General features: G+C 64.8%; 46 protein-coding genes, 1 tRNA gene and 2 pseudogenes. 29 read left to right on the top strand and 20 right to left on the bottom strand.

Annotated features, from left to right (window positions below):
* Positions 1–128: 128 nt before the first annotated feature.
* The 5 genes from apbC to PQR02_RS16425 all read left to right on the top strand — a co-directional run bounded on the left by apbC (position 129) and on the right by PQR02_RS16425 (position 5,865).
* Positions 129–1,217 (top strand): iron-sulfur cluster carrier protein ApbC, encoded by a 1,089-nt coding sequence (gene apbC, locus PQR02_RS16445; protein ID WP_408232676.1) that lies wholly within the window; start codon positions 129–131, stop codon positions 1,215–1,217.
* 120 nt (positions 1,218–1,337) lie between these two features.
* Complete coding sequence (locus PQR02_RS16440) at positions 1,338–1,871, top strand: superoxide dismutase family protein (protein WP_408232673.1); 534 nt, start codon at positions 1,338–1,340, stop codon at positions 1,869–1,871.
* 316 nt (positions 1,872–2,187) lie between these two features.
* Positions 2,188–2,757 (top strand): dCTP deaminase, encoded by a 570-nt coding sequence (gene dcd, locus PQR02_RS16435; protein ID WP_149671537.1) that lies wholly within the window; start codon positions 2,188–2,190, stop codon positions 2,755–2,757.
* 85 nt (positions 2,758–2,842) lie between these two features.
* Positions 2,843–5,128: an Orn/Lys/Arg family decarboxylase gene (locus tag PQR02_RS16430; protein WP_408232669.1), complete on the top strand. Its 2,286-nt coding sequence runs from the start codon at positions 2,843–2,845 to the stop codon at positions 5,126–5,128.
* A 2-nt stretch (positions 5,129–5,130) separates the two neighbouring features.
* Positions 5,131–5,865, top strand: coding sequence for a lysozyme inhibitor LprI family protein (locus PQR02_RS16425; protein WP_408232666.1), 735 nt, complete (start codon positions 5,131–5,133; stop codon positions 5,863–5,865).
* Positions 5,866–5,907: 42 nt separating this feature from the next.
* Here PQR02_RS16425 and PQR02_RS16420 read toward each other — a convergent pair whose 3' ends face one another.
* The 4 genes from PQR02_RS16420 to zwf all read right to left on the bottom strand — a co-directional run bounded on the left by PQR02_RS16420 (position 5,908) and on the right by zwf (position 11,257).
* Positions 5,908–6,834, bottom strand: a complete 927-nt coding sequence (locus PQR02_RS16420) for a bestrophin family protein (protein WP_408232663.1) — start codon at positions 6,832–6,834, stop codon at positions 5,908–5,910.
* Between the two features lie 174 nt (positions 6,835–7,008).
* Positions 7,009–8,925, bottom strand: coding sequence for a bifunctional transcriptional regulator/glucokinase (locus PQR02_RS16415; RefSeq protein WP_408232660.1), 1,917 nt, complete (start codon positions 8,923–8,925; stop codon positions 7,009–7,011).
* Complete coding sequence (pgl, locus tag PQR02_RS16410) at positions 8,903–9,610, bottom strand: 6-phosphogluconolactonase (RefSeq protein ID WP_408232657.1); 708 nt, start codon at positions 9,608–9,610, stop codon at positions 8,903–8,905. The genes PQR02_RS16415 and pgl overlap by 23 nt, the downstream gene beginning before the upstream one ends.
* A gap of 183 nt (positions 9,611–9,793) precedes the next feature.
* Positions 9,794–11,257, bottom strand: a complete 1,464-nt coding sequence (gene zwf / locus PQR02_RS16405) for a glucose-6-phosphate dehydrogenase (protein ID WP_408232654.1) — start codon at positions 11,255–11,257, stop codon at positions 9,794–9,796.
* A 514-nt stretch (positions 11,258–11,771) separates the two neighbouring features.
* Here zwf and PQR02_RS16400 point away from each other — a divergent pair.
* The 4 genes from PQR02_RS16400 (at position 11,772) to PQR02_RS16385 (ending at position 16,240) form a co-directional block, all read left to right on the top strand.
* Positions 11,772–13,019 carry an ABC transporter substrate-binding protein gene (locus PQR02_RS16400; protein WP_408232651.1) on the top strand — a complete coding sequence of 416 codons (1,248 nt, stop codon included), beginning with the start codon at positions 11,772–11,774 and terminating at the stop codon, positions 13,017–13,019.
* Positions 13,020–13,234: 215 nt separating this feature from the next.
* Positions 13,235–14,173 (top strand): carbohydrate ABC transporter permease, encoded by a 939-nt coding sequence (locus PQR02_RS16395; protein WP_408232647.1) that lies wholly within the window; start codon positions 13,235–13,237, stop codon positions 14,171–14,173.
* Positions 14,163–15,020 (top strand): carbohydrate ABC transporter permease, encoded by an 858-nt coding sequence (locus PQR02_RS16390; RefSeq protein ID WP_408232644.1) that lies wholly within the window; start codon positions 14,163–14,165, stop codon positions 15,018–15,020. Before PQR02_RS16395 ends, PQR02_RS16390 begins: the two co-directional genes overlap by 11 nt.
* Before the next feature lie 104 nt (positions 15,021–15,124).
* Complete coding sequence (locus PQR02_RS16385) at positions 15,125–16,240, top strand: ABC transporter ATP-binding protein (RefSeq protein WP_408232641.1); 1,116 nt, start codon at positions 15,125–15,127, stop codon at positions 16,238–16,240.
* A 102-nt stretch (positions 16,241–16,342) separates the two neighbouring features.
* Here the strand turns inward: PQR02_RS16385 and PQR02_RS16380 are convergent, their stop codons facing one another.
* The 5 genes from PQR02_RS16380 to trxB form a co-directional block, all read right to left on the bottom strand.
* Positions 16,343–17,260 (bottom strand): LysR family transcriptional regulator, encoded by a 918-nt coding sequence (locus PQR02_RS16380; protein ID WP_408232638.1) that lies wholly within the window; start codon positions 17,258–17,260, stop codon positions 16,343–16,345.
* Between the two features lie 188 nt (positions 17,261–17,448).
* Complete coding sequence (locus tag PQR02_RS16375; protein WP_408232635.1) at positions 17,449–18,108, bottom strand: glutathione S-transferase family protein; 660 nt, start codon at positions 18,106–18,108, stop codon at positions 17,449–17,451.
* A gap of 145 nt (positions 18,109–18,253) precedes the next feature.
* A complete protein-coding gene (locus PQR02_RS16370; protein WP_408232834.1) occupies positions 18,254–18,874 on the bottom strand; it encodes a trimeric intracellular cation channel family protein in 621 nt (206 codons plus the stop codon).
* A gap of 13 nt (positions 18,875–18,887) precedes the next feature.
* A complete protein-coding gene (locus PQR02_RS16365) occupies positions 18,888–19,646 on the bottom strand; it encodes a Smr/MutS family protein (RefSeq protein WP_408232632.1) in 759 nt (252 codons plus the stop codon).
* A 310-nt stretch (positions 19,647–19,956) separates the two neighbouring features.
* Entirely contained in the window at positions 19,957–20,958 is a 1,002-nt protein-coding gene (gene trxB, locus PQR02_RS16360) for a thioredoxin-disulfide reductase (RefSeq protein ID WP_408232629.1), read from the bottom strand.
* A gap of 335 nt (positions 20,959–21,293) precedes the next feature.
* On the opposite strand from trxB, the gene PQR02_RS16355 reads away from it, so the two are divergent.
* Both PQR02_RS16355 and lolA read left to right on the top strand, forming a co-directional pair.
* Positions 21,294–23,603, top strand: coding sequence for a DNA translocase FtsK (locus PQR02_RS16355; protein ID WP_408232626.1), 2,310 nt, complete (start codon positions 21,294–21,296; stop codon positions 23,601–23,603).
* Positions 23,604–23,837: 234 nt separating this feature from the next.
* Positions 23,838–24,572, top strand: a complete 735-nt coding sequence (gene lolA / locus PQR02_RS16350) for an outer membrane lipoprotein chaperone LolA (protein WP_408232623.1) — start codon at positions 23,838–23,840, stop codon at positions 24,570–24,572.
* 111 nt (positions 24,573–24,683) lie between these two features.
* Here lolA and PQR02_RS16345 read toward each other — a convergent pair whose 3' ends face one another.
* Positions 24,684–25,604 (bottom strand): LysR family transcriptional regulator, encoded by a 921-nt coding sequence (locus PQR02_RS16345; RefSeq protein WP_408232620.1) that lies wholly within the window; start codon positions 25,602–25,604, stop codon positions 24,684–24,686.
* A gap of 169 nt (positions 25,605–25,773) precedes the next feature.
* Here PQR02_RS16345 and speB point away from each other — a divergent pair, with 169 nt between their 5' ends.
* Positions 25,774–26,763, top strand: a complete 990-nt coding sequence (gene speB / locus PQR02_RS16340; RefSeq protein WP_408232617.1) for an agmatinase — start codon at positions 25,774–25,776, stop codon at positions 26,761–26,763.
* Positions 26,764–26,877: 114 nt separating this feature from the next.
* Here speB and cytX read toward each other — a convergent pair whose 3' ends face one another.
* The gene (gene cytX, locus PQR02_RS16335; protein ID WP_408232614.1) at positions 26,878–28,194 is read right to left on the bottom strand and encodes a putative hydroxymethylpyrimidine transporter CytX; all 1,317 of its coding nucleotides are present in this window, start codon (positions 28,192–28,194) and stop codon (positions 26,878–26,880) included.
* Between the two features lie 347 nt (positions 28,195–28,541).
* Between cytX and PQR02_RS16330 the strand changes: the two genes are divergently transcribed.
* The 11 genes and pseudogenes from PQR02_RS16330 to PQR02_RS16280 all read left to right on the top strand — a co-directional run bounded on the left by PQR02_RS16330 (position 28,542) and on the right by PQR02_RS16280 (position 38,434).
* Complete coding sequence (locus tag PQR02_RS16330; RefSeq protein ID WP_408232611.1) at positions 28,542–29,855, top strand: replication-associated recombination protein A; 1,314 nt, start codon at positions 28,542–28,544, stop codon at positions 29,853–29,855.
* A gap of 157 nt (positions 29,856–30,012) precedes the next feature.
* The gene (gene serS / locus PQR02_RS16325; RefSeq protein ID WP_408232608.1) at positions 30,013–31,308 is read left to right on the top strand and encodes a serine--tRNA ligase; all 1,296 of its coding nucleotides are present in this window, start codon (positions 30,013–30,015) and stop codon (positions 31,306–31,308) included.
* Between the two features lie 145 nt (positions 31,309–31,453).
* Positions 31,454–31,543: transfer RNA gene (locus PQR02_RS16320), tRNA-Ser, on the top strand.
* A gap of 114 nt (positions 31,544–31,657) precedes the next feature.
* A pseudogene (locus PQR02_RS16315) lies at positions 31,658–32,892 on the top strand (NAD(P)/FAD-dependent oxidoreductase).
* 115 nt (positions 32,893–33,007) lie between these two features.
* Positions 33,008–33,433, top strand: a pseudogene (locus PQR02_RS16310) (DUF1365 domain-containing protein); the annotation flags it as partial.
* Positions 33,434–34,021: 588 nt separating this feature from the next.
* Positions 34,022–34,807 (top strand): type I methionyl aminopeptidase, encoded by a 786-nt coding sequence (map, locus tag PQR02_RS16305; RefSeq protein WP_408232605.1) that lies wholly within the window; start codon positions 34,022–34,024, stop codon positions 34,805–34,807.
* Between the two features lie 173 nt (positions 34,808–34,980).
* Positions 34,981–35,514, top strand: a complete 534-nt coding sequence (locus PQR02_RS16300) for a GNAT family N-acetyltransferase (protein ID WP_408232602.1) — start codon at positions 34,981–34,983, stop codon at positions 35,512–35,514.
* 211 nt (positions 35,515–35,725) lie between these two features.
* Positions 35,726–36,553: a septum site-determining protein MinC gene (gene minC, locus PQR02_RS16295; protein WP_408232599.1), complete on the top strand. Its 828-nt coding sequence runs from the start codon at positions 35,726–35,728 to the stop codon at positions 36,551–36,553.
* 104 nt (positions 36,554–36,657) lie between these two features.
* Positions 36,658–37,473: a septum site-determining protein MinD gene (gene minD / locus PQR02_RS16290; RefSeq protein ID WP_027799748.1), complete on the top strand. Its 816-nt coding sequence runs from the start codon at positions 36,658–36,660 to the stop codon at positions 37,471–37,473.
* A 14-nt stretch (positions 37,474–37,487) separates the two neighbouring features.
* Positions 37,488–37,742: a cell division topological specificity factor MinE gene (gene minE / locus PQR02_RS16285; RefSeq protein ID WP_008922443.1), complete on the top strand. Its 255-nt coding sequence runs from the start codon at positions 37,488–37,490 to the stop codon at positions 37,740–37,742.
* A 380-nt stretch (positions 37,743–38,122) separates the two neighbouring features.
* Positions 38,123–38,434, top strand: coding sequence for a hypothetical protein (locus PQR02_RS16280; protein ID WP_408232596.1), 312 nt, complete (start codon positions 38,123–38,125; stop codon positions 38,432–38,434).
* A gap of 255 nt (positions 38,435–38,689) precedes the next feature.
* Here PQR02_RS16280 and PQR02_RS16275 read toward each other — a convergent pair whose 3' ends face one another.
* A complete protein-coding gene (locus tag PQR02_RS16275) occupies positions 38,690–40,096 on the bottom strand; it encodes a chloride channel protein (RefSeq protein WP_408232593.1) in 1,407 nt (468 codons plus the stop codon).
* A 252-nt stretch (positions 40,097–40,348) separates the two neighbouring features.
* Here PQR02_RS16275 and waaC point away from each other — a divergent pair, with 252 nt between their 5' ends.
* Positions 40,349–41,353, top strand: coding sequence for a lipopolysaccharide heptosyltransferase I (gene waaC / locus PQR02_RS16270; RefSeq protein WP_408232590.1), 1,005 nt, complete (start codon positions 40,349–40,351; stop codon positions 41,351–41,353).
* A 657-nt stretch (positions 41,354–42,010) separates the two neighbouring features.
* Positions 42,011–42,142 (top strand): hypothetical protein, encoded by a 132-nt coding sequence (locus tag PQR02_RS16265; RefSeq protein WP_277873534.1) that lies wholly within the window; start codon positions 42,011–42,013, stop codon positions 42,140–42,142.
* A gap of 17 nt (positions 42,143–42,159) precedes the next feature.
* On the opposite strand, the gene PQR02_RS16260 is transcribed toward PQR02_RS16265, so the two are convergent.
* From PQR02_RS16260 to PQR02_RS16240, 5 genes are all read right to left on the bottom strand, one after another.
* The gene (locus PQR02_RS16260) at positions 42,160–42,339 is read right to left on the bottom strand and encodes a hypothetical protein (RefSeq protein WP_408232587.1); all 180 of its coding nucleotides are present in this window, start codon (positions 42,337–42,339) and stop codon (positions 42,160–42,162) included.
* A 284-nt stretch (positions 42,340–42,623) separates the two neighbouring features.
* Positions 42,624–43,931 (bottom strand): MFS transporter, encoded by a 1,308-nt coding sequence (locus PQR02_RS16255; RefSeq protein WP_408232584.1) that lies wholly within the window; start codon positions 43,929–43,931, stop codon positions 42,624–42,626.
* Positions 43,932–44,495: 564 nt separating this feature from the next.
* Complete coding sequence (locus PQR02_RS16250) at positions 44,496–45,035, bottom strand: energy transducer TonB family protein (protein ID WP_408232831.1); 540 nt, start codon at positions 45,033–45,035, stop codon at positions 44,496–44,498.
* Between the two features lie 380 nt (positions 45,036–45,415).
* Positions 45,416–46,822: an argininosuccinate lyase gene (gene argH, locus PQR02_RS16245; RefSeq protein ID WP_408232581.1), complete on the bottom strand. Its 1,407-nt coding sequence runs from the start codon at positions 46,820–46,822 to the stop codon at positions 45,416–45,418.
* Between the two features lie 153 nt (positions 46,823–46,975).
* Positions 46,976–47,788 (bottom strand): helix-turn-helix transcriptional regulator, encoded by an 813-nt coding sequence (locus PQR02_RS16240; protein ID WP_408232578.1) that lies wholly within the window; start codon positions 47,786–47,788, stop codon positions 46,976–46,978.
* A gap of 153 nt (positions 47,789–47,941) precedes the next feature.
* Between PQR02_RS16240 and PQR02_RS16235 the strand changes: the two genes are divergently transcribed.
* Positions 47,942–48,694 carry a class I SAM-dependent methyltransferase gene (locus PQR02_RS16235; RefSeq protein ID WP_408232575.1) on the top strand — a complete coding sequence of 251 codons (753 nt, stop codon included), beginning with the start codon at positions 47,942–47,944 and terminating at the stop codon, positions 48,692–48,694.
* A 120-nt stretch (positions 48,695–48,814) separates the two neighbouring features.
* Here PQR02_RS16235 and ppc read toward each other — a convergent pair whose 3' ends face one another.
* Positions 48,815–52,021 (bottom strand): phosphoenolpyruvate carboxylase, encoded by a 3,207-nt coding sequence (gene ppc, locus PQR02_RS16230; RefSeq protein ID WP_408232572.1) that lies wholly within the window; start codon positions 52,019–52,021, stop codon positions 48,815–48,817.
* A gap of 449 nt (positions 52,022–52,470) precedes the next feature.
* Here ppc and hemC point away from each other — a divergent pair, with 449 nt between their 5' ends.
* The 3 genes from hemC to PQR02_RS16215 are packed head-to-tail and all read left to right on the top strand — an operon-like array spanning position 52,471 to position 56,689.
* On the top strand, positions 52,471–53,478 hold the full coding sequence (hemC, locus tag PQR02_RS16225; protein WP_408232569.1) for a hydroxymethylbilane synthase: 1,008 nt from the start codon (positions 52,471–52,473) through the stop codon (positions 53,476–53,478).
* The gene (gene hemDX, locus PQR02_RS16220; protein WP_408232566.1) at positions 53,478–55,496 is read left to right on the top strand and encodes a fused uroporphyrinogen-III synthase HemD/membrane protein HemX; all 2,019 of its coding nucleotides are present in this window, start codon (positions 53,478–53,480) and stop codon (positions 55,494–55,496) included. Before hemC ends, hemDX begins: the two co-directional genes overlap by 1 nt.
* A gap of 2 nt (positions 55,497–55,498) precedes the next feature.
* A complete protein-coding gene (locus tag PQR02_RS16215) occupies positions 55,499–56,689 on the top strand; it encodes a heme biosynthesis protein HemY (RefSeq protein ID WP_408232563.1) in 1,191 nt (396 codons plus the stop codon).
* A 148-nt stretch (positions 56,690–56,837) separates the two neighbouring features.
* Here the strand turns inward: PQR02_RS16215 and PQR02_RS16210 are convergent, their stop codons facing one another.
* Both PQR02_RS16210 and PQR02_RS16205 read right to left on the bottom strand, forming a co-directional pair.
* On the bottom strand, positions 56,838–57,302 hold the full coding sequence (locus PQR02_RS16210) for a hypothetical protein (protein WP_408232828.1): 465 nt from the start codon (positions 57,300–57,302) through the stop codon (positions 56,838–56,840).
* A gap of 95 nt (positions 57,303–57,397) precedes the next feature.
* Positions 57,398–57,671, bottom strand: a 274-nt coding sequence (locus PQR02_RS16205) for a hypothetical protein (RefSeq protein WP_408232560.1), incomplete at its 5' end; no start/stop codon positions are given.

Here is a 57,671-nt window from a genome sequence, read left to right as displayed (position 1 = left end):
CCCGCCTGCCCGAAGGGTGCCCGGCACGCCTGGTTTTCGCAATCCCGTCTAACAATTTCTTTCAAATTCCGGCGCGGGCTGATTTTGCGATTTGCACCGCGCCAGGACGTGTCCCCCACGGAGTGTCAATGAGTATCGATCGGGCTTTGGTCGACGCTGCCCTCGCAGCCGTCACTGACCCCAACACCGGCTTGCCCTACGCGGCCGCCAAAAATATCAGGAACGTGGCCGTGGAAGGCGACGCCGTCAGCCTTCAGGTGGTGCTCGGCTATCCGGCGAAAAGCCAGTTCGAGGCGATCCGCACGCAGTTCGCCGAGGCGCTGCGCGCCGTGCCGGGCGTGGCGAACGCGCGCGTCGAAGTGTCCCAGCAAATCGCCGCGCATACCGTGCAGCGCGGCGTGAAGCTGCTGCCGGGCGTGAAGAACATCGTCGCGGTGGCGTCCGGCAAGGGCGGCGTCGGCAAGAGCACGACCGCCGTGAATCTGGCGCTGGCGCTGGCGAGCGAAGGTGCTTCGGTGGGCGTGCTCGACGCCGACATCTACGGCCCGTCGCTGCCGATGATGCTCGGCATCACCGGTCGCCCGGAGTCGCCCGACGACAAGTCGATGAACCCGATGACCGGCCACGGCCTGCAGGCCAACTCGATCGGCTTCCTGATCGAGCAGGACAACCCGATGGTGTGGCGCGGCCCGATGGCCACGTCCGCGCTCGAACAGCTGTTGCGTCAGACGAACTGGCAGGACCTCGACTACCTGATCGTCGACATGCCGCCGGGCACCGGCGACATCCAGCTGACCCTGTCGCAGCGCGTGCCGGTAACGGGCGCGGTGATCGTCACGACGCCGCAGGACATCGCGCTGCTCGACGCGAAGAAGGGGCTCAAGATGTTCGAGAAGGTCGGTATTCCGATCCTCGGCATCGTCGAGAACATGGGCATGCATATCTGCTCGAACTGCGGCCACGAAGAACATATCTTCGGCGCCGGCGGCGGCGAGCGGATGGGCAAGGAATACGGTGTCGACGTGCTCGGCAGCCTGCCGCTCGACATCAGCATCCGCGAGCAGGCCGACTCGGGCAAACCGACCGTCGCTGCGGACCCGAACGGGCGGATCGCGCAGATCTACCGCGCGATCGCGCGCAAGGTGGCGATCCATATCGCCGAGCGGGCTCGCGACATGAGCTCGAAGTTTCCCAGCATCGTTGTGCAGAACACCTGAGCAGCCGTTCGGACAAGGGGTCGAGGCGCATTTTTGCGCCTGGTCTCGCGGTATCATGTCGACTTCACAGGTTCGGCTCGGCGCCCGCAGGGGCGGGCGCCAGGCCGGCAAGAGGATCGCATGGGAAAACGAATCGACGGGCAGGCGGTGCATGCGTTCATCGTCCTGACTGCCAGCTGCGTGCTGTTATGCGGTTGCAGCGTGTTCCTGAGACCACAGGAAAAGCGCGCCGACGCGCAATTGCTGCCCACCGTGGGCAATCAGGCGCGCGGCCTCGTGACGTTTATCGAGCGCTCGGACGGCGTGCAGGTCACCTACAATCTCGCGGGCATGCCGCCCAATAGCGACCACGCGCTGCAAGTCCACGAGCGCGGCGACTGCAATGCCGCCGACGGCTCCAGCACGGGCCAGGTATTCTCGCCGGCCGCCGAGCGTCTGAAAGCGGGCGCCCGGGTGGAAGGCGATCTCGCCAACATTCATGCGGACGCGAACGGCGTGGCCACCGGCTTCATCGTCGCGCCGGACGTGTCGCTCGACGGCATCCGCTCGGTGCTGCAGCGCGCGGTGGTGCTGCATCACGACGCGACCGACCCGTACGCCTATCCGCAACATGGCGCGGGCGCCGCGATCGCGTGCGGCGTGATTCGTCAGTGAGCCGGTGGGCAGCGGCTCCCCAGTCCATCTTGCCGGTTCCTCGCGAGCCCTTCATAGCGCGCCTGCAGCAGCATCGCCGTGATCGCGTAAAATAAGCGCCTTCCGTTGAGGCGCCCGGCGGCAAGATGCCGTTCAACGCGAGGCCCAAGGCCGCGGCACGGTCCGTTTGAGCGCTGCGTTCGAGCGTTATGCGGCGCGGGCCGCGAACCCCGCAACGCGTGATGAAGCCGGCGCTCACAATTATTCGCAAGTCGCCCGGCACCGCCGGGTTGCTATCCGTCACACATCTGTCATTCACGTCGAGCAGCGTTCACCTATGACCATCAAATCCGACAAGTGGATCCGGCGCATGGCCGAGTCGCACAAGATGATCCAGCCGTTTGCGCCCGATCAGGTTCGCGTCTCCGAAGACGGCCGGAAGATTGTCAGCTACGGCACGTCGAGCTACGGCTACGACATCCGCTGCGCCGACGAATTCAAAATCTTCACGAACATCAACTCGACCATCGTCGATCCGAAGAACTTCGACGAGAAGTCGTTTGTCGACTTCAAGGGCGATGTCTGCATCATCCCGCCGAATTCGTTCGCGCTCGCGCGCACGGTCGAGTACTTCCGCATTCCGCGCAGCGTGCTGACCGTGTGCCTCGGCAAGTCCACGTACGCGCGCTGCGGGATCATCGTCAACGTGACGCCGTTCGAGCCGGAATGGGAAGGGCACGTCACGCTCGAATTCTCGAATACGACACCCCTGCCTGCGAAAATCTACGCGAACGAAGGCGTCGCCCAGGTGCTGTTTTTCGAAAGCGATGAAATATGTGAAACGTCGTACGCGGATCGCGGCGGCAAATATCAAGGTCAGCACGGCGTCACGTTGCCCAAGACGTGACGCCGGCAGCGCACTGACCCACCAGCTATTCGGGTGACCGCTGCACTGACGCGAGGCAGCGGTCGTTCTTTTTGGAGAATCGCCCATGAAGTTTCGTTTTCCCGTCGTCATCATCGACGAAGATTTCCGCTCCGAGAACATCTCGGGTTCCGGCATCCGGGCTTTGGCCGAAGCTATCGAGAAAGAAGGCGCGGAAGTGCTCGGGTTGACGAGCTACGGCGATCTGACCTCGTTCGCGCAGCAGTCGAGCCGCGCCTCATGCTTCATCCTGTCGATCGACGACGACGAGCTGCTGCCGTACGTCGACAACGTGGTCGTGGAAGGCGAGACGCCGGAGCTGGCCGCCGCGATCGTCGCGCTGCGCGCGTTCGTGACCGAAGTGCGCCGCCGCAACGCCGACATTCCGATCTTCCTGTACGGCGAAACGCGCACCTCGCGCCACCTGCCGAACGACATCCTGCGCGAACTGCACGGCTTCATCCACATGTTCGAGGACACGCCGGAGTTCGTCGCGCGCCACATCATCCGGGAGACCAAGGTTTACCTGGATTCGCTCGCGCCGCCGTTCTTCAAGGAACTGGTGCAGTACGCGGAAGAAGGTTCGTACTCGTGGCACTGCCCGGGCCACTCGGGCGGCGTCGCGTTTCTGAAGAGCCCGCTCGGCCAGATGTTCCACCAGTTCTTCGGCGAGAACATGCTGCGCGCCGACGTCTGCAACGCGGTCGACGAACTCGGCCAGCTGCTCGACCACACGGGTCCGGTGGCGGCCTCGGAGCGCAACGCCGCGCGCATCTTCAGCGCCGACCACGTGTTCTTCGTGACCAACGGCACGTCGACTTCGAACAAGATCGTCTGGCACGGCACGGTCGCGCCGGGCGACATCGTGCTGGTGGACCGCAACTGCCACAAGTCGATCCTGCACGCGATCACGATGACCGGCGCGATCCCCGTGTTCCTCACGCCCACGCGCAACAACTTCGGCATCATCGGTCCGATTCCGCGCAGCGAGTTCGAGCCGGAAAACATCCGCAAGAAGATCGCGGCGAATCCGTTCGCGCGCGAAGCGCTCGCGAAGAACCCGAACCTCAAGCCGCGCATTCTGACGATCACGCAAAGCACGTACGACGGTGTGATCTACAACGTCGAGATGATCAAGGAAATGTTGGGCGAATGGCTCGACACGCTGCACTTCGACGAAGCCTGGCTGCCGCACGCCGAGTTCCACGAGTTCTACCAGGACATGCACGCGATCGGCGCGGGCCGTCCGCGCATCGGCGCGCTGGTGTTCGCCACGCACTCCACGCACAAGCTGCTGGCCGGCATTTCGCAGGCCTCGCAGATCGTCGTGCAGGATTCGAAGAACAGCCGCTTCGACAAGCATCGCTTCAATGAAGCCTATCTGATGCACACGTCCACGAGCCCGCAGTACGCGATCATCGCGTCGTGCGACGTGGCCGCGGCGATGATGGAAGCGCCGGGCGGCACCGCACTCGTCGAAGAGTCGATCGCCGAAGCGCTCGACTTCCGCCGCGCGATGACCAAGGTCGACGCCGAATACGGCGACGACTGGTTCTTCAAGGTGTGGGGCCCGGACCAGTTCGCCGAGGAAGGCATCGGCTCGCGCGAAGACTGGATGCTGCGCCCGAACGATCCGTGGCACGGCTTCGGCTCGCTCGCCGAAGGCTTCAACATGCTCGACCCGATCAAGGCGACCATCGTCACGCCGGGTCTGGACATGGACGGCGGTTTCGGCGAGACCGGCATTCCGGCCGCGATCGTCACGAAGTATCTGGCCGAGCACGGCATCATCGTCGAGAAGACGGGGCTGTATTCGTTCTTCATCATGTTCACGATCGGCATCACGAAGGGCCGCTGGAATTCGATGGTCACCGAACTCCAGCAGTTCAAGGACGACTACGACAACAACCAGCCGCTGTGGCGCGTGCTGCCCGAGTTCGTTTCGCATCATCCGATGTACGAGCGGGTCGGCCTGCGCGATCTATGCCAGCAGATTCACAGCGTCTACCGCGCGAACGACATCGCGCGCCTGACGACCGAGATGTACCTGTCGAGCATGGAGCCGGCGATGAAGCCGTCCGACGCGTTCGCCAAGCTCGCGCACCGCGAGATCGATCGGGTACCGATCGACGAACTCGAAGGCCGCGTCACGTCGATCCTGTTGACGCCGTATCCGCCGGGCATTCCGCTGCTGATTCCGGGCGAGCGCTTCAACAAAACCATCGTCAACTATCTGCGTTTCGCGCGCGAATTCAACGAGCGGTTCCCGGGTTTCCACACGGACATCCACGGGCTTGTCGGCGAAATGATCAACGGGCGCATCGAATACTTCGTCGATTGCGTTCGCGTTTGACGATGGGTTGGCTGAAGCCATCGACCGGCGCCGGCCGCTGGCGGCGCACGTTGCGCGCCTTGGGCGTGCTGGCCGTGGCGTCGGCGGCGCTGTGCGGTGCGCTGTCGCCGGCGGCGCACGCCGAAGTCGCCGCCGCCGATCCGATCGACGCGGCGATGCGCGCGTGTCTCGCGCGCAGCGACATGTCGACCACGACGGGCCAGGTGCAGTGCATGGACAACGCGCGGATCGGCTGGAAGGCCGCCTTGGACAGCGCGTGGCAGCAGCTTCAGCCGAAGCTGCCGGCCGCGCGGCGCAAGCTGTGGGACAGGAGCCAGACGGCGTGGCTCGCCTCGCGCGAGGCTGAGAAGCAGTTGCTGGCCGCGGTGTTCGCGACGACGCGCGGCTCGATGTATGTGCTGGCCGAAGCCGACATGCAGTTGCAACCGGTGCGCGACCGCGCGCTCGTGTTGCGCAGTGCGGTCGCCAATGCGGGTAGTCCGCCGCCGCGCCGCCCGCGCGCGTGCAGCGCCGACGCGCAGTGCGAACACGCGATGTTCGATCTGAATCGCTACTACCGCCGCCTGCAGTCGAAGATGCCGGCCAACTCGCGTGCGACGCTGGTGCGCGCGCAACGCGCCTGGAGCGCGTATCTCGCCGCTACCACGCCGGCGGTCGATGAGCGTGGCCGCATCGACATCATCGGTGCGCGCGTGGCGACGCTCAAGCGTTTGTCGGAAACGGCCGGCAACGACTGAACGCACGTCAGAAGCGGCGCGCCATGGGGGCCGCCCGCGGGTTCAATCGAACAGATAGTTTTCCGCTTGCCGGTCAGGCAGCGTGAGGGCCGGTTCGCCGCGCAGATCGCGCAGTGCGTCTTCGATCATCGCGGACATCGTGTTGAGCGCGAGGTCGTTGTCGTCGGTGCCGAAGGGCTCTTCGAGCTGCGCGGCGATGGCTTCGTGCGCCATGAACGTGTACGCGACGAATACCGCGAACACCGGCGTGAAGATGCCGATGCTGTCCACCAGCCCGAACGGCAGCGACGCGCAGAAGAAATACACCGTGCGGTGAATCATCACCGAGTAGGCGAACGGCAGCGGCGTCGAGACGATGCGCTCGCATCCGCCGATTACATCCGATAGTCCATTCAGATTCCGGTCGAAGGCGAGCACCGCCATCGGATCGATCGCGCCTGCCTGCGCCTCGCGCTGCACCCATTCGCCGAGATAGAGCAGCAAAGTTGCCGGCTTGTAGCGCGATGCGATGACGCGCTCGAAAAGCGCCGTAGGCAGCCGCGCGGCGAGGTCTTCACGCGGGTCGCTTTTGCGCAGCTGATGACGCAGCGCATGAGGAAGCGCGCCGAGTGCGGCGAGCAATTCGCCGACCTCTTCTTTCGGCAACGATCGGGTCGGCAGCGTAATGGCCTGGCGCGTGAGCGAGCGTGACTCGTTCAGCAATTGGCCCCACAGCTTGCGGGCTTCCCACCAGCGATCGTAGCTGGCGTTGTTGCGGAAACCGAGGAACACCGCGAGCGCGATACCGATCAGCGAGAAGGGCGCGGTGGTGTTGAGGTTCAACGAGATCGGCAGCAGGTGGTCGTGGGCGGCCACGGCGACGATCGAGATGCAGAAGATCAGGAAGAGCCGCGGCAGCAGCTGCGGAAGAACCGAGCCCCGCCACGCGAGCAGCATGCGGAACCAGTGGAGATGCGGGCGGATGATCATCGGGCTGTGCGTGCTGCCTCGGGCGATGGAGCATCTATTATCGCTGTTTGTCCGGGCGACAACGACGGCGGGCAATGACCCGAGATCATCGCGCACGCGGCATAACAGCGCAGCAGAACACCCGCGCCGCGCGCATCGCGATGGATGTCGAGCGGCGCAGGCTGATTGAGTGCTTCAATCGCGGGCCGACGAAGCCGCGCCGTGACTCAACCAGTCCAGCACGGCGGTGGCGTCGTCGTCGGCGCCTTCGCGCGCCTTGGCGACCGTCTCGGCCACGTCCGCGCTCGGCACCGCGCGACGGATCGCCACCCCGACCGCGAGAATGTCGATCATCACCAGATGCAGGATGCGCGAGATCATCGACAGCTGCGACTCGCGAATCTCGATGTGATCGGTTTCGAGCGCGACGGTGGCGCGCTTGGCGAGCGGCGTATTGCTCGACGTAATCGCGATCACCTTCGCGCCGGCCTGCATCGCGACGTCCAGCACGCGCAGCAGTTCCGGCGCGCGGCCCGACTTGGAGACGGCCACGATCACATCGCCCTTGCCGAGCAAGGCAGCCGACGCCGCCTGCATGTACAGATCCCCATAGGCGATGGTCGGAATGCCGAAGCGGAAGAACTTATAGTGCGCGTCCTGCGCGACGATGTTCGAATTGCCGAGCCCGTAGAACTCGATGCGCCGCGCGCCGTTCAACAGATCGATCGCGCGCTCGACCTGATCGAAGTTCAGATGCTCGCGCAACTGCAGAATCGCCGACACGGTGTTGTCCAGCACCTTCGCGCCGAAGTCCGTCGCGGTATCGCCGAGGTGCACCTGGCTATGGCTCACCGGGATCGTGCCGGTCAAACCCGTCGCGAGCTTCAGCTTGAAATCCGACAGACCCTGGCAGCCGAGCGAACGGCAGAAGCGGATCACGGTGGGCTGACTCACGTCGGCCTTGCGCGCGATATCGACGATCGGGTCGTTGATGATCGAGCGCGGATGATTCAGCGCGAGATCGGCGACGCGGCGCTCGGCCGGCGTCAGCGCATCGCGCATCTGGCGAATCCGCTCGAACACCGCCGACGAACTGCCGCCGGCGCGATTCGACAGCTGCTCGGCGAGAATCGCCGAGACGCCGAGGAAGGCCGGATATTCGGCGGTGATCACATAGGTCGGCACGTTCTGCAGATAGGCCTCGAAGCGGCCCTTCGCCTCGAAGCGCCGGCGAAACGACGAGCGCGCGAAGAGCTCGCCGAGACGCGGCACCACGCCGCCGCCGATGTAGATGCCGCCCAGCGCGCCGAGCGTCACCGCGATATTGCCCGCGAAGGTGCCGAGGATGCCGCAGAACACGTCGACGGATTCCGCCGCCAGCGGCTCGCCGTCCAGCGCGCGTTTGACGATCTCGATCGTGTCGACGTTGGCCGCCACGCGCTTCTTGTCGCGGCCCGCGAGCGCGCGGTAAATCACTTCCACGCCGGGGCCGGCGGCCACGCGTTCGAACGATACGTGCGACCACTTCTTGCGCGCATATTGCAGCACGATGTCTTCACGCTCGTCGACGGGCGCGAAGGTGGCGTGGCCGCCTTCGCTGCCGAGCGCGATCCAGCGGTCGTCGGCGGGGATCAGGCCGGACACGCCCATGCCGGTGCCCGGACCGAGCAGGCCGATCACGCTGTTCGGACGGCGCGTGCCGCCGCCCACCTGCACGCGCTGCGCGTCGGTGAGGCCGGGCAACGCCATGGCCAGCGCGGTGAAGTCGTTCACCACCAGCAAGGTGTCGAAGCCGAGCGCGCGGCGCGTCGCTTCGATCGAAAAGGTCCAGTCGTGATTCGTCATGCTCACCTGGTCGCCATCGACCGGGTTCGCAATCGCGATCGCCGCATGATTCACGCGGCCAATTTTTGTGTCCTTCAGATACTTCTTGATGACCTCGGCGACGCCCGGATAGTCCGCGCACGGATAGACCAGCACCGAGCCGATTTCGCCCGGACCCGTCTCCAGCGCGAAACGCGCGTTGGTGCCGCCGATGTCGGCCAGCAGCCTCGGTCCGTCGGCGTGCTGGCCCGCGCCCGGAACAGCCTTAGTTTGCACACCAGTAGACATCGAGTCTCACTCCCTTGTCGTTTGCCAACTGTGAGATGGCATTTTTTTGTAGCGAAGCGGCGGCTGCATTGAGCACGTCCATCTTGCGCGGTCCTGCGATCAGCAAAAACAGGTGCTTCACTTCCTTCAGCGCGGAAAGCGACCAGCTCACGCGCGCATGCGGCGCGCTGCCGGGATGCACGGCGACGAAGCGTTCGGTGGTGGTGATCGCATGATCCCACTCGGGCGAGTCCGCGAAGATCGATGCGGTGTGGCCGTCTTCGCCCATGCCGAGCACCGCGACGTCCGGCACCGCGCTAAAGCGCGCGTCGGCGTTCAGCGCGGCCACATGCGCGTGCAGATCCTGGGTGGTGTCGACCAGTGGCCAGAACGTGGCGTTGCGCGCGGCGTTCTGCAACAGCGTGGCGCGAACCAGTTGCGCGTTGCTCGCGCTGTCCGTTTCCGGCACCCAGCGGTCGTCGACCAGAGTCACGGCGATGCGCGCCCAGTCGAAGGATTGCGTGGATAACGTTTGCAGGAACGGACGCGGACTGCTGCCGCCGGACACTGCAAGCATTGCGGGGCGCGTGCCAGTGGTTGACGCGGCCGCCTGTGCGGCGAGCGACGCATGTAACGCGTCGCCAACCGCTTTCGCCAACGCGTCGGATTGGGCGCGTTGATCGTCGAAAGCGTGAAGCTCGATCACTTCTCCTCCGTGCTGCTTTTTTGTTTGATCTGCGGAAACTGCCGTACTGCTCTCGCGCTGCGTTTGCAAGGCGGGATGGCTTGCAGACGCCTGGGCGATACCGGCGCCATTCCGTTCAGTTCGTCGGTGGGTCTTACTCCGGCGCCGCGCTATATTCGATCGAACATCGCGCGGCACCGTCCGTCAATTCTCTTCTTCGAGCCAGCAGGTGCCGTGCTGCGCCAGCATCGCGCTCGCCGCGGCCGGTCCCCACGTGCCCGCCGCATACGGCTTGGGCGGCTTGCGCGAGGCCGTCCATTCGTTCAGGATCGGTTCGACCCAGCGCCATGCGGCTTCCTGCTCGTCGCGCCGCACGAACAGTGCGAGGCGGCCGTTGATCACGTCGAGCAGCAGGCGTTGGTATGCCTCCATCTGTCCTTCGCGGAAGAACTGGTCGAACGCGAGGTCGAGGTGCACGCTCGCGAGGTTCATGCCTTCGCCGGGCTGCTTCGCGAGACAGTAGAGGCGAATGGTTTCGTTCGGCTGCAGGCGGATCACCAGACGGTTCGCGCCCGCGCGCAACGCGGACACGCCCAGCGCCGAATGCGGCACCGGACGGAAATTCACCACGATTTCGGCGACGCGATCCGCGAGCCGCTTGCCGGTGCGCAGGAAAAACGGCACGCCGGCCCAGCGCCAGTTCTCGATCTCGACTTTTAGTGCAACGAAGGTTTCGGTCGTGCTGTCCGGTTTCACACCGGGTTCGGTCACGTAGCCCGGCACCGGCGTGCCGCGGATCCCGCCGGCGTGATACTGGCCGCGTACCGCGACCTTGCCGATCTCGTTGGGATCGATCGGCTTCAGCGCGCGCAGCACGCGCAGCTTTTCGTCACGCACCGAGTCCGAATCCATCGAGTGCGGCGGCTCCATCGCGACGATCGACAGCAACTGCAGCAAATGGTTTTGCACCATGTCGCGCAGCGCGCCGGTGTTGTCGTAGAAGTCGCCGCGTGCTTCGACGCCGAGTTCTTCGGCAATCGTGATCTGAATGCTCTCGACCCACTCGCGGCGCCACAGCGGTTCGAACAGCGCATTGCCGAAGCGCAGCGCGAGCAGGTTCTGCACCGGCTCTTTGCCGAGGTAGTGGTCGATCCGGTAGATCTGTTCTTCCGCGAAGATTTCGCCGACCGCGTCGTTGATCGCATTCGACGATTTCAGATCGTAGCCGAGCGGCTTTTCGAGCACGATGCGCGCGTTTTCGTTGAGCCCCACCGACGCCAGTGCATGGCAGATCGGCACGAACAGCGACGGGCCAGTGGCCAGGTAGAACACGCGAATGCCGGGCAGGTCGCGCACGGCGTCGCGCAACTGCACGAAGTCTTCCGGATTGCCGAGATCGATCTTCACGAACTCGATGCGCGCGAGGAAGCTCGTCCATGCCGCTTCGTCCACGCCATTCTTCGACACATGCGGTTTGACGTGCTCGTTCACCCATTGCAGGTACTCGACGCGATCCGCAGCATGCCGGGCCACCGCGACGATCTTGCCGCTGTCGGCGAGCATGCCGCCTGCACGGTGCGCTTCAAACAGTGCGGGCAGGATCTTGCGCATCGACAGATCGCCGGTTCCGCCGAAGAGAACGAAAGTGAAGCTTGAGTCGGTTTGCATGAGTCTCCGTCGATGTCCTGGGGGCCGCCGCGCTGAGCGCGCACTGTGCGGAAAAGGCGACCGTAGTCCGATAAAATATTTTTTGACACTGAATTGTAGTTTAACTACAATCCAAATCAAGAGGTAGCGCTAATTCGATGAAAAAAGCGTGCGCTGTTCGGCAAAATGCGCGTTTTCCCGAATCGGCAGGCGTCCCCTGCATGTTAACGGACATTGCGTGCCGGCATCTGGTAACGGCCCGCTGTGCGGTTGTCCAGGTTCACATGCAAGGCACCTCGAGTCTGCCGCGCGACGCGGGCAGGCAAAAATCAAAAGAGGAGACAAACAGTTGCATCCCAAACCACTCATCTCTTGAGCTTCTAGCGGCCGGACATCGGTCCGCCGGCACATGCCTCGCGCATGCGCCCGACCGTGCTCGATCGCCCAGTGTTTTGCCTGTTTGAACCAACCACAGCACCCTGGCGACATCAGGGGCCATTTGTTTTTTTGTTCAGGTGTCTGGAGGAGATAAGCAATGAAATTTCGCGCGATCATGGGCGCTTTGTGCGCTGCGGGTCTGATGTGTGGCGTCTCGGCGGTGCAGGCTGCCGAGTCGGTCGAAGTGTTGCACTGGTGGACTTCGGGCGGCGAATCGAAAGCCGTCGGCGTCCTCAAGGACGACATGACGAAGCAGGGTTACACGTGGAAGGACTTCGCGGTTGCGGGTGGCGCCGGCGCGGCAGCCATGACGGCTCTGAAGACGCAGGTGATCTCGGGCAATGCGCCGACCGCCGCACAGATCAAGGGTCCGCTGATCCAGGATTGGGCTTCGCAAGGGGTGCTGGTGCCGATCGACTCCGTGGCGGGCGACTGGAAGAAGAACCTGCCGCCGGAGATCGACAAGATCATGCACGCGGACGGTCACTACGTCGGCGCGCCGTTCGGCGTGCACCGCGTGAACTGGCTGTACATCAACAAGGCGGCACTGGAGAAGGCAGGCGGCAAGGTGCCGGCCACGTGGCCTGAGTTCTTCGCCGTGGCCGACAAGATGAAGGCCGCGGGCATCCAGCCGATCGCGATGGGCGGTCAGCCGTGGCAAGACCTGACGCTGTGGGAAGACGTCGTGCTGTCGCAAGGCGCGGACTTCTACAAGAAGGCAATCGTCGACCTCGACGAAAAGACCCTGACTTCGGACAAGATGGTCGGCGTGTTCGACACGGTCCGCAAGATCCAGGGCTACTTCGACGCGGGCCGCACGGGCCGTGACTGGAACCTCGCCACCGCGATGGTCATCAACGGCAAGGCCGGCATGCAGTTCATGGGCGACTGGGCGAAGGGCGAATTCACCAACGCCGGCAAGAAGTCGGGTTCGGACTACATCTGCGCCGCTGTGCCGGGCACGGAAAAGGCCTACACGTTCAACGTCGACTCGTTCGTGTTCTTCCAGCAGAAGGGCCAGAAGGCTGCGACGCCGGGTCAGTTGGCACTTGCGAAGACGATCATGTCGCCCGAGTTCCAGGAGCAGTTCAGCCTGAACAAAGGCTCGATCCCGGTGCGTCTCGGCGTGCCGATGGACAAGTTCGACGACTGTGCGAAGAAGTCGTACGCGGATGAACAGGTCGCGATCAAGGCCGGTGGCTATGTGCCGTCGCTGGCGCACGGCATGGCGCAACCGGATGCAGCAGCCGGTGCGATCTCCGACGTGGTCACGAAGTTCATGAACTCGCAGCAGGATTCGAAGAGCGCAGTTGCCGCGCTCGCGAAGGCAGCGAAGACCAAGTAAGTGAAGTAAGCGAAGCAGCGCGCCCGGTGGCTTCCCGAGGAAGCGCCGGGCGTGTTCCGCAGGCCGCCGCTGGCAGTCCGCGCGTTGCGCGCGCTGCGTGCGGAGTTTGCAGGCGGCTTCACCTGGTTTCATGGAGTCACACCTATGCCGTCGTCGGAACTCGCGCCGTTCTCGCGCAACCACCCCGGCGGTACAGTTTCAGCAGGAGTCGAGTAGTGACTGCTTCTATCAGCGGAAACGGGAAAACGGCCGCCGTCACCCGCCGCACGTCGCCCATGGCGGCCCTCGCCGATCGCTGGATTCCGAAGCTGGTGCTCGCACCCAGCGTCGTGATCAGCCTCATCTTCGTGTATGGCTTCATCGCAATTACCGGCTTTCTGTCGCTGTCCACTTCGCGGCTGATGCCTCGTTATGAGTTCGCCGGCCTCGACCGTTATCGCGAACTGTTCGAAAACGACGTGTTCTGGACCTCGGCTGCGAACCTCGGGTGGTTCGGCATCCCGTTCATCGCCATCTGTATCGGCCTCGGACTGTTCCTCGCAATCCTGCTCGATCAGCAGATTCGCAATGAGGGCGCGCTGCGCGCGGTGTTCCTTTACCCGATGGCGCTCTCCTTCATCGTGACGGGTACGGCGTGGCAATGGATCATGACGCCGAGTGTCGGCCTCGAGAAGGTGTTCCACGACTGGGGCTGGACGAGCTTTTCGTTCAGTTGGCTGGGCGACCCGGACAAGGCGATTTTCTGCGTCGTGATCGCGGCGGTATGGCAATCCACCGGCTTCGTGATGGCGCTGTTCCTCGCGGGTCTGCGCGGTGTGGACGCCGAAATCTTCAAGGCCGCGCAGATGGACGGCGCGAACCTGCCCACCATCTACCGCAAGATCGTGATTCCGAGCATGCGGCCAGTGTTCTTCTCCGTGCTGCTGATTCTCTGCCACATCACCATCAAGACCTTCGACCTGGTCGTCGCGTTGACCGCGGGCGGTCCGGGCACGTCGTCGTCGCTGCCGGCTATCTTCATGTACACGTTTTCGTTCAATCGCGGGCAGCTCGGCGTCGGCGCGGCATCGTCGATGATGATGCTCGCCACCGTTGTGGCCGTGCTCGTGCCGCTGATGTATCTGGAATCGAGGAGCACCCGCAATGCAGCCTAAGATGACGATCAGCCGCGCCGTCATTTATGCGGCCTTGATTCTGTTCGCCCTGTATTTCCTGTTCCCGCTGTACGTGATGCTGTCCACGTCGTTCAAGGACATCGATCAGTTGCGCAGCGGCAACCTGCTCACGCCGCCCACGCACTGGACGCTCGACCCGTGGGTCAAGGCATGGAGCGGCGCCTGTACCGGCGTGCGTTGCGACGGTATGCAGCCGTTCTTCATGAACTCGGTGCGCATGGTGATTCCCGCCGTGCTGCTCTCGTCGATCATCGGCGCGTTCAACGGTTATGTGCTCACGCACTGGCGTTTCCGTGGCGCCGATCCGATCTTCACGATGCTGCTGGTCGGCTGCTTCATTCCGTTCCAGGCGATCCTGCTGCCGATGGCGCGCTTCGAAGGCATGCTCGGCCTGTCGAACACGACGACCGGTCTGGTGCTGGTGCATGTGATCTACGGTATCGCGTTCACCACGATGTTCTTCCGCAACTTCTACGTGAGCGTTCCGGCTGAACTCGTGAAGGCGGCGCGCATCGACGGCGCGGGTTTCTTCACGATCTTCACGAAGATCCTGCTGCCGGTCTCGCTGCCGATTTTCATGGTGTGCCTGATCTGGCAATTCACGCAGATCTGGAATGACTTCCTGTTCGGTATTGTGTTCTCCGGCGTCGATTCGATGCCGATCACGGTGGCGCTGAACAACCTCGTGAACACCTCGACCGGCGTGAAGGAATACAACGTGGACATGGCCGGCGCCATCATCGCCGCGCTGCCGACGCTGCTGGTCTACATCATCGCCGGACGCTATTTCGTGCGCGGCCTGACGGCCGGCGCCGTCAAGGGCTAACCCCGGGCTAAACCATCCGGGCGCGGCGGCGCGCCACTGAACCCGCGCCGCTGTCACCCGACAAGACGTTTTCAAGCAGTACCAGAGACAAGAGGATTCACAGCATGGCAAGCCTATCCATCCGTGACGTGTTCAAGACTTACCCGAACGGGGTGCCCGTTCTGAAGGGTGTCAATATCGACATCGAAGACGGCCAGTTCCTGATTCTGGTCGGCGGCTCGGGCTGCGGTAAGTCGACGCTGCTCAACATGATCGCCGGCCTCGAAACCGTGACCAAGGGCGAGATCCAGATCGACGGCAAGACGGTCAACAACCTGTCGCCGAAAGATCGCGACATCGCGATGGTGTTCCAGTCATACGCGCTGTATCCGTCCATGACGGTGCGCGAGAACATCTCGTTCGGCCTCAACATCCGCAAGGTGCCGAAGCAGGAGCAGACGCAGATCGTCGATCGCGTGTCGAACACGCTGCAGATCACGCACCTGCTCGACCGCAAACCGGGCCAACTGTCCGGCGGCCAGCGTCAGCGTGTGGCGATGGGCCGCGCTCTCGCGCGCGATCCGGTGATGTTCCTGTTCGACGAGCCGTTGTCGAACCTCGACGCGAAGCTGCGTATCGAGATGCGTTCGGAAATCAAGCTGCTGCATCAGCGCCTCGGCACGACGATCGTCTACGTGACGCACGATCAGATCGAAGCGATGACGCTCGGCGACCGCATCGCGGTGATGAAGGACGGCATCGTGCAGCAGTTCGGCGCGCCGCAGGAGATCTACGACTCGCCGTCGAATCTGTTCGTGGCCGGCTTCATCGGCGCGCCGCCGATGAACTTCATCCAGGGCAAGCTGGTGGAGCAGGGCGCGGGCGTCGGCATCGAGCTGGACACGGGCGTTGCGCGCAAGGCGCTGGCGTTGCCGTTCGACTCGGCGAAGGTGAAGTCGCATGTCGGCCGCGAGGTGATTCTCGGCCTGCGGCCGGAGCGCATCACCGACAAGCGCGGCGCGCACGGCGACGACTCGCAGTTGCAACCGGTCGAAGTGAAGGTCGACGTGATCGAGCCGACCGGCCCGGACACGCTGGTGTTCGCGCAGGTCAACGGCAAGCGCGTGGTGAGCCGCGTGCACCCGGCGTCGAATCCGCAACCGCTGTCCAATACGACGCTGTTGTTCGATACATCGAAGGCGGTGCTGTTCGATCCGGCCAACGAAGAGCGGATCGCCTGAGCGAAACGATTCGCCTGGCTGTTGGACGGTTGAGAAAAGCCCCATGCGTTTTACGACGCGTGGGGCTTTGTTTTGATGGCGTGAGTCGCGAGGGTGCCGGCCTCACGCGTCCGGGATGCGCAGGTCCGGGTTGTTGCGCGCCAGCGCCGTCACCCATTCGATGAACGCGCGCAGCCGCGAACTCAGATTGCGGCGGTGCGCGTAAAGGACCGAAAGCGGCGCGCCCGGGCTCGTGTAGTGCGTGAGAATTTCCTTGAGCGCGCCTTGCTTGATCAGTTCGGCGACCATGAAGCGCGATGGCTGGATGATCCCGTGGCCGAGCGCGCCCGCGCCGATGTACACCGAGCCGTCGTTCACCGCGAGCACGCTTTTCATCGCGACCTTTGCGATCTCGCCGTCCACCTGGTATTCGAACGGAAAGGTCCGGCCGGTGCGCGCGGACACGTAGTTGACGGCGCGATGCTCGGCGAGTTCTTCGAGCGTGGTCGGCGTGCCGTATTTCTGCAGATACGCGGGCGACGCGCACGTGACGATGCGCGCCTCGCCGATGCGCCGCGCGACCAGACTCGACTCTTCCGGCGTGCCCATGCGAATCACGCAATCCACGGCATCCTGGATCAGATCGATGTTGCGATCCGCGAGACCGAGCCGCACGTCGATCTGCGGGTATTGCCGGTAGAAATCGTCGAGCGCGGGCAACAGCAGCGCGCGGGCGAGCGTGCCCGACGTATCGACGCGGATCGTGCCGGCCGGATTTTCGCGCTTGTTCGACAGCGACGATTCCGCGTCGGCGACTTCGGCGAGGATGCGCACGCAGCGTTCGTAGAACGACGCGCCGTCTTCGGTGACGCTCACCTGGCGCGTTGAGCGGTTCAGCAGCCGGACGCCGACGTGTTCCTCCAGTGCCTGGATCGTGCGGCTGACTTTGGCGCGGGGCAGGTCGAGCGATTCGGATACTTTGGTGAAGCTGTTCGCCTCGACGACACGCGTAAATATCTCCATCGCTTCGAAACGGTCCATGTTGTGCCTTGTAAGTGATGGGCAGAGGTGGCCTTCGAGGAGAGTTTACAGGGTGGAAATAGTGTTGTCCTGAAGAGGCTGGACTCCCAGCCCGGAACCTGGCGCGGAGCGTGACTGGCGGGCCGGCGCCGGTTCTCGCTCCGGGCAGCTTCCGCGTGGTGGCCGTTCAAGGCTGTCTGTCGCGCCGCTCAATCCCGGTCGGGCGCGCCGAGCGGAAACAACGGACGATACGGCCGCGCTTCGTCGACCGCTCGCGCGAACGACGGCCTCGCCAGCAGCCTCTGCCGATAGGCCCGCACGTGCGCGAAGGCCGGGTCGATCGGATGCGTCCAGTCGGCATAGAACAGGAACGGGCCGGCGCCGCAGTCGGCGAGGCTGAAGGTGTCGCCAGCGGCCCATTCGCGCTCGGCCATCACGTTGTTCAGCCAGGCGTACGCAGTGTCGAGCATCGCGCGCGCGTCGGCCACCGCGCGCGGGTCGCGCTCCGCCTCGGGGCGCAGACGGTCGTAGACGATCTTTTGCTGCGGCGTCGAGATGTAATTGTCGAAGAAGCGGTCCATGCTGCGCACTTCGAGCGCGGCGCGCGGGTCGGTGGGCAGCAGCGGCCTCGGCCCCGGATGATACAGGCCGAGATATTCGATGATGATGGTCGCCTCGACCACGGTCCGGCTGCCGTCGACCAGCACCGGAAAGCGCTTGATCGGCCACAGCGCGGCGAATTCGGCCAGCACTTGCGGGTGGTCTTGCGACACAAGGCGCAGCTCGAACGGCGTGCCGTTTTCGTAAAGCGCGGTCAGGGCCTTCTGGCAGTACGAGGAGAACGGGTGGGCATAGAGTTTCAGGGTCATCGCGGTCACCTTGGGCGGTTGCGGGTGCGCCGTGGCGCAACGCCGGCCGCAAGGGCCGTGTAAGTCACGACGAACGGCGAGCGCGAAAATCGACAGCCGTGAATCGGGCTTGCCGCATTGAGTGCCGCCGGCAATCCGGCCGCGCTCAATGCGGCAAGCGGACCTCGAACCGGTACGTCACCAGCCGTGCCAGCAGGATAAACGCGGTCGCGACCAGCACGCTATACACCGTGTCGAAGTTCACATAGTCCAGCAGCACGTACAGCCAGCAGCCCACGAACGCGCACGTCGCGTAAGGCCGCGAGTCGCGCAGGATCAGCGGCACTTCGTTGCACAGCACGTCGCGGATCACGCCGCCGAACACGCCCGTCAACACGCCCATCATCACCGCCGTGAACCACGGCATCTGCGCGTCGTGCGCGATCGACGTGCCCGCGATGCTGAAGAGGCCCAGTCCCACGGCGTCCGCGACCAGCAGCACGCGCTCGGAGAGCAGGCGCGAGGTCATCTTCAGCAGCGTCGGCGCGAACAGCGACATCACGAAGATCGCGATCAGATAGCCTTGATGCTCGACCCAGTAGAACGGCCGCCGCTCCAGCAGCACGTCGCGCAACGTGCCGCCGCCGAAGGCCGTGGCGATCGCCACGAGGAAGGTGCCCACCGCGTCGAGCCGGCGGCTTCTGGCTTCGATGAACCCGGAAATCGCGTACGCGAAAATCGCCAGCGCTTCCATGATGGTCAGCGCCAGCGTCAGCCTTGGATGGATCACTGCGGCTCCGTCAGGGCTTGGGGGGTGTCGGCAACGCGCCCGGCTGCAACAGCACGACCACCGCGCCGGCGCCGCCGTCATGCGGCCGCGCCTGACAGAACGCGATCACTTCCGACTTCTGCACCAGCCACGCGCGCACTTTGCCCTTCAACACCGGCTCCTTGCCGATCGATCCCAAACCCTTGCCGTGGATCACGCGCAAGCAGCGCAAGCCGCGTTTCACCGACTCGCGGATGAACTCGGCGAGCGCCTCGCGCGCTTCTTCGCGCCGCATTCCATGCAGGTCGATTTGCGCCTGCACGATCCACGCGCCGCGCCGCAGTTTTCGCACGACTTCCTGGCTCACGCCGGGGCGGCAGTAGGACAGCGTTTCGTCGGTTTCGAGCAGTACTTCGGGATCGAACTCGTCGGAGATTGCTTCATGCAGGACGGCTTCTTCGTCGAGCCTGGTTTGCACCGGCAGCGGCGGCGGGGGATTGCGCGGCAACGGCGCGCGCGGTGGCGTCGCGAGCGGCGCGACCGCGCCGATCTCGCGGCGGAACAGGTCGGCGTCCGCCGCTGCTTCGCGCTGCGCCGCCGCCGCGGCGGTGCGTTCGCGCTCGCGCCGTTGCGTATCGACCTTCAAGGCGTCGCGCAGCGCGCCGAGGCCGGCGAGCCCCTCCGCTCGATCGAGCTTCGGTTGGGCGGCGCGCGCGGCCGGTTCAGGCGCGGGCTTCGCGGCGGCTCGCGGGCGCTTCGGGTCGCTTGGGTGGGGGTGATTCTTCGCCATATCGGTAATACACGCAGAAAATGTGGGTCGGTCGCGCGATGGTTTTTTACGGGCGTTGAAACGGATGTTGCGGTGTTGTGGCGAAGCGCTCGACAACGGGTCCGCGCAGCAGGTGCATTGCACATGGGCGGCAGGTGTGCGATGCGAGCACGGGCAGCGCTGACATAAGTGCAGCCCAAGGCAAACCCGCCACAAACCTCACCCGCCCGCACACAAAAAAAGCCGCTGGCTTTGCAGCCGCGGCCTTCTCTCAGACAGGCGGCCAGGTCACGCCCACCGCCATTTTACCGTCGCCGTTCAGCGCCGCCGATCAACGCTCGGCTTCCTGGCTCATCACATGCTCGCCGGCCATCTCGTTGATGGTTTCCAGATAGCGCTGCGCGTCCAGTGCCGCCATACAGCCCGTGCCCGCGCTGGTGATCGCCTGACGGTACACGTGGTCCTGCACGTCGCCCGCGGCGAACACGCCCGGCACGCTGGTGGCGGTCGCGAAGCCGTTCAGGCCTCCCTTGGTGATGATGTAGCCGTTCTTCATTTCCAGCTGGCCTGCGAAGATGTCCGTGTTCGGCTTGTGACCGATCGCAACGAACAGGCCCTGCAGCGCGATGTCGGTGGTTTCGCCGGTTTGCGTGTGCTTGATGCGCAGGCCGGTCATGCCTGATTGGTCGCCGGTCACTTCGTCGAGCGTGTGGTTCCACTTGATTTCGACGACGCCTTCCTTTTCCTTCGCCAGCAGGCGGTCGATCAGGATCGGCTCGGCGCGGAACTTGTCGCGGCGATGGATCACCGTCACTTTCTTCGCGATGCCGGCAAGGTACAGCGCTTCCTCGACCGCGGTATTGCCGCCGCCGATCACCGCCACGTGCTGCTGCTTGTAGAAGAAACCGTCGCAGGTCGCGCACGCCGACACGCCTTTGCCCATGAACGCTTCTTCGGACGGCAGGCCGAGATACTGCGCGGACGCGCCGGTCGAGATGATCAGCGAGTCGCAGGTATATTCGCCCGAATCTCCGATCAGGCGCATCGGCTTCTCATTGAGCTTGGCCGTATGGATGTGGTCGAAAATGATTTCGGTGTTGAACCGCTCGGCGTGCTCCAGGAAGCGCGTCATCAGTTCCGGGCCTTGCACGCCGTTGGCGTCGGCGGGCCAGTTTTCGACGTCGGTCGTGGTCATCAGCTGGCCGCCCTGGGCGAGACCCGTGACCAGCACCGGCGCGAGATTGGCGCGCGCCGCGTAGACCGCCGCCGTATAGCCGGCGGGACCGGAGCCGAGAATCAGAACCTTGGCGTGTTTCGTTGAAGTTGCGGGCATGATTGAATCCTTGTACGGCGCCGGGCTCGCCCATGCGAGGCCGTGCGACTTGAGCTGAAACTGTAGATGGGTGCCAGTGCCGCATTATAAAGGGCGGGGCGGGCGGCTGCTTTATGAAGCTTTCCGATCGCCGCGATAGCGTGGCCACAGGTCCCGCGCGCTGCGGCGCCGTGGGCAAACGGCCTCGTTACCGTCATTTACAGCCTTGCGCGGGACACTGCGTTTACAATAGGCCCGATCGAAGTTTCCGGTCGCCGGGATCGGAGCCGAAGCCAGCTGGGTGAGGCTCTGGCCGCGTTTGCGGCCGGCAATCGGCTACCCACGCAACAGGATCAATGGCAAAAGCTCCCTATTCCGCGAGCGCGCAGGCATTGCCGCACCGCATGTCGCGCCTTTTCACCGAAATCCGCTGGATCCTGCAGGTGGCGCTCGGCGTGTTCCTGCTGATGGCGCTCGTCAGCTACAGCCGGCACGATCCGAGCTGGACCCATTCCGCGCAGACCGACCATATCGCCAACTGGGCGGGGCGCGTCGGCGCGCGGACCTCCGACATCATGCTGCTGCTGTTCGGCCTGTCCGCCTACTGGTGGATCGTGCTGCTCGGGCGCCACATTTCCGCCAACTACCGGCGCATCACCCGTCACGAAGACGATCAGGAATCCGGGCCGCGCGGCGTGGGCTGGCTGGCGGACGCGTTCGCGTTCGTGCTGGTGCTGCTCGCGTGCAGCGGCATCGAGGCGTTGCGCATGTGGTCGCTGAAGGTGCAGTTGCCGGGCACCATGGGCGGTGTGGTCGGCGAGGCCGTCGCACGCGGGGTGTCGCATGCGCTGGGGTTCACCGGCGGCACGCTCGCTTTGCTGATCGCGCTCGCCATCGGCCTGTCGCTGTACTTCCGTTTTTCGTGGCTGTCGGTATCGGAGAAGGTCGGCGAGTCGATCATCTCCGCCGTGACCTTCGCGAAGCTGCGCCGCGAGGCCGGCCGCGACCGCAAGCTCGGCGAAGCGGCCGCGGTGAAGCGCGAAGGCAAGGTCGAGAAGGGCCGCGTGCGGATCGAGGAACACGAGCCGGTCGTGATCGTGCCGCCGCTCGTCACGCCGGCCAAATCGGAGCGCGTCGAGAAAGAACGCCAAGTGCCGCTCTTCACCGACCTGCCCGGCGACTCCACGCTGCCGCCCATTTCGCTGCTCGACCCGGCGCCCGCCGCACAGGAAACCATCTCCGCCGATACGCTGGAATTCACCTCGCGTCTGATCGAGAAAAAGCTCAAGGACTTCGGCGTCGAGGTGAGCGTGGTCGCCGCCTATCCGGGGCCGGTCGTCACACGTTATGAAATCGAGCCGGCCACCGGCGTGAAGGGCAGCCAGATCGTCAGTCTGGCGAAGGACCTCGCGCGTTCGCTGTCGCTCGTGTCGATCCGCGTGGTCGAAACGATTCCGGGCAAGAATTTCATGGCGCTGGAGTTACCGAATCAGCGCCGCCAGACCGTGGCCCTGTCGGAGATTCTCGGCTCGGCGGTCTATGCGGACGCCGCGTCGCCGCTGACCATGGGGCTCGGCAAGGACATCGGCGGCAAGCCGGTGTGCGCCGACCTCGCGAAGATGCCGCACCTGCTGGTGGCCGGCACCACCGGTTCTGGCAAGTCGGTGGGGATCAACGCGATGATCCTGTCGCTGCTCTACAAGGCGAGCGCCGACCAGGTCCGCATGATCCTGATCGATCCGAAGATGCTCGAAATGAGCGTCTACGAAGGCATTCCGCATCTGCTGTGTCCGGTGGTGACGGACATGCGCCAGGCCGGTCACGCGCTGAACTGGGCGGTCGCCGAAATGGAGCGGCGCTACAAGCTGATGAGCAAGCTCGGCGTGCGCAACCTCGCCGGCTACAACCACAAGATCGACGATGCGGCCAAGCGCGAAGAGAAGCTGCCGAATCCGTTCAGCCTCACGCCGGACGATCCGGAGCCGCTCACGCGCCTGCCGAACATCGTCGTCGTGATCGACGAACTGGCCGACCTGATGATGGTGGTCGGCAAGAAGGTCGAAGAGCTGATCGCACGGATCGCCCAGAAGGCGCGCGCGGCCGGCATCCATCTGATTCTCGCCACGCAGCGTCCGTCGGTGGACGTGATCACCGGCCTGATCAAGGCCAACGTGCCGACGCGGATGGCTTTCCAGGTGTCGTCGAAGATCGACTCGCGCACCATTCTCGACCAGCAGGGCGCGGAATCGCTGCTCGGCATGGGCGACATGCTGTATCTGCCGCCGGGCAGCGGTTTGCCGGTGCGGGTGCACGGCGCGTTCGTGTCGGACGAAGAGGTGCATCGAGTCGTCGAGAAGCTCAAGGAGCAGGGCGAGCCGAACTATATCGAGGGCATTCTCGAAGGCGGCGTGACCGGCGAGGGCGGCGAGGAAGGCGCGGCGGGCGCCGGTTCGACCGACGGCGAGTCGGATCCGCTGTACGACCAGGCGGTCGACGTGGTGCTGAAGAACCGCCGCGCGTCGATCTCGCTGGTGCAGCGGCATTTGCGCATCGGCTATAACCGGGCCGCGCGTTTGCTCGAGCAGATGGAGAACTCGGGCGTGGTGTCGGCGATGTCGTCGAACGGCAATCGCGAGATTCTCGCGCCGGCGCGGGAAGCGGAATAGGCCGGTGGGCCTTGCGCTGGGTGTGAGGCCGCTCGTGCAGTGAGTCAGAGGTCAAGTGAGGCTCACGGGACACATAAGGCCCGTTTAAGGGCGGCTCCCTAACCAGTCCGATACGGCCCTGGAGCCAAGTCTCGGGGCCGCCCCCAGCAGCACGCCACCCAAGCCAAACGGCCATCGCCTCTCGTCATCGCCCATCGCGGCCGTTCAACGAATTCACTCAAGGGAGAAAATCATATGCAGCGATTCGCGCAGCAGCGCGCTCGACAGAGCACTCAATCCAGCCGCTTCGGCCAACTCGCGCGGACAGTCGTGCGCAGCGTCGCCGGCATGGCGATCGGCGCGTCGGTGTTCGTCGCGTCGCAGGCATTCGCGAGCGGCACCGAACAACTGAAGGCGTTCGTCGCGCAAGTCCACTCGGCGCGCGGCACCTTCGTGCAGCAGGAAGTGCGTGCGCCGAGCAAGGCGCAGGGCGCGAGCGGCGCGCTCTCCACCGGCGGCGCGGGCAAGACCGGCACGTCGAGCGGCACTTTCACGTTCGCGCGTCCCGGCAAGTTCATCTGGCAGTACGAGAAGCCCTATGCACAACTGCTCCAGGCGGACGGCGACAAGCTCTACGTGTACGACAAGGATCTGAACCAGGTGACGGTGCGCGCGCTCGGCGGCGCGCTCGGCGCAAGCCCGGCGGCGATCCTGTTCGGCAGCAACGATCTGGACAAGAACTTCACGCTGCGCGATGCGGGCGTGAAGGCCGGCATCGACTGGCTCGAACTGACGCCGAAGGCGAAGGACACGCAGTTTCAACGCGTCGGCATCGGCTTCAAGGACGGCAATCTGGAAGCGATGGAATTGCACGACGTGTTCGGCAACGTGACGCTGCTCACATTCTCGAACATTCAGAAGAATCCGCCGCTGCCGGCCGATGCGTTCAAGTTCACGGTGCCGAAGGGCGCGGATGTGATCAACGGCTAAGGCTGCTGCGGGTGTGTCGTTTTGCAGGCAAGGAAAGCCGCGCTTCGAGCGCGGCTTTTTCATTGCTGGGCGCGCTCGTCAAAGGCGTGCGTCCACAGCGCCCCGAATGCGCTACTCGTCCACGTCCAGACCCTGCGCCGGATGGGCGGCTTTCATGTCGTCGATAAACGCTTCGACGATATCCGTTCGATATTGCCGCGCCCGCGCGACCATATGAAACGCGGCCCGGTAGCGCATCCGCGCCGGATTCAACGCGGCAAGCAGCCCTTGTTCGACGAACGGCGCCGCGAAATGCCCCGGCAAATAGCCGAGGTGATGGCCGGACAGCACCAGCATCGCGACCGCTTCCATGTTGTCCGCGACGGCGGTGACGTTTTGCGGCGTAGTCGAACTCTCTGCTTCGGGCAGCGGATAACTGCGCCACGCCCATTCATTCTGCGCGGCCTCTTCCGCCGACACGTCGCCCGCCCGCGCGAACAGCGGGTGGCCTTTCGCGCAATAGGCAAACTGATCTTCGGCGAACACCTCGGTGTATTCGAGCGACGGCACGCGATGCCAGAAATAGCCGATGCCGATCTGAATCCGCCCGTTGAGCAGCAACTCTTCCAGTTCGCCCGGCGAGCGCACCAGGATCGAGAAACGCACCGACTGATCGCGCTCGCGAAAGCGGCCGATCGCCTCACTGATGCGCGCGCTGGCCGATACCGGCGTGTGCCCGATCATGCCGATGTCGAGCGTGCCGACCAGCTGGCGGCCCACGTTGCGCGCCTGCATGCCGAAGGTGTCCACCGCCGACATCAGCCCGCGGGCGGCCTCGATGAACTGCTCGCCGCGCGCGGTCAGGCTGAAGCCGCCGCGCCCGCGCTCGCATAGCCGGTAGCCGAGCCGCGTTTCGAGCGTGGCGAGCTGGGTGCTGATGGTCGACTGGCCGACGTTGAGGGTCGCCTGGGCGGACGATACGCCGCCCGCGTCGACGATCGCGAGAAACACGCGGATCAGCCGCAGATCCAGGTCGGTGAGTTGGGAGAACATGCGTCAGCATACATCGCTTGCGATCGATGTGAAGTTCGGCGCCGCGCTATTTCAAGTTCCGGAAAACTGCTCGAGAATGGGGATTCAACCCGGCAAGAGGCGACTTTTATGCGATCCTCGGGCCGGTCCGCACTTTTCTCGTGCCGTCCTCTTTCATTGCCGAGCCACGATGAATACCTCCTCTTTCATTTCCCCCGACGCCGGCGAACGGCCGCAGCCGCTGTCCGGCAACGCGATGCCACGCTGCGGCGGCATCGCGACGATGATGCGGCTGCCGAACGTCGGCTCGGCCGCTGGGTTCGACGCGTGCTTCGTCGGCGTGCCGTTCGATCTCGGTACGTCGAACCGCACCGGCGCGCGCTTCGGGCCGCGCCAGATCCGCAGCGAATCGGTGCTGCTGCGTCCATACAACATGGCGACCCGCGCGGCGCCATTCGATTCGCTGCGCGTGGCCGATCTCGGCGACGTCGCGATCAATCCGTATAACCTGCACGACTCGATCGCGCGAATCGAAACCGCCTATGACGAAATTCTGGAGCACGATTGCACGCCGATCACACTCGGCGGCGATCACACCATCGCGCTGCCGATCCTGCGCGCGATTCATCGCAAGCACGGCAAGGTCGGCCTGATTCACGTCGACGCGCACGCCGATGTCAACGACACGATGATGGGCGAGAAGATCGCGCACGGTACGCCGTTTCGCCGCGCGGTCGAAGAGGGCCTGCTCGATTGCGAGCGGGTCGTGCAGATCGGTCTGCGCGGCACGGGCTACGCGGCGGAAGACTTCGACTGGTGCCGCGATCAGGGCTTCGAGGTGGTGCAGGCCGAGGCGTGCTGGAACCAGTCGCTCGCGCCGCTGATGGCGCGCGTGCGCGAGCGGATGGGCGACGGCCCGGTGTACATCACGTTCGACATCGACGGGATCGATCCGGCCTTCGCGCCGGGGACGGGCACGCCGGAGATCGCGGGGCTGACGGTGCCGCAGGCGCTGGAGATCATTCGCGGCGCGCGCGGGTTGAACATTGTCGGCTGCGATCTGGTCGAGGTGGCGCCGCCGTACGATCCGTTCGGCACGACCGCGCTGCTCGGCGCGAATCTCGCGTTCGAGTTGCTGTGCGTGCTGCCGGGCGTCGAGTATCGGGTGGCCGCGCGGTAGAGTGATCCGCGTCGCGTGACGTGTGATCTTTGGCGCGTCACGTGCAAGAAAAAGCCTGCAAACGCAGGCCTTTTCTTCGTCAGCCGACTAGCGCGGACAACGCGCCGCGAAGCGTCAAGCGTAAGCAGTCTTGCGCGCCGACACGAACACGAAGTAGCACACCGCGCCGATCACCAGCGACGGCAACGTCGCGCCGAGATTCGGCAGCCATTGATTGATCACCTGATACGCGGCGATGCCGATCGCCCACGCGATGAACGCGCTCAGATGCCAGCCGCCCGAGAAGCCATAACGGCCACGCACGTTGGCTAGCGCGGCGGCTTCGATGCGGCGCTTGCGCACGATGAAGTGATCCATCAGCACCACCCCGAATAGCGGCGCGAACACCGAGCCGATCAGCAGCAGGAAGTTCTGATACTTCGCCATCGGCACGAGCAGTGCGATCAGCGTACACAGTGCGCCGAACGCGGCTGACAACCACGGCACGCTGCCGCGCGTCCAGAACGTGCCGGTCGAGACGGCGGCCGAGTGGATGTCGGCGAACGCGTTGTCGATTTCGTCGATCAGGATCAGCAGCAGCGCGAAGCCGCCGCCGGCTTGGGCCAGCGCGCCGGTCAGCAGCGCGTCGCCGCCGCCGGCCGCGAGGCCATACACCGCGCCGAGCGCATAGAACCAGATGTTCGCGATCCCATAGCCGAGCAGCGTGCCGCGGAACGTCTCGCCGGGACGCCGGCCGAAGCGGGTGTAGTCGGCGATCAGCGGCAGCCACGACAGCGGCATCGCCACCACCAGGTCGATCGCGCCGCCGAACGACATCTCGCCCGTGCCCGGACGTTGCATCAGTTCCGCGAGGTTGTGCCGCGCGAGCAGATTCCACGTGAGCCACACCGCGCCCGCGAGCAGCAGCCAGATGCCCCAGGTGCGCAGAAAACGCCGCACGAACGACAGCGGCCCGCTGATCGCCAGCAGCGTCGCGAGCAGGCCGAACACCACGGTCCAGATCAGCGGCATTGACAGGCCGAACGCCTGTTTGGCGAGGGCGTCGGCGGAATCGCGCATCACGATCACTTCGAACGAGCCCCAGCCGACCAGTTGCACCGCGTTCAGCACCGCCGGCACCGACGCGCCGCGCACGCCGAGCGTCGGACGCAGCGACGACATCGCCGCGAGCCCCGTGTCCGTGCCGATCACGCCGGCCAGCGCCAGCAGCACCACGCCGATCACGCTGCCGATCACGATCGCCAGCAGCGCGTGCGGCAGCGACAGCCCCGGCACCAGCAGCGCGCCGGCCTGCGCGACCAGCAGGCCGATGCCGAGCGAGAACCAGAGCGCGAACGCGTCGCCGGTGCGGAACGCGCGGCGCGCGTCGGGCACCGGCGTGAGCGGCGCGTAGGTCGAACCGGCGTCGCCGGCGAGTGGATCTTGTGCCATCTGGTCTTGTCCCTGTTGGTGTTGCTTGCCAGGCCGCTTGACGGTCTGGGTGCTAGGTTGCTGGCGCAGCCGCGCTGGCCGTTGTGATCGGCCTCGGCCTGCGCGGGCTGCGTCGTCGATTGCCAAATTTTTTCCGGAGCGATGCCGCGCCGGTCGTTCAACCGTGAGACGCGGCCGTCGTCCCCACGCCGTCACTGTCATAATGCAGGACGTTGCCCGCAGCTTCGCGGGCCGTCTTTGCGCTCATCCGGCAGCACGCCGCCTTCATACGGACCAAACGGACCGAACGGACCCTATGGACCATACGGGACCGCGTCCGGAAAAGCCGAGATTATCCCCAAAACGTCATGTTTGAAGAAACCCGTGCCAATGTTCCGCTCGCCGAACGCCTGCGGCCCCGCAATATCGACGAAGTGATCGGCCAGACGCATCTGCTCGGCCCGAACAAGCCGCTGCGAGTCGCATTCGAATCCGGCGAAGCTCATTCGATGATCCTCTGGGGCCCGCCCGGCGTCGGCAAAACCACGCTCGCGCGGCTCATGGCCGATGCGTTTCACGCCGAGTTCATCGCGTTGTCGGCGGTGCTCTCGGGCGTGAAGGATATCCGCGAAGCCGTCGAGACCGCGCAGATTCATCGCGCGAACGGTCATCAGACGCTCGTGTTCGTCGACGAAGTGCATCGCTTCAACAAGAGCCAGCAGGATGCGTTCTTGCCCCACGTCGAATCGGGGCTGTTCGTGTTCGTCGGCGCGACGACCGAGAACCCGTCGTTCGAGGTGAACAGCGCGTTGCTCTCGCGCGCCGCGGTCTACGTGCTGAAAAGCCTGACCGACGACGAGCAGCGCGAACTGCTCGAACGCGCGCAGCAGGAACTGGGCGGCCTCACGTTCACCGACGAAGCGCGCGACGCGCTGATCGGCTCGGCCGACGGCGACGGCCGCAAGCTGCTGAACAACCTCGAAATCGTCGGGCGCGCGGCCGCGCAGCAAAAGACCACGGAGATCGACGGCGCGTTGCTCGGCAGCGCGCTCGCGGAAAATCTGCGCCGCTTCGACAAAGGCGGCGACGCATTCTACGACCAGATCAGCGCGCTGCATAAATCGGTGCGCGGCAGCAGCCCGGACGGCGCGCTGTACTGGTTCTGCCGGATGCTCGACGGCGGCGCGGACCCGCGTTATCTGGCGCGCCGCATCGTGCGGATGGCGTGGGAGGACATCGGCCTCGCCGATCCGCGCGCGGCGCGCATCGCGCTGGACGCCGCCGAAACCTACGAGCGCCTCGGCACGCCCGAAGGCGAACTGGCGCTGGCGCAGGCCATCATTTATCTGGCGGTCGCGCCGAAGTCGAACGCCGGCTACAACGCGTACAACGAAGCGCGCCGCTTCGTCAGCAAGGACCAGTCGCGCGGGGTGCCGGTGCATCTGCGCAATGCGCCGACCAAGCTGATGAAAGAACTCGGCTACGGCCACGAGTACCGCTACGCGCACGACGAGCCCGATGCCTACGCGGCCGGCGAGACCTATCTGCCGGAGAACATGCGCGATCCGCACTGGTACGAGCCGACGCCGCGCGGTCTGGAGGGCAAGATCGGCGACAAGATGGCGCGTCTGGCCGAGCTGGATGCGCAATGGCGCAGCGAGAACAAGCGGAAGAAGGGCTGAGTTTTTCTGGCGCCTGCGTTAAATGGAGTCCTACTTGCGCTGCTTTGCTTTCAATGCCGTGCCGGCGATCCGCCACGCGTCGACCATCTAACGCACCGGCCGTGCGCGCCGGTGCGCTAAAATCCTCCCTTCATACAACGAACACCCGTCCCATCCCATGCTCGACATTCAGCTGCTGCGCAAAGACCTCGACGGCGTCACCAGGCGCCTCGCCGACCGCGGCTATACCTTCGACGCGGCGGCGTTCACCGCGCTCGAAGCGGAACGCCGCGACACCCAGACCCGTACCGAAGAAATGCAGGCGCGCCGCAACAGCCTGTCGAAGCAGATCGGCGCGATGAAAGGGCGGGGCGAGGACACCTCGGCGGTGATGGCCGAAGTCGGCGGCATCGGCGACGAGATGAAGGCGTCGGCGGCCAGGCTCGACGATATCCAGAAGCGTCTGTCAGACCTGCTGCAAGGCGTGCCGAACCTCGCGCATGAAAGCGTGCCGGTCGGCGACGACGAAACCGGCAATGTCGAAGTGCGCCGCTGGGGCACCCCGCGTCAGTTCGACTTCGAGGTGAAGGATCACGTCGACGTCGGCGCGCCGCTCGGGCTCGACTTCGAAACCGGCGCGAAGCTGTCGGGCGCGCGCTTCACGCTGCTGCGCGGACAGATTGCGCGGCTGCATCGCGCGCTCGCGCAGTTCATGATCGACACGCATACGCAGCAGCACGGCTATACCGAGGTGTACACGCCGTACATCGTGAATCCGGAGATTCTGTACGGCACCGGCCAGTTGCCGAAATTCGCCGACGACATGTTCCGCGTCGAGAAGGGTGGGGAAGAGAACACGGTCACGCAGTATCTGATCTCCACGTCCGAGATTTCGCTGACCAACACGGTGCGCGACAGCATCGTCGAAGCGGACGCGCTGCCGATCAAGCTGACCGCGCATTCGCCGTGCTTCCGCTCGGAAGCGGGCTCGTACGGGCGCGACACGCGCGGCCTGATCCGCCAGCATCAGTTCGACAAGGTCGAGATGGTGCAGATCGTCGCGCCGGAAACGTCGTATGACGCGCTGGAGCAGATGGTCGGCCACGCCGAGGCGATTTTGCAGAAGCTGGAGCTGCCGTATCGCGTGATCACGTTGTGCACGGGCGATATGGGCTTCTCGGCCGCGAAGACCTATGACCTGGAAGTATGGGTGCCGGCGCAGAACACGTATCGCGAGATTTCGAGTTGCTCGAACACGGAGTCGTTCCAGGCGCGCCGGATGCACGCGCGTTATCGCAATGCGCAGGGCAAGCCGGAGCTGGTGCACACGTTGAACGGCTCGGGCCTGGCGGTGGGCCGCACGCTCGTGGCTGTGCTGGAGAACTTCCAGAACGCCGATGGCTCGGTGACGGTGCCGGCGGCGCTGCGGCCTTACCTCGGCGGTGTCGAGCGGCTGGAAGTGAAGGCGGGCTGAACGCTCGCCGGCTGCCAGGCCTCTTTGAAAAATTTTTGATGAGGGGCTTGGAAATCCGATTTGGCTGTTCTATAATATTTCTCTCCCAAGCAACGACCCGCTTGGTTCTGACGAAGCAGCTTCATCGCTGCGTGTTGGAAAACACGGAAAGGTGGCAGAGTGGTCGAATGCGCTGGACTCGAAATCCAGTGTACCTTTAGGGGTACCGTGAGTTCGAATCTCACCCTTTCCGCCAAATTTAAAACCCCCGCAAAGCGAAAGTTTTGCGGGGGTTTTGCTTTTGCGGCGGTGAATCGTCGGGTGGTTTTCGGCAAGGTCGCTGCCGTCCGTATAGCAGTTCAGTGCGCCGATGCGACATGACGGTCACCATCCGGTGCGCATGCAACGATGCGCGAGTAATTGCCAGCAGCTGGCGCGTCAGCACCGCGTCACGCTGTTCGAATCGGCCGACTATGCGGGAGGCCACACGCATCCGGTCGACACTGGTTTCCTCGTGTTCAATGAACGCACGTATCCGAACCTGGTCGCGCTGTTCAGCGAACTCGGCGTCCAGTCGCATCCGAGCGACCTGAGCTTCTCGGTCTCGCTCGACGATGGCCGCCTGGAATGGGCCGGCACCGGTCTGAACACGGTCTTCGCGCAGCGCCGTAATCTGTTTTCGCCGACCTTCATCGGCGTGTTGCGCGACATCGTGCGGTTCAACCGGGGCGCCCAGCAGAACCTCGAAATCGCGACGCGCACGCGCGTCGATGGCGAACTGCTGACGGCCGGCGACTACGGCGGCGCGTTCCAGCGGCCCTATCTGCTGCCGATGGCCGCCGCAATCTGGTCGAGCGCGACCGCCGACATCCTCGCATTTACGGCCATCACCTTCCTGCGCTTCTGTCTGAATCACGCCCTGCTGCAGGTGAACCGCCGGCCGCAGTGGCGCACCGTGGTCGGCGCCGGACGGGAGTACGTGACGCGCATCATGAATACGCTCGATGACGTTCGCATCGCCATGCCCGTGCGAAGCCTGCGGCGCTCGGCCGATGGCATCGACGTCTACACCGACGACGGCGCCGAGCGCTTCGACGCACTAGTGCTCGGCACCCACGCGCCAACCACCTTGCGTCTGCGCGAAGACCCCGATCAGGACGAGCGCAGCGTATTGGGCGCGGTGCGTTACCAGCCGAATCTCGCGGTGCTCTGCATACCGATACGACGCTGCTGCCGCGTCGTCGGCGTGTGTGGTCGGCGTGGAATTATCTCGGCACGCGCGGCCGCGACGGTTCGCATCCGGTCTGCGTCAGCTATCCGGTGAATCAGTTGCAGCCGTTGCCATTCAGCACGCCGCTCGTCGTCACGCGTAATCCCGTGACGCCGCCCGCGCCCGGCACTGAGTTGCGCCGCTTTCACTACGACCATCCGCTGTTCGATCTCGCCGCGATCGAGGCGCAGCATCGCTTGCCGTCATTGCAAGGCAAGCGCCGCACGTGGTTCGCGGGCGCGTGGACGGGCTACGGTTTTCACGAGGACGGTCTGAAATCGGCATTGCGCGTCGCTGCGGATTTCAACGCATTGCCGGATTGGGCCAGGCTATGAAGTCCACCCCTCGCGCGAAACCTGTGAGCGGCGTTGCGACGAGCATCACGGCCAACGTCGCGGCCAACGTCGGAGCAGACCTCGCCCCCTCGGCGGGCTGCTGACCGGCCACGTAATGCACGAACGTCTGCGGCCGAAGCCGCATCGCTTCACGTACCCGGTGTTCTATATGCGATGCGATCTGGACCGGCTGGCGTCGCTGGATCGCGGTTGGTTCGGCATCGACCGTTGGCGGCCTCTCAGCCTGCATCGACGCGACCACGGTCCGCGCGACGGCAGTGATCTGGCCGCATGGATGCGCGCGCAACTCTCGGCGGCAGGCATCGAGGAAGCAGAGGGCCGCATCTGGCTGCAGGCTTTTCCGCGTGTGTTCGGCTACGCGTTCAATCCGGTCAGCTTGTGGTTTTGTCACGAGCGCGACGGCCAGTTGCGCGCGCTGCGCGCCGAAGTGCGCAACACCTTCGGCGAGCGCCACAGCTATTTGCTCAGCGCGCGAGGCAACGTGCCGATCACCGCAGGCACGCAGCTCACGTGCCGGAAAGTGCGTACAGGGCTTCGACGAGATTTTCGTGCACACGTGGCGATTGTCTCTGGCGTACTGCGAAGCGGGCTTCGACGAGGGACGCACCGACGTGATGCAGTTCATTCTGGCGAAGTCCGATTGAGAGGTCGACTGGGACGCCCACCGAGAAGCGCGTGGTCGCGGCGCCGACGCATGAGCAGCCAGCGATCGCGCGCGCCTTTACGCAAATCGCGGACTTCAACGAGCTCCCGTTCTTCTGAGAGGAGCCGCGCGATCCGGTAAGAACAAGCTCGTGCGCAACGCCGTCACGAAGCCAACGAAGCAAATCCGTGAGCGGCGGCGAAGCGGCTTGCAAAGCAGCACAAATGGTTTCATCGTGCACCGGCAACACGCCTCGACAGACAGCGCGTCGCAGTTTCCAACCCCGGCCCAGCGTTCAAAAAAATCACGCTGCGACTCCATTCAGCCCGTTTTGCCCGGGTCCGGCGGCGATCCTCTGTACAATTGGCCGGGCGATCGCCGGTGTAAGCATGATTTGCCGGGCCGCTCGCGGCGGCTCGGCATGCGCTGAACATCGATCCCATCCGACCCATATCGACTGAATTCATGGCCATTACCTACAAGTCCCCTGACGACATCGCCAAGCTGCGCATTTCCGGCCGCCTCGCGGCCGACGTGCTGGCAATGATCGGCGAGCACGTCAAGGCCGGCGTCTCCACCGAGGAGCTCGACGCGCTGTGCAACGACTACATCGTCAACACGCAAAAGTCGATTCCGGCCAATGTCGGCTACCTGGGCTTTCCCAAGACGGTTTGCACGTCGGTCAACCAGGTGGTGTGCCACGGCATTCCGAATCGCAACGAGGTCCTGAAGGACGGCGACATCATCAACATCGACGTCGCGATCATCAAGGACGGCTACTTCGGCGACACCAGCCGTATGTATTGCGTGGGCCAGCCGAGTACGGTGGCGCGGCAGCTGATCGACACGACCTACGAGGCGATGCTCGCCGGCATCCGCGAAGTGAAGCCGGGCGCGACGCTCGGCGACGTGGGCTACGCGATCCAGAAAGTGGCGCAGCGCGATGGCTTCTCGATCGTGCGCGACTACTGCGGGCACGGCATCGGCAAGGTCTATCACGAAGACCCGCAAGTGCTGCATTACGGCCAGCCGGGGCAGGGCGTGCGTCTGAAACCGGGCATGGTCTTCACGATCGAGCCGATGATCAATGCGGGCCGCGCGGGCACCACGGTGCAGCGCGACGGCTGGACCGTGGTCACCAAGGACCGCTCGCTGTCGGCGCAATGGGAGCACATGATCGCCGTGACCGACGACGGCTATGAACTGCTAACGCCGTGGCCGGACGGCACCGGCCGCTACGAAGCACCGTGAGCGGATCGAGCGCGCGCTTGGCGAAGCTCGCGGCGGGGCGAGAGACCTGCCGTCCGGTTGTGCGTGTCGTCTATCCGTTTTTGTGCGGCGGTCCAATCGTGTCAATAATGATTTGACTCGCGCGCCGGTTCGGTTAAAGCTACGTCTTAGGGTTTCAAGGGGTTTTCGTCTGCATGAGTCCGTCATTGACCGTTCGCCGTATCGCCGCTGACCAGGGCGCCGTTTTTCGCGAACTCCGTACTGCGTCGTTGCGGGAGGCGCCCTATGCCTTCGGCGCGACACTCGAGGACGCATTGTCGGCGGATGTCGCCAGTTTCGACGCCACCGCCGCGGAGCGCGCGGTGTCGGTTTCCATCAGCACCTTCATCCTGTACACCGAAGGCCATCCAGCCGGCCTGATCGAAGCGCACTTCGACGACACCCCGGCGCGCCGCGCGTTCGTCTGCGAGTTGTGGGTGGCGCCGGCCGTGCGTCATCTGCGCGGCGGCGAACTGCTGGTCGACACCGCCGGCAGCTGGCTCGCGGGCGAAGGCGCCACGGAAATCTACGCGTGGGTCGCCGACGCCAATCGCAATGCGATGCGCTTTTACGAGGCGCTCGGTTTCAATCAGACCGGCGAGCATCGCCGCGTAGCACGTGCGCCCGAGCAGATCGAAAGTCTGCTGGTGCGCCATGTGCCGGGCACGTCCCAGGTGTCCCACCAGTGATCTCGCGAGCGGCGCAACAGCGTGCCGCTCGATTCCCCTGCGCGTCTGTCCCACGATCTTGCTCGAGCGATCGAGCACGGTCATCGGCGGCTGCGTGGCCTTCATGGCGCGCGCCTGCCGCGCCGCAATCGAGGTGGCTCACTGTTCCGGCAAAAAAGCTCGCCGCGCGCGTGGACGCCTGTAAAATACGCAAAATTTTTTGCCGAACGCTATGTCGCCCAAGAAATCGCCCTTTTTCGAACTGCGCAGCGGCGCTGTCGATACGCTGCTGTTCGTGGTCAAGACAACCGACCTGGACGCCATGCGTGCCGAGCTCACGCGGCGCTTCGAGGCGACCCCCGAATTCTTCGCTAACGACGTCGTCGCGATCGACGTGCGCCGCCTCGCCGCGAACGAGCGCGTGCCGCTTGGCGACATTGCGCAACTGCTCGACAGCGTGCGCATGCGGCCGGTCGGCGTGGTCGCCAACGCGCAGCAGACGTGGGCGGCTGAATCGGCGTTGCCGCTGCTCGAAGCGCGCGATCGTCGCGGCGCTGCTTCGAAGCCGACCGATGAGGACAGCGCCACTGCCGACGCGCAAGCCGTCAACGGCCCGAACGCGGCCACGGCAGCCGCCGCACCACCCGCAGTCGCCGGCACACCGGCCACGGCCGCCGCAGTCGAGCCCGCTCCCGCCGCCGAGCCCGTGCGGCTCGCCACCTCGTCGCAAACGATGGTGGTCGACAAGCCGCTGCGCTCCGGCCAGCGCATCTACGCGAAGGGCGATCTGGTCGTGCTCGGCCTCGTGAGCTACGGCGCGGAAGTGATCGCGGAAGGCAACATTCATATTTACGCGCCGTTGCGCGGCCGGGCACTGGCCGGCGTGCAGGGCAATCACGACGCGCGTATTTTCTGCACGTGTCTCGAACCGGAACTGATCTCGATCGCGGGCATCTATCGAACGACGGAGAACCCGCTGCCGTCCGACGTGCTCGGCAAGCCGGTGCAGATCTGGCTCGAAGAAGAAAAGCTGATGATCGAACCGCTGCGGCTCACCTGAGCGCCAGGAAACGGAAGCTGCGCTGAACAAATCTGGCGCGCGGCGTTTCACGGCAAATATGGCCGCACATAATTGATGAATTTGACGAACACAAGGTAAGGGTAATGGCAAAAATCATTGTGGTGACTTCGGGCAAGGGTGGCGTGGGCAAGACGACCACGAGCGCGAGTTTTGCATCGGCCCTCGCACTGCGTGGCAGCAAGACCGCCGTGATCGACTTCGACGTCGGCCTGCGTAACCTCGACCTCATCATGGGCTGCGAGCGCCGGGTGGTGTACGACCTGATCAACGTGATCCAGGGCGAAGCCAATCTGAACCAGGCGCTGATCAAGGACAAGAAGTGCGAGAACCTCTTTATCCTCCCGGCGTCGCAGACGCGCGATAAAGACGCGCTGACGATGGAAGGCGTCGAGAAGGTCATCAACGATCTGATCGCAATGGACTTCGAATACATCGTCTGCGATTCGCCGGCCGGCATCGAGTCGGGCGCGCTGCTCGCGATGCACTTCGCCGACGAAGCGCTGATCGTGACCAACCCGGAAGTGTCGTCGGTGCGCGACTCGGACCGCATTCTCGGCATCCTCTCGTCGAAGACCAAGCGCGCGATCGAAAGCAAGGAGCCGATCAAGGAGCACCTGCTGATCACCCGCTACAACCCGAAGCGCGTCAGCGAAGGCGAAATGCTGTCGCTCACCGACATCCAGGAAATTCTGCGCATCGATCTGATCGGCGTGATTCCGGAATCGGAAGCGGTGCTGCACGCGTCGAACCAGGGTCTGCCCGCCGTGCATCTGGACGGCACCGACGTGGCCGAAGCCTATAAGGATGTCGTGTCGCGTTTCCTCGGCGAGCAGAAGTCGCTTCGCTTTACCGACTACCAGAAGCCCGGGCTGCTGCAGCGCCTCTTCGGCACCAAGTAAGGGGAGCGCACGTAATGTCGATTCTTTCGTTTTTGCTGGGCGAGAAGAAGAAGTCCGCGTCGGTAGCGAAGGAACGCCTGCAGTTGATCATCGCGCACGAGCGCGCCGGCGGCCACGCGCCCGCCGATTATCTGCCTGCGTTGCAACGCGAACTGGTAGCCGTGATTTCGAAGTACGTGAAGATTTCCGATGACGATATACGCGTGAGTCTCGAGCGTCAGGACGACCTCGAAGTGCTCGAGGTCAAGATCGAAATACCGCAGGCTTGATCGTTCAGGCGCAGTCCGGTTTTGCGGTTGGTTTCAGTTGATGTTGATGTTGATGTGCAGTGCGCCGCGCGGCGTTGCGTTCGAATGACGCGACGCCGTGGGGTGCGCGAGCGCCGAGGCTATTGTCTTTGCCGCGTGACCCCAGGCGCGGTGTCTCCGTAGTTCTATTCCCCGTGGTTTTCTCTGCATCGACTCGCGGCCTCGTTCCACTGCGTTGCGTTCGTGTGCGGTCTCACGCGCCTTCGCGCACGTTCCGGCCTTTCGTCGAAATAATCCGTTGCACTTCAGCCTGCGCCGTAACACGCCCGCAGTCAGCCGCTAGCGGCCCTCGCGCATTAAACGGATAACGCCGTATTCGGTGTTCAACGAGGGAGGGCATCATGAACAAGAACTTTCGCTTGCTACTTGCCAACACCGTATTGATCGCAGCCGGCGTCGCCGCTGCGGCATCCGCGTCGGCCGCCGAAGTGATCGTGATCGCACCGTCCGCGCCGCCGCCCGTGCGTTACGAAGCGGTGCCCGCGCCGCGCGTCGGCTATGTATGGGACCACGGTCACTGGCGTTGGGATCACGGCCGCTACGTGTGGGCTGCGGGTCACTGGCAGGCCGAGCGCGTCGGCTATCACTGGGTCCCGGGTCACTGGGTCTCGCATGGCCCGAACTACCACTGGGTCCAGGGCCACTGGGCGTAACCGCGACAGATGGCGGCGGCGCGTGACACGATGCGCCCGACGCCCGCGCGTCGCCGTTGCCATCGCCGCGACCGGTTCTCCAACACAGGCCTCACGCGTGCGCCCGTTCGCGCGGCGCAGCGCTTACCGATGTATTCCAGGAAACTCGTCGATGAAAAAGAATCTGCTTCTGCTCGCCGCGCTCGCCGTCATGCTGGCCGGCTGCGTCGTCGTGCCGGCGCGGCCGATGTATGTGCACGTGCCGCGCGTGGTCGTCTACTGACGCGGCGCGTCGGCGTCGTCATCAGCGCGCGTTTCGCCGTCGACGTGTGGCGCCGCCGTTTCCGACGCCTCGACGTCGGACACTTCAGGGGCCTCGACTTCAGGCACTTCGGGCACCGGCGCGGGCGCCGGTTTCGGCAGCGGCGCCATATACCGCTGCGCCAGCGACTCATACAGCGGCGGCGCGAAGAAGCGCGACACGCGGCTCGAGATCAACGCGGTGGCCATCAGCGAAATCACCAGCGCATGGCCGTCGATCATCTCCATCACGATCACGAACGACGTGATCGGCGACTGCGTGACAGCGGCCAGATAGCCGACCATCGCGAGCGCGATCAGCATCGGCAATTGCATCGAATCGAACACCATGTGGAGCAGATTGCCGAAGCCCGCGCCGATCGACAGCGACGGCGCAAAGATGCCGCCCGGAATGCCGGGCAGGTATGAGCCGACCATCGCGATCATCTTCAGGAACGGATAGAACATCGACAGCTGTTCATGTCCGTCGAGCAGTCCGCGTGCTTCCGCATAGCCGCTGCCGAACGTCGTGCCGCCCGAAATCAGCCCGACCACCGCGATCGTGAAACCGCATAACGCGGCGAACACGACCGGCCGCTCGCCATGCAGTTGACGCAGCGGCGCCGGAATCCAGCGCGCGGTATTCAGCAGCAGCCAGCCGAACACGCCGCCCGCGACACCGGTGACGACTGCCGTGAGCAGCACCGCGAGCGCGAGCAGGTCGGGAAAGTGCACGCCGATCTGGATCGTGCCGAAGTAGGTGTAGTTGCCGTTCAGCCCGAGCGCGACCACGCCCGCGATGATGATCGCGGTGATCAGCACGCCGCTCGCGCGCGCCTCGAAGCTGCGCGTCAGTTCTTCGATCGCGAACACGATCCCGGCGAGCGGCGTATTGAACGCGGCGGACAAGCCGGCGGCCGCGCCGGCCAGCACGAGCTGCCGTTCGATCAGTGCGTTCGAGCGTGGATAGAGCCTGCGCAGATTGAACATCAGCGCCGCGCCGACCTGCACGGTCGGTCCTTCGCGGCCGATGGTGAAGCCGCCCAGAATCCCCAGAAACGACACCGCGATCTTGCCGAACAGGATCCGGAACGACAGCAGCCGCGCACCGTATTCGCCCGGTTTCGAATGGAGCGTGGCGATCACCTGCGGAATGCCGCTGCCCTCGGCGCCGCGAAAGAAGGTGCGCGTGAGCCACACGGCGAGCGCCGCGATCGCGGGCGTGAGGAACAGCGGCGCCCATATGAACCGGTGCTGCAGCGTGCGGAACTCGGCGTAGCCCCAGTCGATCAAGCGCGCATACAGCACCGCGACCAGGCCGACCGCGATCGCGCCGAGCCAGAAGATGCCGTACTGCCGCCAAAGGCGTCTCGCGCGACGCATGATAGCGGAAGCACCCAGGGAGAAGGGGCGGGACATAGGCGTGTGTGTTGGCGCAAAGGGTGAAGTATAAAGGCGCGCCGCACCGCCTGGCTGCTGTGAAGGCATTTTGAAATGCCGCATAATCGGCAAGGATCAGCCGCCGCATGTAACGCGCCGTATTGAGATGACGCTGCGCGCGCTGCCCGATCCAACCGGGAAAGTTACGATCTTCGGCTAAAATTGCGTGATCTTCGAACAACTGGCAGGTCATTAATGAAGCGAGTCCTAATTGTCAAGGTCACTTCGCTCGGCGACATCGTGCAGGCGCTGCCGGTGGTCGCCGATATCAAGCGCGCGTTTCCGGGCGTGCAGGTCGATTGGGCGGCCGACGAGGCATTCGCCGAACTGGTGCATTGGAGCGAAAGCGTCGACCGCGTGCTGTGCGCGCCGCTGCGGCGCTTCAAGAAGGCACGCCGCTGGGGCGATCTGAAGGCGATCTGGGCGTCCGTCGCCGAATTGCGGGCGTATCGCTACGACTTCATTATCGACATTCACGGCGTCTACAAGAGCGCGATCATCGCGTTCCTCGCGCGCTCGTCGCGGCGCATCGGCTACCAGTCCCAGGACTTGGGAGAACGCGGCGCCGCATTCGCGTACACCGGACGGTTCGGCCCGCGTCCGCAAGGCAATGCGTGGCACGGCATGCGGATCAGCGCAGGCGAGGCGCTGGGCTACGAGGTCGAAGGGCCGCCCATTTACAACCTGCGCCTGCCCGAACCGGTGCGCGGGCCGTTCGAGTCCGGGAGCGCGCCGGTCGCGGCCTTCTTTCACGCCACCTCCAAAGACGACAAGAAGTGGCCGCTGACTCATTGGGCAGCGGTGGGTCGCGAGCTGGCCGGGCGGGGCTTTCGCGTGGTCTTGCCGTGGGGCTCCGCCGGCGAGCGCGCCGAGGCGGAGCAGATCGCCGCGCAGGTGCCCAACTCGGTCGTGCTGCCGCAGATGAACGTGACCGAGATCGCACAGATGATCGACGCTTGCTCGCTGGTGGTCGGCACCGATACCGGCTTCGTCCATCTTGCCCACGCGTTGCAGAAGCGCACCGTGATGATCTTCGTGGCGACGTCGCCGTCGCATTGCGGCGTCGAATCGCCGTACCGTTCGATCTCGGTCGGCGACGGCCGGTCGGTGCCGCCGATCAGTGCCACGCTCGCGGCGATCAACTACGTGCACACCGAGCCGCTGAATTCCGCCGTGCAGCAGTGCTCGGCGGTCGGCTGAACGCTGCTTTTCGCGCTGTCGCGCAATCGTTTGCTCAAAAAGAAAAGAGGCGTGACGCGTAGATCGCCCGATCAGATGGGCGCTGCCACGTAACGCCTCCGAAAGCGCCCGTGTCGGGGAACAGCGGGCGGAGAGGAAATCGTTTGTTGCGAAGAGCGGTCGAAGCCAACGGCCGTAGATGGCCGTCGGATTCAACGGTTCTCATCCCACAGGCACGAACGCAAATGCCTGATCGCGCCGTTCGGCGCCGCGCCGATAACCCCGCGAAGCACTGGCGCGAGGTTCGCAGCGCGCATTACACGCCTGTTAAATCTGTCGCTTTTCGTTGAGCGCGCGGTTACATTCACGCGCCGTCTTCATACGAATCACGGCTTCGGCACCGCTCGAGGCCGTTACTCACGCGCGGCGCCCGAGCCGTGTACACCGCGCCAGCAAGCGATGCGCGGCATGGGCGCGTTCAAACCAAGTATAGGCGGTGTTTGCGGCCGGCGTGAATGCATCGCCCAAAGGCATTCTAGCCGGCGATTTTCAGCCACAGGCGATGTAACACCGTGGTGATCTTCCCTTACAAATAGCAACGTTCGTCCGACGGCTTGTCGTGTTCAATCGGGTCATTCGGGGTTTGGCTCGAATGAATCTGACTCGATGGAGAACAATATGAAACGCTTGATTCTGACTCTCGCCGCCGGCACGCTCCTCGCCACCGCACTCGGCGGCTGCATCGTCGCTCCGGCGCCTGGCTACTACGGCGGCGGCTACTATCACCACGGCGGCTATTACTACCGCTAAGACCCCGCTGAAGCCGTTCAGGCCATCAGCATCTCGAACGCGACTATCGCGGCAATGGCAGCCGCGTTCGCAGCCAGCGCTTCCAGCACGATGCCCTTCCAGCTCGCCGGACGAAAGCGCAGCGCCAGCAGCAAGGCGCCCAGCAGCGCCAGCGTGATGATCATCACGATGTCCGCGTTATGAAGATGAACGCTCACCCGAGCCTCCCTGCTTGCCTTGGGTTATTGAAATCGAGTATAGGCAAGTCAAAAAGGCGCGCAATACCAGGGGATTAACGTAGGCACGCTGGACAGGCAGCATGCAAGGAGGCGTCCCGCCGATGCCGCCACGACGCGCGATGAATGCGCCGGCAGGCATCGGGTCTGGAGCAAGGGGCAACGTTCAGCGCTGATGACCAGCGGCAACGCTCACCGCCGCAGGTCACCACGCATTCAATGCATTGCCGCGTCGCCTCGTCATAGCGCGGCCGCGGCTCGCATCGTCACATCAAGCGCGCGTCACGCGTTTCGCGCATGCACAGCACGCCGAACAGGCTCACCGCCGCGGCCACCGACACATAAGCGCCCACCCACGGCAGCCCGCCGTGCGCGGCGAGCACCTGCGCGATATACGGCGCGACCGATGCGCCGAGGATCCCGCCGAGGTTATACGACACGCCCGCGCCGGTGTAACGCACGTTGGTCGGAAACAGCTCCGGCAACAGCGCGCCCATCGGCGCGAAGGTCACGCCCATCAGGAACAGCTGGATCACGAGGAACAGCAGCACCAGCGGCGTTTCTCCGCTGCCGAGCAGCGGCGCCATCGTGAAGCCCGACAGGATCGCCGCGACGATGCCGACGATCAGCACCGGCTTGCGTCCAAAACGGTCGCTCGCGCGCGCCGACAGCGGCGTGGCTAGCGCCATGAACACCACCGCCACGCACAGCAATCCGAGGAACGTCTGCCGCGGAATGTGCAGCACGGATACGCCATACGACAGCGAGAACGTGGTCGCGTTGTAGAACAGCGTGTAGCAGACCACCATCGCGAGCGCGCCGAGCAGGGTGGGCAGCCAGTGTTGCGACAGCAGCGTGGCGATCGGCACCCTGACGCGTTCCTTGCGCTCGATGGCGGCCTGGAACGCCGGCGTCTCGGCGATTTTCAGACGCACGTACAAGCCGAGCACGACCAGCACCGCGCTGACGATGAACGGCACGCGCCAGCCCCAGCTGCGGAACTGCTCGTCGCTCAACGACAGGGCCAGCGCGAAGAACAGCCCGTTGGACGCGAGAAAGCCGATCGACGGCCCGAGTTGCGGGAACATGCCGAACCAGCCACGCTTGCCGGCCGGCGCGTTTTCGGTGGCGAGCAGTGCCGCGCCGCCCCATTCGCCGCCAAGGCCGATGCCCTGGCCGAAGCGCAGCACGCACAACAGGATCGGCGCGAGGCTGCCGATCGAGTCGTAGCCCGGCACGAAGCCGATCAGCGTGGTCGACAGGCCCATCACCAGCAGCGAAGCGACCAGCGTCGATTTACGGCCGATCCGGTCGCCGAAGTGGCCGAACAGGAATGAGCCGATCGGCCGCGCGACGAACGCGATGCCGAACGTGACGAACGCCGACAAGGCCTGAGCCGTGGCCGAGCTATGCGGGAAAAACACCGGTCCGATGACGAGTGCCGCGGCGGTCGCGTAGACGTAGAAATCGTAGAACTCGATCGCGGTGCCGATGAAGCTCGCGAAGATGATCCGCGCGCTGCTGTTTTGCCCGCTCGTATTGGGCTGAGCCGAGGAAATCGGCGATGTGGACATGCAGGGTCTCCGTGTGTCGTAAGGCCGCCGGGCGCCGTGCGTTGAGGTCGGTCGCGCATGCCGTGGCGGCATCTTTGTTTACATTCCTACGCTCGGCGCCGCTGGCGGGCTGATGTACAGCCACGCGTGGCGCGCGGCGGTGCAACAGCTTACAACGGCAGCCGGCGTGATTCGCGCGCGAACGCGGCCATGCCGGCGGATTGCCGAACGCGGGTTACCGGGCGAGTCGCCTGGCGGGTTGCGTGATGCGCGCGGAGAACATGGTGGCCGGTATGGGCCGCCACGCCGGCCGTTGGGCATGAGCCGTCGGGCGTGAGGCATCGCGCATCAAGCGGGCGGCGCTCGCGGATGGCGCGGCGGCGCTGAAATCGGCGTCGCGCCGCGCCGACGGGTATGCGGGCAGCGTGAGCCATGCCGGAAGGCTCCGGCGCGGGGAATCGGAAAATTATAGCGAGCGCGGCTATTGGGCAGCAATGGCGGCGTAACGATGGTGGCGGGCGGCGAGGTCGTTGCGAGGCCTCGGCGACGCACGCCGTGCAGTCACCGTTAAGCGACGAGGCGTCTTCAGTCGATCGTTTGCGCTTGCGGCGACGCTAGTTCGCGCAACTGGAATTTGCCGTCGTCGTTGAACAGCCAGTCTTCGAATAGTTCGAGCTGGCCACGGCCATTGAGCAGTTTGCCGGGCGGCAGCGGCAGCGGCGCGGCGCGGCGCAGCGTGGCGAGTGCGGTGCTTTCGGCCTCGTCGTCGCCATTGGTGCGATAGACCGACGACTGCACCACGTGCCCATTACGATCGACCGTGAACGACACCACCACCAGCGAGCGCAGCATTGCCTGCGGTGTGCCGCGCAACACGTAGGAAGGATTGCGTTCGACGATGCGCTTCGCGACCGCGTCGCGATACTGGTCGAGCGTCGCGCTGTTGACGGCGGCCACTGGCGTGCTCACGACGGGCTCATGCGGCGGCAGCGTGATCGTGCAGCCGGTCACCGCGACGGCTAATGCCGCGCTTAGCAGCGCGCGAAGCGTGCACGACGACTCTGCGCTGACGCGCGCGGAGAAGCGTCCGGACAGGCGGAGAAGGTGGCGCGTATGGGTGGGCATGAGGGCGAGAAGCACGGAGAGAGCTTACTTTGATGGTAGCCAAAAAACGCAAGGATGCAATTGGCGTTCGCCCGCTATGCGGCGCCGCGCGCGGTTGTAATAGCCGGAAATATAAGCGGATTGGTCGGCGGCACAAACACGCCTACACTTGGATTGCCTCTTTCGAGAGGCATCGGTGGAAGTCTTTGTTTAGCCCGCTTCGCGCGGGCTTTCTTTTGTGCGCGTTGCGTGCGCACGCCGTCCGGGTCCGCCAATGAAAAAGGCGAACTCGCTGACGAGTCCGCCTTCCTTTGGTTTGTGCAATGCAGGCTGTGAGCGGGCGCTCACTACTGCGGCGCCACGTGCTGCTTTTACTGCTATTGCCGCGCTTGCGACTTCGGTTACTTCAGCGCCGCACGCGCCGCCTTCACCGCCGCGAGTACCTGCTCCGGCGCCGTGCCGCCCGGATGGTTGCGGCTTGCCACCGAACCTTCGAGCGTCAGATACGAGAAAACGTCCTCGCCGATCAGATGCGCGACGTTCGGCAGCTCGCTGCGCATTTCTTCCAGCGTCAGGTCCGCCAGATCGCAGCCGCGGTCCGCGCAGATGCGCACAGCGAGCGCGACCGCTTCATGCGCGTCGCGGAACGGCAGGCCGCGCTTGACCAGGTAGTCGGCCAGATCTGTGGCGGTCGAGAAGCCTTGCAGCGCTGCATCGCGCATCGCCTGCGGCTTCACCGAAATGCCGGCGACCATCTCAGCGAAGATGCGCAGCGTATCGGCGACGGTGTCGACGGTATCGAACAGCGGTTCCTTGTCTTCCTGATTGTCTTTGTTGTACGCGAGCGGCTGGCCCTTCATCAGCGTCAGCAGCGCGATCAGATGGCCGTTCACACGACCGGTCTTGCCGCGTGCGAGTTCGGGCACGTCCGGGTTCTTCTTTTGCGGCATGATCGACGAACCGGTGCAGAAGCGGTCGGCCAGATCGATGAAGCCGACGCGCGGGCTCATCCACAGCACGAGCTCTTCGGAGAAGCGCGACACGTGCGTCATCACGAGCGCCGCCGCGGCCGCGAATTCGATCGCGAAGTCACGGTCGGAGACTGCATCCAGCGAGTTCGCGCAGATGCCGTCGAAGCCGAGCGTCTGCGCCACCGCGAGACGGTTAATCGGATAGCTGGTGCCGGCGAGCGCCGCGGCGCCCAACGGCAGACGATTCACGCGCTTGCGGCAATCGACCATGCGCTCGGCGTCGCGCGAGAACATTTCGACGTAGGCGAGCAGGTGATGGCCGAACGTGACCGGCTGCGCGACTTGCAGATGCGTGAAGCCCGGCATGATGGTCGACGCGTTCTTTTCCGCCATGTCGAGCAGCGCGGTGCGCAGGTCCGTGAGCAGGCCGCCGATCCGGTCGATCTCGCCGCGCAGCCACAGACGGATGTCGGTCGCGACCTGGTCGTTGCGCGAGCGGCCGGTGTGCAGACGCTTGCCGGCGTCGCCGATCAGCGCGGTCAGGCGCGCTTCGATGTTCAGGTGGACGTCTTCCAGATCGAGTTGCCACTCGAACTCGCCTCGCTCGATTTCACCCTTGATCTGCGCCATGCCGCGTTGGATCGCGGCGAGGTCGTCGGCGGCGATGATCTTCTGCGCGGCCAGCATCGAGGCGTGCGCGAGCGACCCTTCGATGTCGACGAGCGCCAGACGCTTGTCGAAGAAAACCGACGACGTGTAGCGTTTGACGAGCTCGGACATCGGCTCCGAGAAGCGAGCCGACCAGGCTTCGCCTTTTTTGTGCAGTTGGGACGTCATGGTGTTGGGCAGTTAAGCGGCAGTTGAGCGAGCGGTGAGGAGGCTGACGGCGCGTCATGCACGTCGAGTACCGTGCAAAGCTGCCGCCGAAGCGCAGAAAGACAGAGATTTTAACACTGGCGGCCTGCGTTCAAGACGGCGCCGGCGAGGCCGCTACTCACGCACCAGCACGACCAGCTTCAGATCTTCGCGATGCGCGGGCTTGAAGGTGATCTGGTCGTAGACGACGCGGCCGTCGCGCGGATGATTGAACTCGCGCCGACCGCCCTCGCGGCCGCCGACGTCCTGCGACGCCCAGAAGCGCGCGAACGCGTCGCTCGCGGCCGTCAGCGAATCGATCAGCGCGCGGGTGGGCGCGTCACTCAGATGGCGGATCGAGTCGGCGCGGAATTCGGCGGCGAGGCGCCGCGCCCGCGTTTCCCAGTCGACGATCAGCGCGCGCGCAGCCGGTTCGGTGAACGTGTAGCGCAGCAGATTGCGATCATGCGCGCCGTCCAGCCAGCCGACGAACAGATCGGCCGCGCGCTCGTTCCACGCGAGCGCATTCCACTGCCGATCGAGCACATAGGCCGGCGCGCTCACCAACTGCACCGTTTCCAGCAGCGTGGCGGGGGCGTCGGCGGCGGCCGGATCGGGCTCGGCCGGATCGCGTTGCGCGGCCAGCTCGAACAGATAGGCCCGCTCGGCGCGCGACAGTTGCAGCGCGACCGCGATTCGCGCCAGTGCGTCGGCGGACGCGGAGACCGGCCGGCCCTGCTCGATCCACGTGTACCAGGTCGGGCTCACGCCGCACAGCTGCGCGACTTCCTCGCGCCGCAAGCCGGGCGTACGGCGGCGCGGCCCGGGCGGCAGGCCGACCGCTTGCGGCAAGAGCCGTTCGCGGTGCGCGCGGATGAAGTCGCCGAGCGCGCGAGCAGGGGTGGCGTCGAGTGGCGGCGGGTTATCGGCGGAAGACGGGGTGGTCATTCTGATCGGGTCGAGCGTGGGGTGGTAATAGACATACCAGAATAATTGCTTAACTTGTACTGGTACACGACGGGCCCTATTGTAGCGGCAGTAGCGGCTTGAACAACACGACGCCTTCCAGCGCTACCCCTAATCACTAACCGGAGCCACCCCATGAAGCATCACGATCAGGTCGCCGACGCCTTCGGCTCGACCGCCGCCGCGTACTTGACGAGCCAGACCCATGCAACCGGCGCCGATCTGCGGATGCTGGCCGATTCGATCGCGGCGACGCCGGACGCGACGGTGCTCGACATGGGCTGCGGCGCGGGCCACGCCAGTTTCGCGGTCGCGCCGCACGCGCAAGAGGTGATCGCCTACGACATCGCGCCGCAGATGCTGGCGACGGTCGACGGCGCGGCGCGCGAACGCGGCCTCGCCAACATCCGCACGCAGCAGGGCGCGGCTGAAACGCTGCCGTTCGCCGACGATTCGTTCGAGTGGGTGATCAGCCGGATGAGCGCGCACCACTGGCACGACGTGCCGCTCGCGCTCGCCGAAGTGCGGCGCGTGCTGAAGCCGGGCGGCAAGGTGTTGTTCGTCGATATCGCGGGCATCGATCATCCGTTGCTCGACACGCATATTCAGGCGATCGAGTTGTTGCGCGATGGCTCGCATATCCGCGACTACTGCGCCGACGAATGGGTCGCGTTGTTCGCCGCGGCGGGTTTCCAGGCGTCGATTCGCGAACGTTGGCGCATCGACATCGAGTTCAGTTCGTGGGTGGCGCGCATGCGCACGCCGGAACCGCGCGTGGTCGCGATCCGCTCGCTGTGGGACCATGCGCCGGATGAAGTGCGGCACTATTTCGACGTGCAGGAAGACGGCTCGTTCAAGCTCGACGCGCTGATGATCGACGCGCACTGAGCACGCCACAAAGAGAACGGCGGGATGCCGAAACCGACATCCCGCCGCTGTGAGTCGCATTGACTCCGACACTGACTTCGCGCGTCGTTCACGCCGTAGCGCGCGAACTCAGCCCATCACTTAACCCGTATTGCGCAGCCCCGCCGCAATCCCGTTGATGCTCAAATGAATCCCGCGCCGCACACGCGCATTGCTGTCGCCTGCGCGGTGACGCTTGAGCAGTTCCACCTGCAGGTGATTCAACGGATCGAGATACGGGAACCGGTTCTTGATCGAGCGCGCGAGCAGCGGATTCTCCGCGAGCCGTTCGCTCTTGCCGGTGATCTCCGACAACACCTTCGACGTGCGCTCCCACTCCGCGACGATCCGTTCGAACACGTGCTTGCGCAGCTTCTTGTCCGACACCAGCGCCGCGTAGCGCGACGCGACCGCGAGATCGGTCTTCGCCAGCACCATGTCCATGTTCGACAGCAGGTTCGAGAAGAACGGCCAGGTCTTGTGCATTTTCTTCAGCAGCGCGAGACGGCGCGCGCGTTCGGCGTCGCTCGGCGCGCTGTCGAGATGCGCGGCCACCGCGGCGCCGAAGCCGTACCAGCCGGTCAGCAGCAAACGGCATTGGCCCCACGAGAAGCCCCACGGAATCGCGCGCAGATCTTCGATCCTGCGCTGCTTCGGGTCCTGCAATTTGCGCGAGGCCGGCCGGCTGCCGATGTTCAGCTCGGCGATCTCCGCGATCGGCGTCGACTCGAAGAAGTACTCCTTGAAGCCCGGCGTTTCGTAGACCAGCGCGCGATACGAGGCCATCGCCGCGTCGGACAACTGCTGCATCGTCTCTTCGAACACCGGCAGTTGATCGGGCGCATTGCCGTGCGGCAGCAGCGACGCTTCGAGCGTCGCGGCCACCACCGTCTCCAGATTGCGCCGGCCGATGTCGGGATTGCCGAACTTGCTGGCGATCACTTCGCCTTGCTCGGTCAGGCGGATCTGGCCGTCGACGGTGCCCGGCGGCTGCGACAGAATCGCCTGATAGGTCGGGCCGCCGCCACGGCCGACGGTGCCGCCGCGTCCGTGGAACAGGCGCAGCGTCACGCCGCGCTCGTTGAACAGCGACACCAGCGCGAGTTCGGCGCGATACAGCTCCCAGTTCGACGTGAGGAAACCGCCGTCCTTGTTGCTGTCCGAGTAGCCGAGCATCACTTCCTGCTCGTTGCCCTGGTGTTCGATCAGCGCGTCGACGCCCGGCAGCGCGATCAGATCGCGCATGATGTGCGGCGCGTTGCGCAAGTCGGGAATCGTCTCGAACAGCGGGATCACCATCAGGCCTGCGTGAGCCGGATCGTTCACGTCGCCCAGACGCCCGCGCAGCAGACCGGTTTCCTTTTGCAGCAGCATCACTTCGACCAGATCGCTGACGGTCTCCGTGTGCGAAATGATGTAGTTGCGCACCGCGCGCGCACCGAACTTCTCGCGCGTGACGCGTGCCTCTTCGAGCACGCCGAGTTCGCTCTTCACGAGGTCCGAGTACTCCGCGTACGGCAGACGCAGCGGGCGCGGCTGCGCGAGTTCGGCGAGGAGCACCTTGAGCTTGTCTTCTTCGGCGAGCGCCGCGTAGTCGTCCTCGACGCCCGCGCGCTTGAGCAGTTCCGCGATCACCGCTTCGTGGATGTCCGAGCTTTGCCGCAGGTCGATGCTGGCGAGATGGAAGCCGAACACTTCGGCGGCGCGTGCGAGCGGCGACAGACGCGGTGCGGCGAGCGGCGCGCCGTGATGCTCGGCGAGCGAATCGATCAGCACGTGCAGGTCGCGCACGAACTCGGATGCGTCGTCGTAGGGCTTCGCGCGCACCGGCGCCGCGCCGCGGCCCGCGCTGCGCACCGGCACGCTGCCTTCGCCCAGACGCACGCGCGCGCTCGCGGCGAGCCGCGTGTACATGCCGATCAGCGCGCGCCGGTACGGCTCGTCGGTGCGATGCGGCGACTGGTCGGGCGACGCGGCCGCGAGTTCCTTGAGCGCGTCGCTCGCGCCGGCCAGCAGGTTCGACACCGACAACTCCGCGCCGAGCTTGTGCACCTGCTCCATGTAGTGTTCGAAGATCACCGTGGCCTGGCGCGTGATCGCGTTTTCGAGCGTCTCGGCGGTGACGTTCGGATTGCCGTCGCGGTCGCCGCCGATCCAGCTGCCCATCTGGAAGAAAGGCGGCAGGCGCGCTTCCAGGCCGTGCTCCTTGAGCGCCTCTTCGATGTCGGCATAGAGCGCCGGGATTTCCTCGAGGAAGGTGGTGCGGTAGTACGACAGCGCGTTTTCGATTTCATCGGCGACGCTCAGGCGCGAGTCGCGCAGCATCCGCGTTTGCCACAGCGACGTGACACGCGCGCGCAGCATCGCTTCGTTGTGCGCGCGTTCGCGATTGGTCAATTGCTGGTCGCGTTCGGCGAGCAGCCGCGCGACGTCATGCTGCGCGTCGAGAATGCTCTTGCGCTGCACTTCGGTCGGGTGCGCGGTCAGCACCGGCACGATCAGCGCGTCGTTGAAGAACTGCTGCAACACCGGCGTGGCGGCCGCGCCGGCTTCCACGAGCCGCTCCAGCGCATGGGCGATGCTGCCCGGTTGCGAAGTCGAGCCGGCTAGCGCGTGAATCCGGTGACGGCGATTGCGGTGACGGTCTTCGGCGATATTCGCGAGGTGCGAAAAGTAGCTGAACGCGCGCACTACGGTGACGGTCTGGTCCGGGCTCAGCGAACGCAGCTTCTTGTCGAGCGTCTGCGCGGCGGCGCTGTCGTCCTCGCGGCGAAAGCGCACGGCGGTCTGCCGGATCGTTTCGACGACGTCGAACACCGCGTCGCCTTCCTGCTCGCGCAGCACGTCGCCGAGCAGGCGGCCGAGGTAACGGATGTCCTGGAAGAGCGGATGGTCCTTGTTCTCTCGTGTGCGGCCGTTGCTTTTCGGCGTGGCTATTGGCGTGTGGGCCGACACGGCTTGCAATGCCGGAGCGCTCGCAGGTTCCGCGACGGCGCTGGTCGCGACCGCTTTGACCTTCGCGGACGCGGCGGCCTTGGCCGGCTTGTCCGCTTTGTCTGCCTTATCCGCCTTGACGGTCTTCAGCGCTTTGTTCGCCTTGACCGGCGTGGAGGTCTTCGCGGCCTTGGGGGCTTTGGCGGCCAACGCGGTTTTGCCGACGCGTTGGCCGGCTGTCGACGCGGCCTGGGCTGCGTTGCCGATCCCGGCAGCAGTGGCGGCGGAATTCCTGGGCGCAGCGGCGTCGGCCGCGCGTGCGTTGGGCGATGCAGTGTTGCGGCGGGCAGGGCGCGCCGATCCGGAAGACGTCACGATGGGTTTCCTCAGGGAAGCCAGGGTCTGTTAAGTGATGAACTGCTACTGCGGAACTGCACTATGAACTGCAACGTGAACTGCACGAAACGGTCTGGACCGATGGCGATACGCCGGAGAAGGGGCCACGCGTTCGCACGAACTGCGCGAACCACGCGAGGCGCACTTGCTGAGTACACCCCACGCCACGCGCCACGCGCGAAGACATGTACGCATGCAGGCGACGCAGGTTGCGCCGCATTGCATCATCCCGCATGCCGGGACGCGGTGCGCGAACGACCGTGCGTGAACATGAGCGGGATGGGGCAGGCGCGCGCCGCGCGAAGCCCGTCTCCTCCATCGATACCGCACCGGCACGGCGCTCCGCTGTGCCTTGAGAGGCAAGGAAGACACCAGGGCGCGTGCTAACATTGATTGTTATTACATCCCGTCATTCGATCAGCAAGCTAATGAACACCGAGACGTTTTCAACGCCACCCCACACGCTTGTGATTGCGTCGAGAGAAAGCCGCCTCGCCATGTGGCAAGCGGAGCATGTGCGATGTGCGCTGCACAAATTATATCCATCTTGCGACGTAAAAATCCTCGGCATGACGACACGCGGCGATCAAATTCTCGATCGCACGTTGTCGAAAGTCGGTGGTAAGGGTTTGTTCGTCAAGGAACTCGAAGCCGCATTGGCCGATGGCCGCGCCGATCTCGCGGTGCACTCGCTCAAAGACGTGCCGATGGAGTTGCCCGAGGGCTTTGCGTTGTCCACGATCATGGAGCGCGAAGATCCGCGCGATGCGCTGGTGTCCAACGGATACGACTCGCTGGCTGCGTTGCCCGCTGGTGCGGTGGTCGGCACCTCCAGCCTGCGCCGCGAGGCGATGCTGCGCATGCGTTATCCGCATCTCGAAGTGCGGCCATTGCGCGGCAATCTGGATACGCGTCTGTCGAAACTCGATCGCGGCGATTACGCGGCGATCATTCTTGCTGCCGCTGGTTTGAAGCGTTTGGGTTTGGGCGAGCGCATCCGTGCGCTGCTCGATCCTGAGGACAGCTTGCCCGCAGCGGGGCAGGGCGCGCTCGGCATCGAGATTCGCGCCGATCGCGCGGACATGGCCGCGTGGCTCGCGCCGTTGCATCACGAACACACGGCGGCGGCTGTCGAAGCGGAGCGCATGGTGTCGCGCGCGCTGGGCGGCAGTTGCGAAGTGCCGCTCGCTGCGTACGCGAGCTGGCATGACGGCGCGCTGCATCTGCGCGGCATCGTCGCTACGCCGGATGGTCAGCGCGTGTTGAGTGCGCAGGCCTCGGCGCCCGCGCCGACCGTCGAACGTGCGCTTGCGCTCGGCCAGGAAGTGGCGAGCGCGCTCGAACAGCAAGGCGCGCTCGACATCGTGCGCGCGCTCAGCACCGCCAGCGGTCCCGCCGCCGCATCACCCGACGACAGCGCGGCGACCGGCGCGTGATGGCAGCCGACATCCCAGGCAACGCTACTTTCTCCGCCGACAACGCGGCGTTCATGGTCGTGATTACGCGACCGGCCGGTCAGTCGAGCGAGTTGATCAGGCAGCTCGCCGCCGCCGGCATCGCCACGCTCGACTTCCCGCTGATCGACATCGCGCCCGTCGCCGACGACGCCCCCTTGCGCGCGGCGCTCGCCTCGCTCGAACGCTATGCGCTGGTCGTATTCGTGTCGCCGAACGCCGTCGATCACGCGTTCGCACGCCGCGACGGCATCTGGCCGCATGCGTTGCCGGTCGGCGTGGTTGGGCCGGGCAGCGTGCAGGCGCTGGCACGCCACGGCGTCGCCGCCCCGGCGCATCAAGTAATCAGCCCCACCTCGGCCAACGACGACGAATCGACGAGCTTCGACTCCGAAGGCCTCTATGCCGCGATCGAGACATCGCTAGGCGCGACGAATCTCGAAGGCAAGCGCGTGCTGATCGTACGCGGCGACGGCGGCCGCGAATGGCTCGCCGACCGCCTGCGCGAAGCGGGCGCCGAAGTCGAAGCGGTCGCCGCTTACCGCCGCATCGTGCCGGAACCGTCGATCGGCGGCTGGGCACGCGTGCACGCGTTGCTCGCGGGCGCGCCGCATGCGTGGCTGCTGACCAGTTCCGAAGGCGTGCGCAACCTGCACGAACTCGCGCAGGAGCACCTGACCGCCGACGAAATCGTACAGCTCAAACGCGCGACCCTCGTCACGCCGCATCCCCGAATTGCGCAAACCGCGCGGGCATTGGGTTTTGATAGGATTACGGTGTCCGGTGCGGGCGACGAGCGCATTGTCCGCGCGCTGCTTGCCGCCGTTCAGCCCGTAGTTCAACCGGTACCGTCCAACCCGGCTCATTCACCGGCTAAATCACGCATGACTGAAACGAACGAATCCAAGAACGCTTCTCCCCAGCCGGCCGGGAGCACCCCGTTGCCGCCGAACCCACCCTTCACGCCATACGAAGCGCAAAAGCGCCGCAACGCGAGCATGCCGTTGTTGTGGTTCGTGGTGGTGATCATCGCTTGCGCGGTGGGCGTGGCGGGCTTTGCGCTGAACCGCAAGCTGGAGCGCACCGAGCAGCAGCTCGCGCAACGCCAGCAAGCCAACGACACCCAGGCGAACGAACTGCGCATCAAGATCGAGCAGGCGCTTGCCGCCGTGCATCAGGCGGATTCGCAGGTCGCGCAGGTGACCGGCAAGCTGGCTGATACGCAAGCCGCGCAGCAGGCGCTGGAACAGCAATACGCGGACCTCGCGCGCAATCGCGACGACTGGACGCTCGCCGAAGTCGCGCAAATGCTGTCGGCCGCGAGCCAGCAGTTGCGGCTCACCGGCAACACGCAACTCGCGCTGTTCGCGCTGCAAAGCGCGGACAGGCGCCTCGCCGCGTCGGACAGCACGCAGGCGGTCGCCGTGCGCAAAGCCATCGCGATGGACATCGACAAGCTGAAGGCCGCGCCTTCCACCGACCTCACCGGTCTCGCGATCAAGCTCGACAACGCGATCGACCACATCGACGACCTGCCGCTCTCCGGCGAAGCGCCGATCCCGCACGCCACACCGCACGCGGCCACGTGGGCCGACACCGAGAAGGTGGCCGCGGCCACCGGCAAGCCGCGCTGGGAAGTGTGGTTGAAGGAAGTGACCACCGGCATCGGCGACCAGTTGACGAGCCTCGTCCAGGTGCGCCGAATCGATAACGCCGACGCGATGCTGACCACGCCCGATCAAGGCTACTTCGTGCGTGAGAATCTCAAGCTGCGCTTGCTGTCCGCGCGACTCGCGCTGCTCTCGCGCAACCAGACCACGCTGAAGTCCGACCTGCAGGCCGCGCAAAACGCACTCGCGCGCTACTTCGACAGCTCGTCGAAACAGACGCAGACCGTGCTCGATCTGATCAAGCAGGTGGATGCCGGTTCGGCCGCGGTCGAATTGCCGAATCTGGACACGAGCCTGCAAGCCGTCAATCAATACCGGAGCCGGGGTTAATCATGGCGATCCGGGGACTTCTTTGGCTGGCGTTTCTGTTCGCCATCGCGGTGGTGCTGGCGGTGGCGGGGCGCTTCGACACCGGGCAGGTGCTGCTGATCTATCCGCCGTACCGCGTGGACATTTCGTTGAATCTGTTCGTGGTCGGGCTGGTGGTGCTGTTCATCCTGCTGTATGCGCTGTTGCGCATCGTCCGCAATATCTGGCGCATGCCGCAGCGCGTGGCCGCGTACCGTGCGCGCTCGCGTGTCGCGAAGGCGCACGCCGCGCTGCGTGACGCGATCGGCAACCTGTACGCGGGACGTTTTTCGCGCGCCGAGAAAGCCGCGAAGGATGCGCTCGCGAACGGCGACAACAAGGGCGCGGCCGGTTTGATCGCGGCCACCGCCGCGCATCGGATGCATGAATATGCGCGGCGCGACGAATGGCTCGCGAAGATCGACGAAGCCGACTGGCAGGATGCGCGCCTGATGGCCACCGCCGACATGCGCGCCGACGGCCGCGACGCGGACGGCGCCTTGACCGCGCTGACCGAAATGCAGTCGCAGGGCGCGCGGCGCATTCACGCGCAGCAGATCATGTTGCGCGCGCAGCAGCAATTGAAGAACTGGGCCGAAGTGCTTAAGCTCGTCAAGACGCTGGAAAAGCGCGAGGCGATTCATCCGGCGGTGGCGGTGCGTCTGCGTCAACTGGCGGCGGAGAACCTGTTGCGCGACCGGCGTCATAACGCGGATGCGTTGCTGGAGTTGTGGAGTTCGCTGTCGGCGACCGAGCGTCATTCGCCGCGTCTTGCCGATCTCGCGGCTGAATTGCTGGTGGCGCTGAATCGGCCGCAGGAAGCGCGCAAGATCGTCGAGGAAGCGCTGGCGCAGAATTGGGATGCGCGGTTGTTGCGGCGTTATCCTGATACGACGGCGGGGGATGCGTTGCCGCTGATTCAGAAGGCTGAGGGGTGGCAGAAGGATCGGCCGGAAGATGCGGATTTGATGTTTGCGTTGGGGCGGTTGTGCCTGCATCAGCAGTTGTGGGGGAAGGCGCAGTCGTTCCTTGAGCGGGCGTTGAAGCTGGCGGATAACGAGACGCTGAGGATTCGCTCGCATCGTGCGTTGGCGCGGTTGCATGAGCAGCTTGGCGATAGCGATAAGGCTAGCCAGCATTATCGGGAGAGTGCGTTGGCGATGAATATTGTGTGAGGGCTGGGTGGTGGCGGTGCGTGCGTTCGTGATTGCTGGCGCACTGCTTTAAGCCTCTCGAATCGCGACTCGATGGCCGCAGATTTTGCTGCGGCCATTTTGTTTTTGTGCTGGCGGTTGCGTGTTGGGGGGTGCCTGGTTGGATCGCTTAGTGCGGGGCAGTGGCCGGTTGCTGCACGGCAGTCGAGGTCAACGTGAGCGCGCTTTTCGCGGATGGCTTTTTGCGGGGCGACGCGTTGGCTTCTTCGATGGGCGCTTTTGCTCTCTGCGAGGCTTCAGCCAGCAAGTTCGTTGCGTGTTCTGCGGTGAGGCAACTACGTGGCACGCCCTTCGCGTCGAGGGCAATCACCTGGAACAACTCGCGGTCGCATTCGAGTTCCTGCTGATACTGCTCGGTTGTGTCCAATAGCAATTCGAGCAGCGTTTGGCGGCGTTTTCTTTCGTCGCGCGTAATGGCAGGATTTCTAACTATTGAGGATGCGAGTGTGATCAAGGTGTCCAGTTGACCCACCTGCCGGTCGCATAAATCGAACGCGGAAAGGGCAAGCTTTTCGTACTGGAGTGCGTCGACTGGCGGACGCGAAGCCGGTTGATTTTTGACGGACCTGGGCATGGTGCGATCTCCCTGTTGGTTCTTGGGGTCGCCCGCACACGCTGCCTTTTGGGGGAGGGGTGAGCGGGCACGATAGCGGGATTGACAGACTGGCACTAAACCAAACCAGCGAGCCTTGCGGCTCTCCCGCTACGGCCCGCCCATAGAAAATGGACGTGCAGAAGCAGACGCACGGCCTGCCTGAGCAGGCGTGCGGGTTTAGTGTGCAGGCTGTCAAACCTGATCGCAGGGTGTTTCCCTGCGACTTGGTAATTATAAGGGAGTGGGCATATCTCGGATTTAGTCTTGCTGCATATTTCGGCGAACGTGACCGCCGATTTCGGGAACGTGACCGATTCGGCGGGATAGGCGTTGCGCGGTGTCGATTTT

It is taken from the genome of Paraburkholderia sediminicola, from assembly GCF_046026895.1.
GTDB classification, from domain to species: domain Bacteria; phylum Pseudomonadota; class Gammaproteobacteria; order Burkholderiales; family Burkholderiaceae; genus Paraburkholderia; species Paraburkholderia sediminicola_C.
Note: the sequence above shows the minus strand (reverse complement) of the source record. Positions and strands in the feature narration are given on the sequence as shown.

What these genes read in the sequence shown, in the direction of transcription:
- apbC (WP_408232676.1), top strand. Translation starts at nt 129, where the DNA reads ATGAGTATCGATCGGGCTTTGGTCGACGCTGCCCTCGCAGCCGTCACT.
- PQR02_RS16440 (WP_408232673.1), top strand. Translation starts at nt 1,338, where the DNA reads ATGGGAAAACGAATCGACGGGCAGGCGGTGCATGCGTTCATCGTCCTG.
- dcd (WP_149671537.1), top strand. Translation starts at nt 2,188, where the DNA reads ATGACCATCAAATCCGACAAGTGGATCCGGCGCATGGCCGAGTCGCAC.
- PQR02_RS16430 (WP_408232669.1), top strand. Translation starts at nt 2,843, where the DNA reads ATGAAGTTTCGTTTTCCCGTCGTCATCATCGACGAAGATTTCCGCTCC.
- PQR02_RS16425 (WP_408232666.1), top strand. Translation starts at nt 5,131, where the DNA reads ATGGGTTGGCTGAAGCCATCGACCGGCGCCGGCCGCTGGCGGCGCACG.
- PQR02_RS16420 (WP_408232663.1), bottom strand. Translation starts at nt 6,834, where the DNA reads ATGATCATCCGCCCGCATCTCCACTGGTTCCGCATGCTGCTCGCGTGG.
- PQR02_RS16415 (WP_408232660.1), bottom strand. Translation starts at nt 8,925, where the DNA reads ATGTCTACTGGTGTGCAAACTAAGGCTGTTCCGGGCGCGGGCCAGCAC.
- zwf (WP_408232654.1), bottom strand. Translation starts at nt 11,257, where the DNA reads ATGCAAACCGACTCAAGCTTCACTTTCGTTCTCTTCGGCGGAACCGGC.
- PQR02_RS16400 (WP_408232651.1), top strand. Translation starts at nt 11,772, where the DNA reads ATGAAATTTCGCGCGATCATGGGCGCTTTGTGCGCTGCGGGTCTGATG.
- PQR02_RS16390 (WP_408232644.1), top strand. Translation starts at nt 14,163, where the DNA reads ATGCAGCCTAAGATGACGATCAGCCGCGCCGTCATTTATGCGGCCTTG.
- PQR02_RS16385 (WP_408232641.1), top strand. Translation starts at nt 15,125, where the DNA reads ATGGCAAGCCTATCCATCCGTGACGTGTTCAAGACTTACCCGAACGGG.
- PQR02_RS16380 (WP_408232638.1), bottom strand. Translation starts at nt 17,260, where the DNA reads ATGGACCGTTTCGAAGCGATGGAGATATTTACGCGTGTCGTCGAGGCG.
- PQR02_RS16375 (WP_408232635.1), bottom strand. Translation starts at nt 18,108, where the DNA reads ATGACCCTGAAACTCTATGCCCACCCGTTCTCCTCGTACTGCCAGAAG.
- PQR02_RS16365 (WP_408232632.1), bottom strand. Translation starts at nt 19,646, where the DNA reads ATGGCGAAGAATCACCCCCACCCAAGCGACCCGAAGCGCCCGCGAGCC.
- trxB (WP_408232629.1), bottom strand. Translation starts at nt 20,958, where the DNA reads ATGCCCGCAACTTCAACGAAACACGCCAAGGTTCTGATTCTCGGCTCC.
- PQR02_RS16355 (WP_408232626.1), top strand. Translation starts at nt 21,294, where the DNA reads ATGGCAAAAGCTCCCTATTCCGCGAGCGCGCAGGCATTGCCGCACCGC.
- lolA (WP_408232623.1), top strand. Translation starts at nt 23,838, where the DNA reads ATGCAGCGATTCGCGCAGCAGCGCGCTCGACAGAGCACTCAATCCAGC.
- PQR02_RS16345 (WP_408232620.1), bottom strand. Translation starts at nt 25,604, where the DNA reads ATGTTCTCCCAACTCACCGACCTGGATCTGCGGCTGATCCGCGTGTTT.
- speB (WP_408232617.1), top strand. Translation starts at nt 25,774, where the DNA reads ATGAATACCTCCTCTTTCATTTCCCCCGACGCCGGCGAACGGCCGCAG.
- cytX (WP_408232614.1), bottom strand. Translation starts at nt 28,194, where the DNA reads ATGGCACAAGATCCACTCGCCGGCGACGCCGGTTCGACCTACGCGCCG.
- PQR02_RS16330 (WP_408232611.1), top strand. Translation starts at nt 28,542, where the DNA reads ATGTTTGAAGAAACCCGTGCCAATGTTCCGCTCGCCGAACGCCTGCGG.
- serS (WP_408232608.1), top strand. Translation starts at nt 30,013, where the DNA reads ATGCTCGACATTCAGCTGCTGCGCAAAGACCTCGACGGCGTCACCAGG.
- map (WP_408232605.1), top strand. Translation starts at nt 34,022, where the DNA reads ATGGCCATTACCTACAAGTCCCCTGACGACATCGCCAAGCTGCGCATT.
- PQR02_RS16300 (WP_408232602.1), top strand. Translation starts at nt 34,981, where the DNA reads ATGAGTCCGTCATTGACCGTTCGCCGTATCGCCGCTGACCAGGGCGCC.
- minC (WP_408232599.1), top strand. Translation starts at nt 35,726, where the DNA reads ATGTCGCCCAAGAAATCGCCCTTTTTCGAACTGCGCAGCGGCGCTGTC.
- minD (WP_027799748.1), top strand. Translation starts at nt 36,658, where the DNA reads ATGGCAAAAATCATTGTGGTGACTTCGGGCAAGGGTGGCGTGGGCAAG.
- minE (WP_008922443.1), top strand. Translation starts at nt 37,488, where the DNA reads ATGTCGATTCTTTCGTTTTTGCTGGGCGAGAAGAAGAAGTCCGCGTCG.
- PQR02_RS16280 (WP_408232596.1), top strand. Translation starts at nt 38,123, where the DNA reads ATGAACAAGAACTTTCGCTTGCTACTTGCCAACACCGTATTGATCGCA.
- PQR02_RS16275 (WP_408232593.1), bottom strand. Translation starts at nt 40,096, where the DNA reads ATGCGTCGCGCGAGACGCCTTTGGCGGCAGTACGGCATCTTCTGGCTC.
- waaC (WP_408232590.1), top strand. Translation starts at nt 40,349, where the DNA reads ATGAAGCGAGTCCTAATTGTCAAGGTCACTTCGCTCGGCGACATCGTG.
- PQR02_RS16265 (WP_277873534.1), top strand. Translation starts at nt 42,011, where the DNA reads ATGAAACGCTTGATTCTGACTCTCGCCGCCGGCACGCTCCTCGCCACC.
- PQR02_RS16255 (WP_408232584.1), bottom strand. Translation starts at nt 43,931, where the DNA reads ATGTCCACATCGCCGATTTCCTCGGCTCAGCCCAATACGAGCGGGCAA.
- PQR02_RS16250 (WP_408232831.1), bottom strand. Translation starts at nt 45,035, where the DNA reads ATGCCCACCCATACGCGCCACCTTCTCCGCCTGTCCGGACGCTTCTCC.
- argH (WP_408232581.1), bottom strand. Translation starts at nt 46,822, where the DNA reads ATGACGTCCCAACTGCACAAAAAAGGCGAAGCCTGGTCGGCTCGCTTC.
- PQR02_RS16240 (WP_408232578.1), bottom strand. Translation starts at nt 47,788, where the DNA reads ATGACCACCCCGTCTTCCGCCGATAACCCGCCGCCACTCGACGCCACC.
- PQR02_RS16235 (WP_408232575.1), top strand. Translation starts at nt 47,942, where the DNA reads ATGAAGCATCACGATCAGGTCGCCGACGCCTTCGGCTCGACCGCCGCC.
- hemC (WP_408232569.1), top strand. Translation starts at nt 52,471, where the DNA reads ATGAACACCGAGACGTTTTCAACGCCACCCCACACGCTTGTGATTGCG.
- hemDX (WP_408232566.1), top strand. Translation starts at nt 53,478, where the DNA reads ATGGCAGCCGACATCCCAGGCAACGCTACTTTCTCCGCCGACAACGCG.
- PQR02_RS16215 (WP_408232563.1), top strand. Translation starts at nt 55,499, where the DNA reads ATGGCGATCCGGGGACTTCTTTGGCTGGCGTTTCTGTTCGCCATCGCG.
- PQR02_RS16210 (WP_408232828.1), bottom strand. Translation starts at nt 57,302, where the DNA reads ATGCCCAGGTCCGTCAAAAATCAACCGGCTTCGCGTCCGCCAGTCGAC.